This is a genomic window from Streptomyces sp. NPDC019396, assembly GCF_040632375.1.
Taxonomy (GTDB): Bacteria; Actinomycetota; Actinomycetes; order Streptomycetales; family Streptomycetaceae; genus Streptomyces.
In genome coordinates this window covers 1-57,671 of record NZ_JBEYBS010000011.1, presented here as the reverse complement: position 1 = coordinate 57,671, position 57,671 = coordinate 1, and the positions used below count along the sequence as shown (strand labels likewise).

Below are 57,671 nucleotides of genomic sequence, written 5' to 3'. Positions count from 1 at the left end.
TCGCGCTGTGCAGCGCCATGCCGGCCGCATCACCACGGTACGCCTCCGGAGCCGAATCATGAGATAGCCGTCTTGCCATGTGGACGTCTGCTGGGATGCCCGCCGACCGTTCGCGCCCGCTCCCGTGCGGGCGCACAGTGGACGCCATGGACACCCACGCTCTTCTGGACCGGCACTCCGATGCTCTCGCGCTCTTCACGGACCGGGTGCACGCCGTACGGCCCGACCAGTGGGACGACGCGACTCCGTGCGCCGAGTGGACCGTCCGGGACCTGGTGAACCACCTGACCGCCGAACAGCTGTGGGTGCCGCCTCTGGTCGTCGAAGGCCGGGGCACCGCGGAGGCCGGTGGCACGTTCGACGGCGACGTGCTCGGCGCACATCCGGCCGTCACCTGGGACCGGGCGGCCTCGGCGGCGAAAGCCGCCTTCAACGGGCCGGGCGCACTGGAGCGGACGGTGGTGCTGTCGTACGGCGAGCGCCCCGCCACCGCGTACTGCGCGCAGATGGTGGCCGACGCCACCGTGCATGCCTGGGACCTGTCACGGGCCATCGGCGCGGACGAGACCCTCCCGGACGACCTCGTCGCCTTCACCGCCCGCGAGGTCGCCCCCTACGCCACGGGGCTGGCCAGGAGCGGCATGTTCTCGCCAGCCGTCAAGCCCCCGCCGGATGCGGACGCCCAGACGAAACTCCTCTGCCTGCTCGGACGCGAGCCCTGGTCACGTGAATGGGCCGACCGGAGCGGCGGCGCGGGCGGAACCTCCGTATAAAGGGCACATGGCCTTTGTCGACACGTGAGCCGGGCGGTGGTCCCGGGCGCGAGCACGGGAGGTGGGCCCATGCGGCGGACGGCTCCGGAAGACCACGGACCGGTCCGATACGGCCCGCATGCGCCGGAACCGGGTCTACCCGTGCTGCCAGAGCTCGCCGAGGTGCTCGCGGCAGCGGCCGGGCGGACGTCGACTCCCGAGCCACCGGGCGGGGGACCGGTGCTGCGGGAGGCGGCCGTCGGCTACTGGTGGCGGCGCGGACTGCGCAGCCATCCGGAGGATGTCGCGGCCGCACCCGGCGCGCAGCCCCTGCTCCTCGCCCTGCTGGCCGCGCACGGCGGCGATGTGCTGATGCCCCGGCCGTGCCCCGCCTGGTGGACACCGCAGGTACGGCTGCTCGGGCGGCCCGCCTTCCATGTGCCCACGCCCGCGGAGTGCGGGGGAGTACCGGACCCGTACGCCCTGCTGGAGACGGTGCGCAGGGTGCGCGCCGAGGGCGGCGCACCGAACCTCCTGCTGCTGTCCGTCGCCGACGACCCGACGGCCACGGTCGCCCCGCCGGAGCTGGTCCGCGAGGCGTGCGAGGCCGCGGTCGACGAGGGCATGCACATCATCAGCGACGAGACCTGGCGGGACACGCTGCACCGTCCCCACGAGCGGGTACTTCTGAGCCCGGCCGAGATGTGCCCCGACGACGTGACCATCATCAGCGACCTGGCGGGCGCCCTCACCCCCGCGGCATGGCCGGTAGCGGTGGCCCGCTTTCCGTCCACCGGGTCCGCGACGGCGCACCGGGCCAGGGTGCTCGACATCCTCACCGCGCTGGGGGCGTTCGTCCCGGGCCCGGTGGCCGAGGCCGCCGCGCACGCCCTCGGCGAGCCCGAGCCCGTCACCACCCGGGCCGTCCGCACAGCCGCCCTCCACGCCCAGGTCGCGGCGGCGGCCCACCACGCGGTCCTCGTCTCCGGTGCACTCGCACGGCCCCCGCAGGCGGGCCGGCACCTGTACGCCGACCTCGGCCCGCTGCGTGCTCGCCTGGCGGCGCGCGGGGTCACCGACTCCATGGAACTCGAGGACTACCTGAGCGCCCACCTCGGCGCCCTGTCGCCGGGAGGCCACCGCTTCGGCGACGAACTCGGCGCCCTCCGCGTACGACTGGGCACCGGGCCGCTGCTCGGTGAGACCCCCGAGGAACGCCTGAGCGCACTCGCCGCGGAACGTCCACTGGAACTGCCCCATGTGGCCCATGCGTTGTCCCGATTCGGAGCGGCCTTCGACGAACTCCGCTGAACCGATCCCGCCGTACCGGCCGCCGAACCAGCCCGCCGAACCAACTCCGCTTGACACCGCCGCGAACCAAGAGCACCACCCGCGCCGAAGGGAGCCCTCAGATGAGCGACCACCCGGAGCCCCCGACCGACCTCGCGAACGACCCCGACCGCCCGGCGGGGCACCGGGGTGCGCCGGCCACGGCCGTATCGCCGCCCGCGCCTTCGCGCACCGAGTCCGGCCCCGGCTCCGGGACACCTCTGAGCGCAACCACGAACACAACCGCGCCTGCCTCGGGATCCGCCGGCCGACTTCGGCCACTCGGGTTCACGCGCCGGTGGCCCCGCTCCTTCGCGGGCCGGCTGACCGCCCCGCTCCCCGGCGTGCGGGCCCTGGCCAAGCTCGCCAGGGAAGGCGCACTGCGTCCGGCCGCGGCGGGGCTCGCCGACATCCCGCAGCTGCCGTTCGCCCCGGCTCCGCTGCCCACGGCCGATCGCGGGACCGTGGCCGTCACCTGGGCGGGCCACGCCAGTTGGGTGATCGCGATCGGTGGCCTGACCGTGCTCACCGACCCCGTGTGGTCCCGCAGAATTCTCGGCACCCCGGCCAGGCTCACCCCGGTGGGAGTCCGCTGGGAGGACCTGCCGCCCGTCGACGCCGTGGTCATCAGCCACAACCACTACGACCATCTGGACGCCCCTACCATCGCCCGCCTCCCCAAACGCACCCCCGTGTTCGTCCCGGCCGGACTCGGCCGCTGGTTCCGGCGGCGCAGGTTCAGCCGGGTGACGGAGCTCGACTGGTGGGAGGCGGCCGAGGTGCCGTCCCCGGACGGGGGAGCGGTCCGCTTCGACTTCGTACCCGCGCACCACTGGTCCAAGCGCACGCTCACGGACACCTGCCGCTCGCTGTGGGGCGGCTGGGTCCTCACCGATCAGCGGGGCCGGCGGGTGTATTTCGCGGGGGACACCGGATACGGCCACTGGTTCAAGGAGATCGGCAGCCGCCACCCGGACATCGACCTGGCCCTGCTGCCGATCGGAGCCTATGCGCCGCGCTGGTGGCTCAGCACCGTGCACACCGACCCCGAGGAGGCCGTGCAGGCCTTCACCGATCTGGGCGCCCGGAACATGGCGCCGATGCACTGGGCGACCTTCGTGCTGTCGGCCGAGCCCGTGCTGGAGCCGCTCAGACGGCTGCTGGCCGCTTGGGAGCACACCGGTCTGCCGCGCGAACGGCTCTGGAACCTGCCGGTCGGCGGCTCGCGGCTGCTGGCCACGGCCTGATCACGGTCCCGCCTCCTGACCGCCCGAAGGACCGTGCCCCCGCCCGCGCCGCAGCCTGTGCCACACGGCGGGCGCCCCGCTGACCAGCACGGTCAGCGCCACCGCCGCCACCACCCCCTGCCACGGCTCGGGGAACAGGGAGCCCCCGAGGATCCCGATGAGCCCGTACGTCGCCGCCCACGCCAGGCACGCCGGCGCATCGCCCCGCGCGAAGCCCCGCAGCGGCATCCTCGCCAGCAGACATGCCAGCATCACCGGGATACGACCGGCCGGCACCAGCCGCGACAGCACCAGCACCGTCACACGGCGCTCTTCGAGCCCCCGTTGCGCCTGTGCGAGCCGCTCAGGCGCCGCACGCTCCCGCAGCACCCCCAGCCAGCGGGAACCGTTACGGGAGCCGAGGCCGCGCCTTCCCAGCCAGTAGAGGGCGATGTCCCCGGTGAACGCCGCGATCGCCGACACCAGGAACACCGCCAGCAGTGCGAACGGCAGCGACTGGTGGAACGCCACCACCGCCGCCGAACTCACGATCGCCCCCGTCGGAATCACCGGTACCAGCGCACCCAGTGCCACCAGCAGGTACAGCGACGGATAGCCCACGGCCTGCTGCGTCGAATCGGGAGGCAGCGCCCTGATCGCCTCCTGGAACGTCATCGCCCCACCTCCGTCACCGGCCCACCTCGGTCATCGCCGCATCCGGGTCCTCGCCCCACCGTCGTCATCGGCCGGTCACCGGCCTGACGCTCTCGCCGTGCCCCAGCCGGTGCACCGCCACCTGAGGCGCCAGCCGCGCCGCCTTACGGGCGAACTCGTCGCCCGGGGAGTGGAACTCGTGCGGCCGGACCGCGTCCAGTCCGATCGGCCAGTACGTGCCGTAGTGCACCGGTACCGCCGCTCGCGGTACGAGGGCGGCGAGCGCCCGCGCCGCCCGGTCCGGGTTCAGGTGGCCATGGCCCAGGAACGGTCCCCAACCGCCCACCGGCAGCAGCGCCACATCGATCGGCCCCACCGCGTCCGCCATCCCGTCGAACAGCCCGGTGTCACCCGCGAAGTACGTCCGGGCCTCGCCCCGGATCACATAGCCGAGAGCGGGCGAGTGATGCGGGCCGAACGGCAACCGCCGGCCGTCGTGCAGCGCCGGGACGGCCCGTACGCGCAACGCGTCCACGACCACCTCGTCATCCGGCCCCACCTCCGTGATGAGCAGTCCGGCCAGCCGGCGCAGACCGGGCACCGAGCGGAGCGCACCGCGCGGCACGATCAGCCGGGTCCCGGGCGCGAGCCTGGCCAGCGACGGCAGATGCAGGTGGTCCGAGTGCAGATGTGAGACCAGTACCGCCTCGGCGACCGCGGCCTCGGGCGGAGGTACGGCCCCGCGCCGGCGTCGCAGATGTGCCAGCCTGCTCACGAACAGCGGGTCCGTGAGCACCCGGACTCCGGAGTCCTCGACGGTACAGGTGGCGTGACCCCACCAGGTGACCTCCATCGGCACGTACCGCCTCCTCGGCTCCCTTTTCGGTCCTTGCCTCCGCGCCCCTCCGTAACTCCGCTACGAGCGTAGGCGCTCAGGGGCATCCGGTGGGGTTCGGATGCACGCGGGGGGTGCGGACCGCCGTGGCGAGCGCCGGTGTGCGCCTCCCCTGCGCCGTGGACTCGGCAGTAGGGTCGGCTTCAACAATTGGCATGCTGCACGGAGAGCACGCCGCACAGGGCATGGGGACGGGTGGGATCGGTTCATGGGGCAGGCACCGGACGGCTCACCGGACTCCGGACGGCACCGTCTGCTGCGTGCGGCATCGATCGCCAGCCTGACCCCGCTCGAAGAGCTGGACGGCGACCCCTTCCTCGTGGACACCCGCAGCCAGCACGCCATGTGCGCCCACTGGGCCGCGGACAAGGGCCATGTCGTCACCCGGGAGCTGCTGTTCTACGGGCTGCGCCCCGACCACGGGGTGCTGTGGGCCGACGTCGACGCCGGGCTGGTGGACCTATTCGTCGCCCCCAATGACCGGGTGCTGGCCCGGGCGGTGACCTCGGTGCGGGAGTTCTCGGCCGAGTGCGAGCGGCGCGGGGTGCGTCTGGAGACCACGGGGCTGGACGAACCGGTCTACGACGCGGCGGTGAAGGCGAGTGTGCACCGCAGGATGTCCATGCCCACCGCCGGTTACGACGGCTGCTGACTTTTGCGACGCTGGAAGGCAGGAGAACGCGAGAGGCAGTGACGGCGCGTGGGCGAACAACGCGTGGGCGAGGGACACACCAGCGAGCGGCGTACCGGCGAGCGGTCCTGGCGGGCCGCGGGCAGCGCCCTGCTGCGGGTGGTCGTGGTGTGGGCGGTGTCCACGCTCACGCTGCTCGCCCTCGCCGGAATCCTCCCGGACTTCCAGCTGCAGTCCCCCGGCGGCGACAGCGTCACCCGGACGGCGATCACCGCCGCCCTGGGGGCGGGTGCGTTCGGCCTGCTCGGCGCCCTCGTATGGCCGCTGGCCGTACGGGCTCTGCTGCTCGTGCCCGCGCTCGTACTCGGGCTGCTGGTGTTCTTCCTCAACGGCTCCCTGCTGCTGTTCGCCCTCTGGCTGATCCCCGACGGCCGCGGTGCTGCCGACCCCCGGACCGCGGTGGTGGTCGCCGCCGTCATGTCCGCCGTCGCCTCCGCCACCTCCACCGCACTCGCCGTCCGGGACGACAACGCGTACCGCCGCCGTCTCTCGCGCCTCGCCCACCGCAGACGGCGGCGCCACGGGCACCGGATCGCGGGCGACGCCACGCCCGGCACGGTGTTCCTGCAACTCGACGGGGTCGGGCACACCGTCCTGCGGGCTGCTGTCGGCGACGGGCAGATGCCCACCGTGGCCCGCTGGCTCGACACCACGCACCGCCTCACGCGCTGGCGCACCGACTGGTCCAGCCAGACCGGTGCCAGCCAGCTCGGCATCCTGCACGGCTCGAACCATGACGTCCCCGGGTTCCGCTGGTACGAGAAGGACACCGGCCGGGTCATGGTGAGCAACCGCCCCGCCAGCGCCGCCGAGCTCCAGCGCAGAGCCGTCGACCGCACCCGGGACGCGGGCCTGCTCAGCGTGGACGGCGCGAGCCGCGGCAATCTGTTCAGCGGCGGCGCCGACCAGCTGGCACTGGTGCTGTCCGTCGCCGCCCGTCGCGGCCGCGCCAACCGGTCCCGGGCCGGCTACTTCGCCTATTTCTCGGACCCCGCCAACGCCGTCCGCACCGCGGTCTCCTTCGTCGCCGAAGTCATCCGCGAAATCGGCCAGTCGGTCCGCTCCCGGCTGCGCGGCGACCGGCCGAGGGTCGGGCGCGGCGGGCTCTACCCCTTCATCAGGGCCTTCGCGACCGTGGTCGAACGGGATGTCGTGGTCGCCGCGGTGATCGGGGACATGCTGGCCGGCCGTACCGCCGTCTACGCCGACCTCGTCGCCTACGACGAGGTCGCCCACCACTCGGGACCTCACAGCCGGGACGCCGCGAAGGTGCTGGAGCGGATCGACCGGTCCGTCGCACTGATCGCCAAGGTCGCGGCGCACGCCCCCCGCGCCTATCGGATCGTGCTGCTCTCCGATCACGGTCAGAGCCCTGGTGAGACGTTCGCCGGGGCCTACGGACTCACGCTCAAGGACCTCGTCAGAGCCGGCTGCGGGCTGCCCGTCTCGCGTCGCGCCGGACGCACCCCGAGCGGCGCGGAGGCCCGAGACGCCGCCCGCGACGCACTGCGCGGTGCGCTGCACCGACGGCTCGGGAACAGCGCAGACAGCGTGGCCGGCGCAGACATCGGTGACGCCGGTTGCCTGGAGGCGGGGGAGGGGCAGCCGGGAGGCACACGGTCCGGACCCGTGGTCCTCGCCTCGGGCAACCTCGGGCTGATCTCCTTCCCCGACGCCCCGGGACGTCTCAGCCGGGAGCAGATCGACCGCCGCCACCCGGCCCTGCTGCGGACCCTCGCCAACCACCCCGGCATCGGATTCCTGCTGGTGCACGGCGAACGGAACGGCTCCGTGGTGCTGGGGCCGGGTGGGGCGGAACTGCCGCTGAGCAGGCTCGACGGCACCGGGCCGCTGGCCGCCTTCGGCCCGGGTGCGGCCGACGCGATCCGGCGCACGGACACCTTCCCCCATGTCGCCGACATCATGGTGAACTCCAGCCACGACCCTGGAAGCGGCCGGGTGCACGCCTTCGAGGAGCAGATCGGCTCACACGGCGGGCTCGGCGGCGAGCAGTCGTACCCCTTCCTGCTGTCACCGCACGAGCTGTCCGAGCCGGTCGCCGGCGGCGGGGAGCCGGTGGGCGCCGAGCAGGTGCACCTGGTGCTGCGACGCTGGCTCGGCGAGGCCCTCGGCGAGGCACACGGCCCCCAGGTGCCGCTCACCGAAGCGCTGGGCGCGGCGGGAGAGGCGGGAGAGACGGGAGAGACGGACGAGGGGCAGCCGGCCTAATGCGGTAGCTCATGGGGGTGTATGGGGCGCAGGGGCGCCGCACCGGGGCCGGCCGACGGGCACATGTGGCAGGTGCAGGAGGTTGTGCCCGTGAACCGTGCCGCGCGCTGTGCCGCCGTTCGTGCCGCGATCGTCGTCCTGACGGCGATCGTCGCGCTGCTCGGTGCACCGGCGACCGGGGCAGCGGCGGCACCGGGCCCGGACGGCCCCGCACCGGCCTCGTCCATCCCCGCGGGGGCCCCGGGCGAGGCGGCACAGGACATCGCCGAGCCGGACCTGCCGCTGCCTGTGCGACGGACCGAACGGCGCGGCGTCGCCGGGCCCCGAGTCGTACCGGTGAGCGCGGTGCCGCCGCACTCCGCTCCACCGGGCGCGGCGCTTCCCGTGGCCGCGCCACTCACGCCCGACGCGTCGAGATCCCCGGTCCTGCGCTGCTGAGGGGGCCCGAGCGGCCCGACGGCACCCCTGTGCCGCCGCATCGCTCCCGGCTGACCACCCATCAAGCACTCGCCATCACCCGCAGGGAGCACAGCCATGCCCATCGACGCCTTCGCAGCCCTGAACGCCATGGTCCGCGCCGAGGTCGCCCGCACGGATCCGCCGGAGAGCCCTCGCGAGGAAACCGCGGTGGCCGAGCGGAAGCCTTCGGCCAGGGGCACCGCCACCGAGCCGTCTCAGGCCCGGGCCAGCACCAGGGACGGCCGGCCCCCGGCGGGCGCCTCGCCCAGCTGACCGGCCCGTCCCCGCCACCGTTCCCGTTCTCGGAGACCGCACCCGCCCGGCTCGCCCCGGGCGGGTGCTACTGGTCTTTTCGTAAGTTCAGTAGGGCATCAGGGACCGCATGTACTTCACCGTCGCCGGATCGGCGGGGAGCAGGGTCTCGATGGCCAGTTCGGCGACGGTCAGATCCATGGGGGTGTTGAACGTGGCGATCGAGGAGACGAAGGACAGCACAGTGCCGCCGTGCTCGATGCGCAGCGGCAGCGCGAAGGGTGCGTACCGGGCCTCGCTCTCGTCGTGGCCCCGGTCGAGCTCGGGCTCGCCGGAGTCGTCCGGGTACGACTCCGGCAGCGGATACGCGGCGACCTCCTCGTACACCTCGCGCAGCGCCCCGGAGCGCGCCAGGGCCAGTTGGCGTTCCATCTGGTCCAGCAGATGCCCGCGCCAGGCGCGGAGATTGCGGATCCGCGGAGCGAGGCCATCCGGGTGGAGGGTGACGCGCATGGCGTTCAGCGGGGCGGTGAGGACATGCGCGGGGAGGCCGTCGAGCAGCATGGTGATCCCCCGGTTGGCCGCCACCACGGCATACGTCCCGTCGACGACGAGCGCCGGATACGGTTCGTAGCCCGTGAGCAGTCTCTCCAGGCCCCCGCGAAGGGGGTCAAGCGCCGGGTCGTCCAGCGGCGTCCGCGCGTACCTCGGCGCGTAACCAGCCGCGAGCAGCAGTGCATTCCGGTCGCGGACGGGTACGTCCAGGTGCTCGGCGAGCTTCAGGACCATGTCCTCGCTGGGCCGGGACCGCCCGGTCTCGATGAAACTGATGTGGCGTGCGGAGGAACCGGCCCGCAGGGCGAGCTCCAGCTGACTCACCTTGCGTCGCTCGCGCCAACCACGCAGCAGCGGTCCCACGTCCGTGTCAGGCGCGACAGTTGTCATATGTCAACGTTATCGTCGCTCTCAGACAGCACCTGGAGGGAGTCGGTCTCATGCCCGCAGAGCCGTTGTCACAGAAGGAGATCGAGGACAGGCTGCGCGAACTGCCCGGCTGGTCCCAGGAAGGCGACCGGATCGCCCGTACGTACCGGCTCGGCAACCACTTCGCGGCGACTGCGCTCGTCGTACATGTGGCGCAGATCCAGGAGGAGCTCAACCACCATTCGGATCTCACCCTCGGCTACAACACCGTCAACCTCACCGTGAACACGCATGACGCGGGCGGCGCCGTCACCGCGAGCGACTTCGCCCTCGCCCAGCGCGTCGAGGCCGTCGCCCGGAGCCACGGAGCGAGCTGACCGGTGCCGCGGGACCACGGGCCCGCGACCGCATGCGCGACCGCGGAAGTCTCCGGAGCCGCTTCAGGAGCAAGCTCCGGAGGCGGCTCCGGTCCCTGCCTGGACACGCTGCTCGACCACGACCGGGAGGCCGGCCGCCGACGACGTCACGCGGTGCGAAGAGCCCCGTGCCGCGCGGGCGGTCGTCGCCGAGGCGGCGCGGGTCCTGCGGCCCGGCGGGGTGTGTCGTCCCCACCGCGACGACCTTTTGCCACAACCGCAAAGAAGCTCGCCGTGAGCCCGGTACCCGACGCACCCTGACCCCATGAGCTCTCACCGGCATCACCACCAGGACCACCGCGACCACCACGGCTCCTCCGGCCGCGGTGGCCACACCGCCGACATCGACTGGGACGCGCTCGCTCCCGTCCTGGAAAGCGGCGCCGAAATGCACCGGCCGCTCTCCGCACGGGCCGCGGCCTGGGTCAGCGAACAACTACCGGCGCGGGACGTGCGCCGTGTCTTCGACATCGGCAGCGGGCCCGGGGTGCTGACCTGCCTGCTCGCCGAGGCGTTCCCGGAAGCCGAGGTCGTGGCGGTGGACGCCACGCCGCAACTCCTGGACCGCGCCCTCGCCCGGGCGGCCCGCCACGGTCTCGGCGAGCGCGTACGCGTGCACGTCGCCGAAGCGCCCGGCGGGCTCGACGAACTGGGCGCGGCCGATCTCATCTGGGCCGGGAACTCGGTCCACCACATGGGAGACCAGCGCGCAGCCATCGGGGTCTTCGCGGGGCGGCTGCGCCCCGGAGGGCTGCTCGCCGTCCTCGAGGGCGGGCTTCCGGCCCGGCATCTGCCTCGTGACATCGGCATCGGGCGCCCCGGGCTGGAAGCCCGCATCGACGCGGCAAGCAGCAGCTGGTTCGAGGAGATGCGGGCGGCGCTGCCCGGCTACAAGGCCGAGGTGGAGCACTGGCCCGCGCTGCTCGCCGCCTCGGGCCTGACGGACGCGCGCAGCCGCTCGTTCCTTCTCGACATCCCCGCGCCGCTCACCGCGGCCCAGCGTGAGCAGCTGGCCTCCGCGTTCTCCTGGCTGCGCTCCGTCGTGGAGGGGCGGCTGGACGGGGACGACCTGGCGGTCCTTGACCGTTTGCTGGATCCGGCCGACGAGCAGGGGTTCATGCACCGCCCCGACCCGTTCCTGCTCGCGGCCCGTACGGTGCACACGGCCAGGTCGAGCGGCGGGCGCTAGGCCGTCAGCAGCACCCCCGCGTAGGAAGCCGCCGCGATGAGCACCCAGGCGGTCAGCCCCACCCCGGCGATCCGCAGTCCGGTCCGGGTCAGCGACGGTAGGTGAACGGCGCTGCCCAGCCCGAACAGCGCGGCGGCCAGCAGCAGTTCCTGGGCTCTGCCCGCGGCCGTCAGGGCGTCCGCGGGCAGCAGCCCGGTGGTGCGCAGCACCACCATGGCGAGGAAGCCGAGGACGAAAAGCGGCACCAGCGGGGGGCGCCCCGCGGCGGCGGTGGTCCGGCCGCGCCGGCGCGCGGCGACCGCGATCGCCGCGACCAGGGGGGCCAGCATGGCCACACGCATCAGTTTGACCAGTACGGCCTCGCCCAGCGCGTCCGTACCCGCTGTCTGGGCGGTGGCGACCACCTGGCCCACATCGTGTACGCCCGCGCCCACCCAGCGTCCGAACTCGGCGTCGGTCAGGCCCAATGGGCCGTGCAGCAGAGGCAGTACGGCGATGGCGAGGGTGCCGCACAAGGTCACCAGGGCCACCGAGGTGACCACGTCGTCCTCGTCGCTGTCGTTCACCGCGCTCACCGCGCCGATCGCGGACGCGCCGCAGATGGAGTACCCGGTGGCGATCAGCAAGGGCTGATCCCCTGGCAGGCCGAGCCGACGGCCCAGCCACCAGGTGCCCCAGAAGGTGGCGGCCACCACGCCGAGCACCATGACGACGGTCGTCCAGCCCAGCGCCAGCACATCGCCCAGGGCCAGCTTCAGACCGAGCAGGACGATGCCGGTGCGCATCAGCCTCTTCGCCGCCACGGTGAGCCCAGGACGGCACCGGCCCCTGATGCGGGTGCGCAGCCAGGGGGTGTGCGCGGCGGCGATGCCCAGGACGACCGCGGCGGTGAGCATCGGCACGGCGGGCAGCGCGAGGTGTACCAGCCAGGCCGTGCCCACACCGGCTGCTGCGAGCCCGAGGCCCGGGGCGAGCCCGCGGACGGGGCCCGGGGTGGGCGCGGCCGGGGCGGGTGCGGTTTCAGGTGCCGATGTGGGCGCCGGGCCAGGCTGCGGGGCAGGCGCCGGGTCGGCCCCTGCGGCGTGCCCCTGGGTCGGCGCTGCCGGCGCCGTCGGGTCCGCCCCGCCCCCGGCGGCCCTGAGGTGCCGGGGGGAGATGCGGGTTTCGGGGGCCAGGCGGCCCGCGGGGGCTTCGGGAGCCACGCGGGCCGCGGGGGCTCCGTCGCGCGTACCTGAGCCGGCGACGGCCTTCACCGGTCGGCCGGCAGGTCGTAGACGCGCCGGATGCTGCTGCCCAGGCGGGAGACGTCGGCTCCGTAGACGTGCAGGGAAATCGCCTTGCCCGCGCCGGAGTTGCGCACGAGATGGATGTCCCCGGGCGGGGCGAAGGCGGCAACCGCGCCGCGCGGGTTCACCACGTCCTCCGTGGCGATCAGCCGGGCCGTGGTGTCGTGCGGGACCAGGCGGTAGCGGCGCTCGTACTCCTCGCCCTCGTGGACCCCGGTCACACACCAGGAGACATGGTCATGGATCGGCGTGACCTGGCCGGGCAGCCAGACCAGGGCCACCAGGGAGAAGCTCCCGTCGCTCTCGGCGTGCAGCACATGCTGCCGGTAGCACTCGGTGTCGCCCTCGCACTGCTCGGAGAGGAGCAGATCGGGCAGGCCCAGGTAGGGCGCGAGCCGCTCCGCCACCAACTGCGCCGTGGGCTCCGGCGCCAGCCCCCGCTGGACGGTTTGGCGTATTCCTGCCACGAGCTCGCGCAGGGGCGCGGTGATCCGGGATGGTGGAGCGGTCGCGGTGGCCGTGTTCGCAGGGGTCATGGACGCAGCGTCGGCCTGATGAGCCCCGCACGTCCAAGGAGGGTTGGTTGCTATGCCTCAAGAAAATGCTTATGGATGCCCCGCCCGCTCAGCAACCGGTCCTTCCCTCCGCCACGGCCTTGAGCCGGTCGAGCACCAGAGCCGTCGCCGGTATCCGCATATGATCGCGCAGCGCGTACGCGGAGATCTGACGACGGGCGTGAGGCTCCACGAGACGCCCGGTGACCTTCTCATGGCAGAGGAACGACAGCACCAGCGCCGGAACGACGGCGATGCCGACTCCGGCCGCCACCAGGCTCTGCAACACGAGGTTGTCGTCCGTGGTGCAGGCGATATCGGGGGTGAAGCCTTCCTCGGCGCAGGCTTGCAGGAAGTGGGCGCGGCAGCGCAGACACCCCGCGATCCAGCGCTCGTGCGCCAGGTCGGCCAGCCGCACGGTGCGGCGCCGAGCGAGCGGATGCCCCGTGGGCAGCAACACCGTGAGGGGATCCTCGAGAAGCCGGATCTCGGCGAGTTCCTCAGGGACCTCGGCGGGCTGGCCCGGATAGCTGAAGGCCAGGCTGATGTCGCACTCGCCCTGGGCCACCATCCGGAGGGACTCGGGTGGCTCACTCTCCACCAGCTCCACCCGTATCCCGGGGTGCTCGGCGGCCAGCCGGGCCATGACCTCCGGGAGGACGGTGGCTCCCGCGCTGGGGAAGGCGCATACCGTCACACGCCCGGACCTGAGCCTCGCGATGGCGTCTATCTGCTGCTGGGCCACCGAGAGACTGCCCAGAATCGTTCCTGCGTGACGCCTGAGCGCCTCCCCGGCCTCGGTGAGCCTGATGCCCCGGCCGACCCGGGTGAACAGCGGGGTGCCGACGTCCCGTTCGAGTGCCTTCATCTGCTGGCTGACCGCCGGCTGGGTGAAGCCGAGCGCACGCGCGGCCGCCGAATAGGAGCCGGTGCTCACCACCTCATGGAAGGTCTTGATGTACCGGGAGTCGAACACGGTGAAAGCATAAGCGGAAATTGGAGACGTGAAAGAAGGGTGCAGTGCATACCATTTGACCCAGCCATGTCTCGAAATCGGCTGGTGCTGCCCGGCGAGGCCTACGCTCCCATGTTGAACGAGGCCGGGTCCGGGCCCAGGCGCCGGTTCTCGTCCAGCGCGGCGAAGGCGGCCAGGTCGTCCGCGTCCAGCTCGAAGTCCAGGATGTCGATGTTCTCCTCAATCCGCGTGGGGGTCACGGACTTGGGGATCACGACATTGCCCATCTGAAGGTGCCAGCGCAGGACCGCCTGGGCGGGAGTGCGCCCGTGTTTGCGGGCGATGGCGACGATGGTGGGCACATCGAGAAGGCCGCGTCCGGAGCCCAGCGGTGACCAGGCCTCGGTGGCGATGCCGTGCTTGGCATGCAGGGTGCGGGACTCCGTCTGCTGGAGCTGGGGGTGCAGCTCGATCTGGTTGACGGCAGGCACGACCGAGGTTTCGCCCAGCAGCCGCTCCAGGTGTTCGGGGAGGAAGTTGGATACGCCGATCGCCTTGGCGCGCCCATCCGCGAGCAGCTTCTCGAAGGCCTTGTAGGTGTCCACATACGCGTTCTTGGCCGGTACCGGCCAGTGGATCAGATACAGATCGACGTACTCGAGACCCAGTCGTTCCAGCGAGGCGTCGAAGGCGCGGAGGGTCGAGTCGTAGCCCTGCTCGCTGTTCCAGAGCTTGGTGGTGACGAAGAGCTCGTCGCGGGCGATCCCGGAGGCGGTCAGCGCCCGGCCGGTGCCTTTCTCGTTCTCGTAGATGGCCGCCGTGTCGATGCTGCGGTACCCGGCTTCCAGGGCCGTGGCGACGGCCTTCGTCGCCTCGTCGTCCGGTACCTGCCAGACGCCGAAACCGAGCTGCGGCATCGGCACGCCGTTGTTCAGAGTGATGGTGGGGACCATGCTCACGACCAGTCGATCCTTACGTTGTGTTCCGACGCTTTCACGCGGCTCGGTTGCTCAGAGCCGCTCTGGGGACAACGAACAGACGGACGATGAGATTCCGGGTCGGCACCCTCGGTCCTCAGCGGTCCGTATCGGTTCACAGTGGCCTCAGCCGTAGAGTGCGTCCACCTCGGCCGCGTAGGCCGTCTCGATCGCCTTGCGCTTCAGCTTCAGCGACGGGGTCAGCAGCCCGTGCTCCTCACTGAACGGATGCGCCAGAATCCGGAACGTCCGAATGGACTCCGCCTGCGACACCATGGTGTTGGCGGCCACCACCGCACGCCGGATCTCCATCTCCAGATCGGGGTCGCGCACCAGATCGGCTGCCGGCAGCGGGGCCCTGTTGTGCATGGCCAGCCAGTGCTCGACGGCCTCCTGGTCCACGGTGACCAGTGCCGCGATGAACGGTCGGTCATTGCCGACCACGATGCACTGGGCCACCAGCGGATGCGCTCTGACCCGCTCCTCGAGGCCCACCGGCGACACGCTCTTGCCGCCGGAGGTCACCAGGATCTCCTTCTTCCGCCCGGTGATCGTCAGATAGCCGTCCTCGTCCAGGGAGCCGAGGTCCCCGGTGGCCAGCCAGCCCTCGTTCAGCACCGCGTCGGTCGACTTCGGATCGTTGAGGTAGCCGGAGAACACCTGGCCGCCGTGCACCCACACCTCACCGTCATCGGCGATATGGAGCGTCGTACCGGGGATGGGCAGCCCCACCGTGCCGTACTTGGTGCGCTCGGGGGGATTCGCGGTCGCGGCGGCGGTCGACTCGGTGAGTCCGTAGCCCTCGAAGATGGTCACCCCGGCGCCTTCGAAGAACAGGCCGAGCCGCCGGTCCATGCCCGAGCCGCCGGACATGGCGTGCCGCACCCGGCCGCCCATGGCGTCACGGACCTTCTGGTAGACGACCTTATCGAAGAACTGATGCTGCATCCTGAGGGGCGCCGACGGCCCGGGACCGAGCCCGAAGGCCCGGTGCTCCTGCGCCTCCGCGTAGCGCACCGCCACATCGACGGCCTTGTCGAACGGACCGGTCTTGCCGCCGGCCTCCGCCTTGCGCCGCGCGGCGCTGTAGACCTTCTCGAAGATATACGGAACGGCGAGGATGAACGTCGGCCGGAACGACGCCAGGTCCGGCAGCAGCGCACTGGCCTGGAGCACCGGCTGATGGCCCATCCTGACCCGCCCTCGGATCGCCGCGACCTCCACCATGCGGCCGAAGACATGGGCGAGCGGCAGAAAGAGCAGGGTGGCCGGCTCGTCGCCGGGCTTGGAGTGGAAGACCGGTTCCCAGCGCCCGATCAGGGTGTCGGTCTCGTACATGAAGTTCGCGTGGGTGATCACACAGCCCTTGGGGCGGCCCGTCGTCCCCGAGGTGTAGATGATGGTCGCCACCGACTCGGGAGTCACCGCCCGGCGGTGCCGTTGCACCACCTCCTCGTCGATGTGCTCTCCCGCCGCCGTCAGCTCGGCCACGGCGGACTGGTCCAGCTGCCACAGCCGCTTCAGCTGCGGGAGCCGGTCGATGACCGATCCGATGGTCATGGCGTGGTCCTCGTGCTCGACCACGCAGGCGGACACCTCGGCGTCGTGCAGCATCCAGAAGACCTGCTCGGCGGACGAGGTGGGGTAGATGGGCACGCTCTGGACGCCGACCGTCCACAGCGCGAAGTCGAACAGCGTCCACTCGTAGCGCGTGCGGCACATGATCGCGACCCGGTCCCCGAACCGTACGCCTTCCGCGAGCAGCCCCTTCGCGATGGCCAGCACCTCGTCGCGGAACTCGGCGGACGTCACATCGCGCCACTGGCCCTCGTCGTCCTTGCGGCTGAGTGCCACACGGTCGGGCTCCGTTCGGGCGTGATCGAACACGGCATCCGCCAGCCCGCCGACAGGTGGTGCCATCGCCAAGGGTGGAACCGTGAACTCACGCAATGACCTGCTCCTTGTGGCGCTCCGCACAGCGCCGGTGACGGTACCCCACCGCGAGGTCGCTGGGGAGGGGCTTCAGCAAGTCGGCACATTTCGCATCGCTGCTGGTCAGCCGTTCATATCCGGCCATATGAGAGAGCGTTGGGCAAGGCTGGGCCCAATGAGCACAGATGGGTGGCGGTAATCTACACCGAATCTGTACGCAGGGAACACGCCCGCTCTACGCGGGCCTGAGGTCGAGCGAGCCCGGGCGAGCGCCCCTCACAGCGGGGGCTCAGGACGGTGCAGCCGGTCGCCGCCCGCGAGGATCGAGGCGGCGAGCGCGTCGGCAGCCTCCCGGGTGCCAGGGGACGCGCCGGGCCGGTGGCCGTGGAGCAGCACGAAGTCCACATCGCCAAGCTCGGGCAGTCCCGCCCTGGCCGGTACCGGTTCCAGCCCGGGCGGGACCAGTCCGCGGGTATGGGCCATCACACCGAGCTCTGCCCGGGCCGCCGCGATCAGCGCGCTGAGACTGGTGCTCGTGCACACGACGCGCCAGGCCCGGCCGTGCGCATGGAGGACCTCCAGGGCCCGGGCACGCGTGATCCCCGGCGGAGGGAAGACGATCAAGGGTACGGGGCGGTCCGGGTCGGGACTGAGCCGGGGCGCACCGATCCAGCTCAGCGTGTCCCGCCACACCAGCTCACCGGGTCCGCCGCCCGATGCCCGCTTGGCGAGCACGAGATCGAGCCGCCCCGCGTCGAGCTGTCGGTGGAGCGTGCCGGACAGTGCGACCGTGAGCTCCAGATCGACCTCCGGGTGCTCGCGGCGGAACGTCCTGAGGATCTCGGGCAGCCGGCTGAGCACGAAGTCCTCGGAGGCCCCGAAGCGCAGCCGTCCCCGCGGCCGGTTTCCGGTGAAGTAGGCGGCGGCGCGTTCCTGTACGTCCAGGATCGACCGGGCGAAGCCCACCATCGCCTCGCCGTCCTCGGTAAGCCGCACGCTGTGGGTGTCCCGGGTGAAGAGCCGGCGGCCCGCAGCATCCTCCAGCCTGCGCACATGCTGGCTCACCGTCGACTGCCGCACACCGAGCCGCCGGGCGGCCTGGGTGAAGCTCAGCGTCTGCGCCACGGCGAGGAAAGTACGCAGATGGACCGGGTCGTACACGCTCCTCAGGCTACGGGTTCATCGCGAACCGTGATGACCGTCAGTCCGGAATGCGGGATTCCCGATCGCCCGTCCGGCGGTGACGATGGAGGGCATCGGACACACCAGGCACCCACAAAGGACACACCGAGCATGCGAGTCCGCGCCGACCACGAGAGCCCAGGGAGCGCAGGGAGCATATGAGTCGCCGTATTCCGCTGCCGCTGCGCCTGCCCGCCTGGCTGCCGCTCGACCCGTTTCTGTCGGCGCTGCTGGCCACGGTGCTGCTGGCGGCGCTGCTGCCCGCCTCCGGTACGGCGGCCACCGTCGCCGAGGGGGCAGCCACCGGCGCCGTAGGACTGCTGTTCTTCCTCTACGGGGCGCGGCTGTCCACCCGCGAGGCACTGGACGGGCTGCGGCACTGGCGGCTGCACGTGACCGTACTGGCCTCGACGTTCCTGCTCTTCCCGCTGCTCGGGCTCGCCGCGCGGGGACTGGTCCCGTGGCTGCTGACCCCGCAGCTCTACGCGGGGGTGCTGTTCCTCTGCCTGGTCCCGTCGACGGTCCAGTCCTCCATCGCGTTCACCTCGATCGCCCGCGGCAATGTGCCCGCCGCGATCTGCGCCGGCTCCTTCTCCAGCCTCGCCGGAATCCTGCTCACCCCCCTGCTGGCAGCGCTCCTCCTCGGGCACCAGGCGGGTGGCTTCTCCACGGACGTGCTGCTCAGGATCGTGGTGCAACTGCTGCTGCCGTTCCTGGCCGGACAGCTTTCGCGCCGCTGGACAACCGGCTTCGTGGCACGGCGCAGGAAGAAGTCCGGTCTGGTGGACCGGGGTTCGATCCTGCTCGTCGTGTACGCGGCCTTCAGCGAGGGCATGGTCGCGGGCGCCTGGCACCAGGTCACCGTGGTGCGGCTGGGTGCTCTGCTGCTCGTCGAAGCGGCGCTGCTCGCCGTGATGCTGACGCTGACCTGGTACATATCGAAGCGGCTCGGTTTCGGCCGCGCGGACCGCATCGCGATCCAGTTCGCGGGCTCCAAGAAGAGCCTCGCCACCGGGCTCCCGATGGCGAGTGTGCTCTTCGGCGCACACGCGGGGCTGGCCGTGCTGCCGCTGATGCTGTTCCACCAGATGCAGTTGATGGTCTGTGCGGTGATCGCGAAACGGAGGGCCGGTCACCCTCGCGGGTCCTGTCCGGCATCTGCGGCCCTGCCCGGCCAACCGGCCTCCGAACAGCGCGAACGCCCGGGTAGCCCGCGCCGTCAACTCCCGGTCCGGGGCGATAGCGTGCGGTCATGCCCGCACTCGGATCCCAGATAGCCAGCGCCGCCGGCGCTCCCGCCCCCAGGGCCGCACGCCCCTGCACCCTGGTCGTATGCCGTGGATGCTGCTGCGGTGACGGCGGGAAGCACCCGGGAACCGACCACGAGGCACAGGTCCGCCGGCTGCGCGAGGCGGCAGCAGCGTCGGAAGGCCGCTTCGCGGTCCGCACCAGCGAGTGTCTCGGTCCGTGCGGGCAGGCCAATGTGGTGGTCGTACAGCCCTCGGCTGCCGCCAGGTCCGAAGGCGCACGCCCCGCCTGGGTGGGCTGGGTGCTCGACGACGAAGCGACCGACGACGTGCTCGCCTGGGCCGAGGCGGGCGGACCGGGTGTTGCCGAGCCCTCCGCCACCCTCGAGCTCCAGCTCATCGCACCGCCTGCGCCCAGCCCCCGCGCCGCCCGCTGACGAAAGGGCCCTGCACACCCCCACCGTCACACCCACGAGGGCAGCGCGATGCGCTCCTCGCCCGCGTACACGTTCATGTCGGGGCCGCGCAGGAAGCCGACCAGGGTGAGACCGGTCTCCATAGCCAGGTCCACGGCCAGCGATGAGGGTGCGGAGACGGCTGCCAGCACCGGAATCCCGGCCATCACCGCCTTCTGCGCCAGCTCGAACGACGCCCGCCCGGAGACCAGCAGGATCGCCCGGGACAGCGGCAGCAGGCCCTCGCGCAACGCTCGGCCGACCAGCTTGTCCACGGCGTTGTGCCGCCCGACGTCCTCACGGATGTCCAGCATGTCGCCGTCCTCCGAGAACAGGGCGGCCGCGTGGAGCCCCCCGGTCCGGTCGAAGACCCGCTGGGCCTCCCGCAGCCGCCCGGGGAGCCGGGCCAGGAGGGCCGGTTCGACACGGAGCGGGGGAGCGGGCGAGGAGGCGCCGCCGATCGGGAAGCGGGTGGCGGTGCGGACGGCGTCGAGGCTGGCCTTGCCGCACAGACCGCAGGACGACGTGGTGTAGACATTGCGTTCCAGCGTGATGTCCGGCACCGGGACACCGGGCGCGAGCTGGACGTCGACGACGTTGTAGGTGTTCGCGCCCCCGCCAGGCGCCCCCGGCTTCGGATCCGGTTCCGCGCCCGCGCAGTAGACGATCGACCTGATGTCCTCCGCCGCACCGAGCACACCCTCGCTGACCAGGAAGCCCGCCGCGAGCGCGAAGTCGTCACCCGGCGTGCGCATCGTGATGGCCAGCGGGCGGCCGTTCAGCCGGATCTCCATGGGCTCCTCGGAGACCAGGGTGTCCGGCCGGACGGACACCGCACCGTCCCGGACCCGGATCGTGCGGCGGCGCTCGGTGACCCGTCCCATGATGATCAGTCCCGATTCTGTGCGTGCGGTGGACTCGGCGGTCCCATTGTCCCGGAGGTGCTCCGCGGCTTGTCCCGGAGGTGCTCCGCGGCCGCGGAGCTCGTACCCGTACGGCCTGAGGTGCGCTCCCATGCGGCCCTGACGCATCCTTGCTGTGTGACCTGGTACGGCGCGGCCAGGCATGGCCCGCGCAGCAGGCGTGGACAGCAACACGGAACGAGCGTCGGCGCAGTGACCAGCGCGGACGAGCTCGGACTTGTGCTCGCCGAAGCCGCAGTCAAGGCCACCGGCGCGGTGGGCGGATACGCCGGTGGGGTATATCTGCGCTCGGAAACCGAAGGTCTGCTGCGCCTGGCGGTCCTCGTCGGACTGCCGGGCGAACTGATGCGTCCCTGGTGGCGTATGCATGTGAACCGGCCCTTCCCCGTGGCCGAGTGCTACCGCACGTCCGAGCCCATCCACCTGGCCGACGGCGAGGAGGCGATGCGCCGGTTCCCCCAGCTCATGGCCGGCCTGCCGTTCCCGTTCGGCTCCCTCTACGTGCCCGCCGAGACCGGGGCCGAGAAGTTCGGTGTGCTGGTGGCCCTGCGCCCCGCGACCCCCGGCCACCCCGTCGAGCAGCCCGACCGCGACCGGATGAGGCAGGCGGGCCTGCGGCTCGGCGCCGCGCTCGCCCAGCTGGAACGGGACGGCACACCGGTGACCTGGCGCGCCGAGCCGCTCGTCGTCCAGACCCCCGAAGCCGCTGCCCGGCCGCTGCGGATCGGCACCTTCGACTGGGACCTGAGCACCGGAAACCTCGACGCCGACGAGGAGTTCTGCGCGATACTCGGCGTGCTTCCCGACGAGTTCCCCGGCCGGATCGAGGCGCTCACCGCACGGGTCGTGCCCGAGGACGTCTACCAGTTGTGGGTGGTCGCCCGGGAAGCCGCCCAGGACGGCCGCCCCGTGGTCCGCAGACTGCGGTTGCAGCGCAAGGACGGGCCACCGTCCCTGCTGGAGCTCGCGGGCCGTCCCGTCCATCCGCCGGGCGGAGGCGTCGGTGCGCGCCGCCTCACCGGCTCCCTGATCGACCTCGGCTCCGGAGCGATCGCCAGCGAGGCGGTCGCCGACCGGCTTCCCGACGGCCTGTTCTCACTCGACCGGTCCGCGCGGATCACCTACGTCAACCGCACCGGGGAGAAACTGCTCGGGCGCGCCCGGGCCGAGCTGATCGGTCGCGTCCTGTGGGACGCGGTGCCCTGGATGAACCGGCCCGCCTACGAGGACTACTACCGGGCGTCCCTGCTCTCCGACGACCCGGTGCGATTCCAGGTGAACCGGGGCCGGCAGGACTGGGTCTCGGTGTCGCTCTTCCCCGGTCACCACGGGGTCACCGGGACGATCGCCGTCACCGAACGCCCGGACTGCACTCCCGCGCCGGTCAGCCGGCCCGGCGCCGGCCTCGGTATCTTCACCTCGCCCGCCGACCGGGCCACCGCCCTGTACCGCCCGGTCGCCCTGGCCATCGCCCTGACGGAAGCCGTCACGGCCAGACAGGTCTCCGCGGTCGTCACCGAGGAACTGCTGCCCGCGTTCGGTGGCCGTCAGCTGGCCCTCTACGTCCTCCACGAGCGGCATCTCTACCTTGCCTGGGAGACCGGCTTCCCGGCAGGTTTCCTCGAACCCTTCGAGGGGGTCGGCCTCGACGCCCGGCTGCCCGGCGTGGAAACCCTGACGACCGGGCGTCCGATCTTCTTCGAATCCATGGAGCAGCTGGCCTCCGCCTATCCCGGCATCCCTCTGGACGCCTCGGTCGGCGCCCGCGCGTTCCTCCCCCTGATCGCCTCCGGGCGCCCCGTCGGCTCCTGCATCCTCGGCTTCGACCAGCCCCGCGGTTTCGCCCCCGAGGAACGCACGGTGCTCACCGCGCTCGCCGGTCTCATCGCGCAGGCCCTCGAACGCGCCCGGCGCTACGACACCGAAGCCGCCCTGGCCCGTGGCCTCCAGGACGCGCTGCTGCCGCACCGGCTGCCCGTGATCGAGAACGTGGAGACGGTCGGACGCTATCTTCCCGGCACGCAGGGCATGGACGTGGGCGGCGACTGGTACGACGTCATCGAGACCGGCCGCGGGCTCGACCTGGTGATCGGGGACGTCCAGGGCCATGGTGTGTCCGCGGCGGCCATCATGGGCCAACTGCGCAGTGCGGTACGCGCGTTCGCTCTCGCGGGCCTTGATCCGGCGGAAGTGGTCAGCGGCACCAACCGGCTCCTCAGCGACCTCGACCCCACCCATTTCGCCACCTGCTGCTACGTCCGGCTCGACCCCGCCACCGGCGACGCCCAGGCCGTACGGGCCGGGCACCCCCAGCCGCTGATCCGCAGGCCCGACGGCACCACCGAGGTGCTGGACCTCGCGGGGGGACTCATCCTCGGGGTGGACTCGGCTGAGACCTACCCCGTCAGCGACCTGAGCATCAAACCGGGGGAGGTGCTCGCCCTGTTCACGGACGGCCTGATCGAACGCCCGGGCAGGGACATCGATGTCGGCATCGAGCAGCTGCGCTCCAACCTGGCCCGGTCGGGACCCGCGACCGTGGCCGATACCGCCGACCGGCTGATCCGGGACGCGCGGCGCTCCACCGACCGCCCGGACGACATCGCGCTGCTGCTCACCGCCCGCTGGGCGGGATCCGGCACCGACCGGACGCTGGGCGGACCGGCAGCCGCCTGACCTGAGTCGTCCCCGACGCGTGGTCATGTGCCGTCATCTCCCGAAGATTTATGGCTACTGACCAGTAGATGGAATGTTCCATTCCGTACATCATGGGGCGCGAGCATGACAACGCTCGTTCGTTCGGACGACGCACGGGCGTGTCTCGAGCCGCATCCCCACACCAGGAGTTCCCCCATGCATGTACGCAGATGGAAGACCGGCACGGCCGCGGTCCTCGCTGCCACGGCCCTCGCCGTTTCCGCCCCCACGGCATCGGCCGCCGCCCCGGCGCAGCCCGCTCCGAAGCACCAGGCCGCGACCACCGCCGCCAAGGCCGCCGACATCGACTACGCGACCTGGCAGCGCGACATCGACGAGGTCATCGCCGTGGCCCGCCCCTACATCGAGCAGCGGACCTCGCAGCCCTCCACCAAGAAGCAGGCGATCGTCCTCGACATCGACAACACGTCGCTGGAAACGGACTTCCACCCCTTCTGGGAGTGGCCCACCCCCGCCATCAGGCAGGTGCGTGACCTCGTCCGCTTCGCCGACTCGCGCGGTGTGGACATCTTCTTCGTCACCGCACGCCCGGGCATCATCTACTCCATCACGGACTACAACCTGAGGAAGGCCGGCTACCCGGTCGACGGGCTCTACGTGCGTGACCTGCCCGACCTCTTCGACGAGGTCGGCGCCTACAAGACGCGCAAGCGCGTGGAGATCGAGGCGAAGGGCTACACGATCATCGCCAACATCGGCAACAAAACCACCGACCTCGTCGGCGGCCACGCCGAGCGGACCTTCAAGCTCCCCGACTACGACGGCCAGCTCTCCTGACCCCGGGCGACCCCTGGGACCCGTGCCGGACCGAGTCCCGGTCCGGCACGGCCACCCTGTGTGGTGGGTCGCCCACACCGTGCGGGCCGGCCCTCCGCGCACGCCCACTGACCACCTGAAATGCGGTTCGGAGACGCCTCGAACCCCTGGTAGAGTTGTCCATGTCGCCGCGGGGAACCGCGGGCGGCAAACACCTGGTCCGGGTGGCGGAATGGCAGACGCGCTAGCTTGAGGTGCTAGTGCCCTTTATCGGGCGTGGGGGTTCAAGTCCCCCCTCGGACACTCACTGCAGCGATACAGGCGCGAGGGCCTCGACCTTACGGTCGCGGTCCTCGTTTCGTGTTCGTAGGTGATGGTGATGCCGAGGGCTTCGTAGAGCGGGGCTTTCGCGCCCGGATGGGTGCTCTGGAGACGCTGCGCCACCTCTCCGAGGTTCTTCGCGATCTCGAGGATCTGCGGGCCCTGCTGCGTCCGCGCCGTGAGCAGCGGGCAGCGGCCCTCAGCCGGGTCGCCTCAGGCCGCACGTGTCTGCTTCTCGCCCTCACCGGCAAGTTCTCCGTGAGTCTTCTCGCCCACTTCGACGCGGCGGTCGGCTGCGCCTCGGCTTCTGGGAGCTTTGCCAGGGCGGTCCGTTTGTCGTGCCGGGTGTCGTTGATCCATTGGGTGACGACCGGGGCGAGGACTTTGACCTTCGGGATGACGATGGCGAGTCCGTCGACAGGGTCTGCAACGCCTGCAAGCACCGCTGGTCTCACGACCTGGACGAGGTCAGGCGGCGACGAGCGCAGGTAAGCCGGACGCCGCTGCTGTTCACGTACAGCGAGGATAGGCGAGCGCTCGTCTATCGGATTCGGGTCCTGGTCACTTCGGTTCCTAGCCACTTCGGTTCCTCGGCCCGCAGGGTGGCTCCGCGCAGGGCCTTGTCCGTGGCCCGTCCTATGACAGCAGTTGCTCCTGCATCCACAGCCCCTCCGACAAGGCCTCCCAGGATCGGGATCCCCTTGGCGAGGGTGATCGCAGCGCGCTGGGTTCCATACTTCGCGACGAGGTGGGTCCCGGCCTTCTTGTTGATCGCCCGGAGCATCGTGATCGGGATCTTCTTGATCATCTGCTCGCCGAACTTCTGACTCCGAAGGCTGCCAGCACGCTCTGCGTGCTCATTCCGATCGCGAGCATCATCGCGACGGTTCGCGCGTGCGGATCACGGAGCCTCCGCCAACTTGAAGTCGCAGGTCAAAGGGCTGGCGTGACCCGGGTCCGGGGCGCTCACCCTAGTCGTAGGCGGGAGTCTGTGGGAAAGATCGTCCGCCAAGTAGTGATTCGCGACTCCCCCTGGCTCTGTCGATGGCGTTCGACTGTTTCTTCGAATCTTGCGACGCTTGTCATACTGCCCGAATGGATACGCAAGACGTGCAGGCGGCACGGCGTTGGCTGGCTGATCAGGGCATCCGCCAGGTAGGCGACGGGTGGGTGAGCGACGAGAAGCCGGACGTGCTGCTCACCGCCAACCAAGTGGCACATTCCTGGGCTGGCGACGTGTTCGCCGAAGACCTGAATGCAGCCGACCAGGTGCGGTTGGCCTTCGGGTTGCTGGATCTCCTCAACGATTACTGGGTCACGTGCGAGATCCGATTCGCAGACAAGGGCTCGGAGGGTCCCCTGCCGACCGACGTGCTGTGGGACGGCTACCGCCAGCGGCTGGAGGCAGACCGGGACGTCGAGGCCGTTACCTACTCGCTGTGGGTGGACTGGTTCGAGGACCACACCACTTCCGCGACGGCCTTCGCCGAGGTCCTCGGTAAGGACATCGACCGAGTGGTGGCCGATCCATCGGAAGCCATGCTCCGCCGAACCCATCGGGTTCTGGAGTGTTCGGGACCGGTGCGCTGGGCGGTGAAGGAGCCGGCGTACCGCACCGCCGCGCGGCATCCCGCCCTGCACCTGGCCGTCTTCCGCGGCCTCCTGGCGAGCTTCCACGACGTCTACGGTGACCTGGAACCTGCCGCTGCGCTGGCCCTCCTCGACCAGCTAGATCTTCCCACGGACACCCAGCACCTTGCCGAACTGCGCCACGTACTTGCCGCAGGGCGCAACAACCACTACCGCAGCCCCGGTGCCTGGGACGATGCGGTTCGCTCCTGCTCAGGTAGCTGAACTATTCGATTCCTGCTCGATACAGATCGGCTGCCTTCTATGATCCGGTGCATGCTGGATCCCGAGCTGCTGGAACGGATCACTACGCGCCGTGCGGAACTGGACGAACTCGAAGAACAGCTGGCCAAGCAGCTGGATGCGGTGCGGGCTGAGTGGGACGAGCTCGCCGTCGCCGAACGTGTCTTTGAGAGGGTGAGCGAGCAGCTCGCCGAGGAACGCTCGTCAGCCCTGCCGATTCCCAGGCAGGTGGGCGGCCAGGCGGTGATGCTCATCCCGCACCGCGAGCCGGGCGCGGACGAAGGCATGCTCCCGTCGGACTACCAGCGCATCATCGCGGCCGTGCGGCAGGCCGCCGGACCGGTCATGGCCCGTGAGGTCGGCGAGGTGGTGGGGGTGGACGTCAGGGTGAAGTCCAAGCTGGAACCGCTCCGCGGCAAGTTGGTCCGACTCGTCGACCGCGGCTGGCTCCGCAAACTGCCCGACGGCCGGTTCACCACCCGCCTGTGACCAGCAACACCGCCACTCGGAGCGGCTCAGCACGCGCGTAACCGGGGTGCCCCCGACGACCGTTGGGATTGTGTGACGAATACCAAAGAGCGCGCCGAGGACACCTGCCAGCTTGTCTACCAGTGCCGTCTGCCGCTGTCCACGCGCACCGTCAACCACCTCGCCGACCTGCTACGGCGTCATCTGAAGGCGATACGGTCACGCTGGCGGATCCTGCCGCCCGGGAAGATCGCGGTGATCGTCCTGGCCGTACTGCGCCACGACCAGCGCTTGGCCGACATGGCCGGCGGCAACGACGTGTCCGAGTCCACGGTCCGCCGCTGGCGCGACGAGCTGATCGGACTGCTCGCCGCCCAGGCCCCGCGCCTGGACCGCGCTCTGAAGAAGATCGCGAGGCAAGGCGGGGAGGTGGTCCTGATCGACGGCACTCTCATCCGCACCCAGCGCCGTACAGGCAAGGCCGACCGACGGAACTACTCCGGCAAGCACCGAACTCATGGCCTGCACTTCCTCGCCCTGACCGACGAGAACGGTCGCCTGATCTGGATATCCGCTGTGCGGCCTGGCCGCACCCACGACAACACCGCCTCCCGCCACGACCGCATCCTGATCCACCTGCGCGCCGCCGGCCTCGGGGCGCTGGCCGACCTCGGCTTCCGCGGCCCGGACAACGACATCCTCGACCCCGTGATCGTCACCGGCTACACCGCCAGCCGCACCCACAAGCTCACCCCAGGCGAGAAGGAAGCCAACCGAGTCCTCGCCGTGGGACGCGCGCCGGTCGAGCACGGCTTCGCCCACCTCAAGAGCTGGCGGATCCTCACCAAGCCCCGCACCGACCCCGCCCGCGCCACTCAGCTCCTGCGAGCCCTGCTCGCCTTGACGAACCTCGAAGTCAACCGCTGACGGATGATCTTCGCCGTGGCCTCCCGCCCACGACCAGCATGAGCGCCCCGAGGATCGGCCACACCAGCCCTTTGACCTGCAACTTCAAGTTGGCGGAGGCTCACGGATGTCCCATCCCCGAAGGTGCGCGATGGAACCAGCCATCCGCATGTTGACAGTGATGGATGCGGCCACGTTCGCAGGAATCGTTACGCCCGCAGTGATCAGCCCTCCCAGCCCGGTGATGAACCCCTGAGCCCCAGCCGCAGCGACAGACTCCTTGATGAGGCGGGCTATGACCGCATCGATGTCGTCTTTCATGTCCTCAGGAGAGCGGCGCTCATTGTCATCAGGCGCCCTGTAGCCGGTGCCCTGCCGACGCGAAAGACGGTCCTCGGCCCAGGCCACCGACCCCGTGACTGGCCCCACGCCGTTCACCATGACCTTCTCCGCAAGGTCAGCGACCCACCGGCCGGTCTTCTCGACCGCTCCCTCGTCAGGAGTCTTCTTGTCAGCCATCACACGCTCCCTTCTGCGAGCACGCCACGAGAGGCATCCCGCACTGCTGCGGGCGGCAAAGGATTCCGGTCGCATGCATTCTCGGCAAGGCTGCAGGCGGCTGAAGCCGCGACCCTCTCGCTACCGCTCGTCCACTCCTCACACCACGACGTCCTTCGCCGCGCTGCCTTCACGAGCTGAAGCGGTTGCATCTTCCCGTGCGAGTGAAAGCACCGTCAAACCTCTTACGTTTGCTGGCGTTTGCTCGATTCAGGCATGGTGAGCGGGCGCTGTCGGCTACCCTGCCCCGCCAGTCGGCCTCCACCAGGAACGGGCTCGGCTGCTCGGACTTGATACGTACAGGCGTCCCGAACCCGGGTGCAGGCGACGAACAACAGGCGGCGTTCCGCGGCGAGCTCGGCCTCGTGTTGAAGCCGGTCGACCTCCTCCGGGGAGATGGCCGAAAGGCGCGGCAGCGCACGGTCGTTGACGCCGATGCCGATGCCGACGCCGGCGGTGTAGCGGTACTCGGCCCTTTGAAGGTGTGCATGGTGCCTACGTGGACCGTGTCGTCCGTGCGACGCCTTCAGCGCGGACCCGGCTGGCGGGGGCCCCGGCCGCGAGCAGGCGGTCCTTGGTCTTCTCGCAGGTTGTCGAACCGCGCGCAGATGCCGATCTCCCAGTACGCGGCACCGCCGTCCGCCCACTCACGCACCTGCTCGACCAAGGCGTCGAGTTCGGCCTCCTCAGTCTCCGCCGCGTGGACCAGGGGCCCGCAACCGTCCAGGGCCGAGCTGTACCCGATCAGGGTGTAGTGCCGCCCGCGGTCGGCCAGTTCGGTGTAGGGGCGGCCGAGTAGGAGTCCTGTCGCCCAGACGAGGATCTCCTGAGTGGAGCGGTAGTTCTTGCGGAGCTTGGTCGAACGGCTGGCGACGTTGATGCCGAGGGACGTCAGCGACCCCCGGGTGTCGTAGATCGCTGGTGGGGGTCGCGCGCGGTGAACAGGTCGTTCGGGGCGCCGCGGGGCGGTAGCGCGGTGCACCCGCCACTGGGCCGGATGGAGGCCCTGGGCCTCGTCGATGACGACGGGTCAGTTGTACAGCCCCTGCTCGGTCAGCAGGTCGGTGGCGTCCACGCGCGTGCCGAGTAGGTGCGCAGCCCGTCCTCGGCCAAGCGCCGGATGAAGATCTGCACGGATCGCCACAGCAGCGGCAGGGCGGAGCACGACAGCGCGCTGCTGCGGCCCCGGCGCTCGCAGCACTCGTACTCCTCCCGGCCGCGGATGTCCTGGGCGAGGGACTGCGGAGTGTCCGTGAAGCCTGTGGCTTCCGACGGCCTGCTCCTAACAGGCGTTCTCCTCGCACCCGGTGAGCGGCCGACGGGAGGTGTTGACCACGCGTCCGGCGAAGGCGTCGACGGTCATGACGTCGACCCGGTTGCGCAGAGCCGGGTCGTCGACGAGCAGGGAGAGCCCTTCGTTCAGGGAAGCCCCGCTGGGCGGAGGTGCGCCTGGTCGCCGAAGGCGGCGAGGCCGCCGAGGCCTTGGTCCGGGGCGCGTTCACCCGGGCGCGCCGCGCCGACCTGCTGGGCAGGCCGGGCCGGACGCTGGCCGTGATGGACGGACGGACGGGCGGGACGGCTGGCACTGCGACCGTGGAAGATCGCGACCCTCCAGCCGGGCGGCTGACCGGCGCGCATCCCGACCCGCCCGGCACGGCTGCCTCGGCGACCCGCGCGGCCAGCGGCGACCCGGCGACGGCGTCGGTGAGCCCGCCGGCCTGGCCCGCTATGGGAGGGTACTGGCAACGCCGTTGAGGACGGTCGAGGGAACATACGGGCGGGGCGGTGCACGGCGACGGATCGCCGCACCGCGACAGGGAGCGTGGTCCCGGGCATTGTCCGCCGGAGCCGGTCCGCCTCGGCCGCGTCAACGCCTACTCACCGGCGAGTCTGCGTGGCGGTGTCCCCGCGCGTGGTGGCGGGGTGTGCGTACGGACATCCGGACGAACGGAGCGGGGTACGCGACAACCCTGGCAAGCGACGCTGGGGTCGTTCGACCGCGGCCCCTATTGGCGGTTGATAGCGTGTGTGCGGCGGAGCACACGCAGGCTGGGGGCAGCATGGGGCTGGCAAACCAAAAGATCATCTCTCAGGTCGAGGACCTTCTGCAGGGCAGGGTCGTCATTCCCTCCATCCAGCGTGACTTCGTCTGGATGAGGCCCGACGTACGCGACCTCTTCGATTCCCTCTACCGGGGCTATCCGGTCGGCGCTCTGCTGCTGTGGAAGACCGATCTGACCGTGCCCTTCAAGACGGCCGCTGTCGTCCAGACCGACAAGTCGGCGCACCACCCCCTCTATCTGCTGGACGGGCAGCAGCGGTTGACCTCCCTCGCCTGGGTGTACCGGCCCGAGTCCAAGGCCGACGGCCGGTTCATCGACCTGCGCTTCGACGTGCGCACCGAGGAGTTCGTCAACCCGAGTGCGGTCCAGGGCAAGGATCCCCTGCTGATCCCGGTATCGACGCTGCTGCAGGAGAGCGTGCAGTTCTACCAGGTCCTGCACAGGGCCGGTGTGTCGTTCGAAGATCCGAACTTCGACACGTGGACCCAGCGGCTGCAGAAGGTGAACAACGTCCGGCACCACCAGATCGCCGTCATCACCTACGAGTCCGACGACTACGAGGAGGTTGCCGAACTCTTCGCCCGGCTGAACAAGGGCGGGCGGCGGCTGTCCAAGGGCGATCTCGTGTACAGCGCCATCGCGGCCCGCTGGTCCGACGGACTGGACACCATGGACGCCTTCCACCAGGAACTGCGGGACAGCAACTTCGCCTTGAACAGGGAAGCCGTCCTGCGTCTCATGAGCCTCCTCGCGGGAACCGGCGCACATCACATCAAGCTCATCGGGGCGGATGTGGACGAAGCCGCGCTGAAGGAGTCCTGGCAGGCCACCGAGAGGGCTCTGCGCTTCGCCATCGACTTCCTGAAGGGCGAGTGCTCGATCGCCCGGTCCGAGGTCCTCTCGTCGCCGAACGTCACCATCGTGCCCGCCCTGCTGCTGCACCACCGGGACGGCAAGCTGCGCCCGGGGGAGGCCCAACTGCTGCGCCGCTGGGTGTACACGGCGATGGCGTTCAGCCACTACTCCCTGCAGGTCGAGGGCAAGCTCGACGCGGAGGCCAGGTTGATCAAGTCCCGCGCGGGAGCCGATCTGTTCACCGAGCTCATCCGCAGGGCCTCCGGTACCCGTTCCCTGGACAGTGCCCTCCACCCGAGGGACCTGGAGCAGAAGTACTCCACACACCCCTTCTTCAAACTGCTGTACATCGCCGCGCTGCGGGGCACGGCGCGGGACTGGGCGACCAATATCGCCATCAGCGACCAGCCCATGAACAGCGGCGCCAAGATCGAGTTCCATCATGTGTTCCCGCGCGCCCGGGTGCAGACGGCGTACGCGAAGGAGGAGTGGAACAGCCTCGCCAACCTGGCCTTCATCACCGGCCAGACGAACAAGATGATCTCCTCCAGGCTGCCCGCCGAGTACATGGCGGGGGTCGCGCCGGAGCGTCTGGCCGAGCAGTGGATTCCCGAAGAGCCCGAGCTGAGGTCCCTGGACCGGTTCCCCGACTTCCTGGCTGCCCGCAGGCGCCTGCTGGCCGACGTCCTCAACGAGCTGCTGGGCCTGCCCACCTACGACGCGCAGTCCGTCCACCGGGACACCGACGAGCTGCCTGCCGACGAGGAGGTGATCGCGGAGGATCCCGCCGCGCCCACACTGGTCGGGGCGGCGGTGCAGGAGCTCCGTACAGAGCGGGGTGTCGAGATCCACGCGCTCTACGAGAGCCGGCGTACCGATGCCTACTACGACCCGTCGTCCCGCACGGTGACGATCCCCTCCGGTCCCGGCCGCGGTGAGTACGAGAGTCCCAGCGGCGCGGCAGTCGCTGTGGTACACGCCCTCAATCCGCACGTCAATCCGAATCGCAACGGATGGTCGTTCTGGACCGTCACGGCCACGGGACAGCTGCTGCAGAGCATCAGGTAGTGGCTCGTCCGCCGCCTCGACCATCGACTACACGGTGCCTTGGTCGGGACCTCGGGCGTGCGGCGGTGCCCCGTGAACGTCCCTGTAGCGGCAGACGGTCAGGCAGCATGCGGGGCCCTGTGCACTCGCTGTCGTCGGAGCGGGGCGACGGGGTCACACCCCCGCCTCCACCAGGAACGGGCTGCGCTTGCCCGACCAGGAGACGTACAGGCCGTCCCGTGCGCGGGTGCACGCGACGAAGAGCAGGCAGCGTTCCGACAGCAGGTCCGTCTCGTGCTGTCGGGCGTCCACCTCGGGCGGGGTGACCGCCTTCGGGAACGGCAGCGCCTCCTCGGTGACGCCGATGACCGCGACGCAGCGGAACTCCAGGCCCTTGAAGGAGTGCATGGTCCCGGCCAGTACGGTCGTCGCTTCCCCGGTGGCGACATCGGCGGCGCGCAGGGTGGCCGCGGGGATACCTGCGTCCTTGAGACGTCCCACCGCCTTCGCGCAGGTCTTGTTGAACCGGGCAGCGACCCCGATCTCCCCGGCTCCGATGCCCGCGTCCAGCCAGGCCCGTACCTGCGTGACGAGCGCGTCCAGTTCAGCCTCCTCGGTGACCGCCGCGTGCACAGCGGGCCCGTCGCCGTGGAGGGCCGAACGATAGCCGAGGAGGGTCTCGTTGCGGTTCTCGTCCTCGAGCTGGGCGATGGGGCGGCCGATCAGCAACGCCGTGGACCAGCGCAGGATCTCCTGTGTGCTGCGGTAGTTCTTGCGCAGCTTCACCGACCGCCCGGTCACCTTGATGCCCAGCGATTTCAGCGGCACCCTCGAGTCGTAGACGCGCTGGTGCGGGTCCCCGGCGATGAACAGGTCGTCCGGGCGGGCGGGGACGGCCGCGCGCAGCAGGCGCCACTGCGCCGGGTGCAGGTCCTGTGCCTCGTCCACCACGACGTGGCGGTAGCGCGGCCCCTGCTCCTCCAGCAGCCGTGCCGCCTTCGCGCACGTCTGCAGCCAGGTGCGGGCCCCGTCCGCCGCGAGGCCGGCCGTGAAGCGCTCGACCGTCTCCCACACCAGCGGCCGCTCGGCCGCCGCCAGCCGGCTTCCGCGGCCCCGCCGGTCCGCCGCCTCGTACTCGGCCGGGGTCCGGATGTCCTGGGCCAGGATGACGTGCCGGTACTCCTGGGCGAGGAACTGCGCACTGCCGGTGAAGCCCGTCGCCTTGGCGGCCTTGCCCCAGCGGCTCTCCTCCTCGTTGTTCATCAGCGGTCGCAGTGCCACCGCTCCCGGTGCCTCGGCGACGACCCGGCTCGCGAAGCCGTCCACCGTCGAGATGTCCACCCGCGCGCGCAGTACCGGGTCGTCGACCAGGGACTCCAGGCCCGAGCGGAGCGCGTTGGCGAGCGCGTTGGTGTACGTCGTGAGCAGGATGCGGTCGCCGTCGCGGAGGTGGCCGAGCAGATGCCTGACCCGGTGCAGCGCCACGACGGTCTTGCCGGTGCCCGGCCCGCCTGTGACCTGCGCGGGCCCCGAGTACGACGCCCGGTAGGCCACCTTCCGCTGGGAGGGGTGCAGGAAGACCCGCCAGGCCGCGAAGGGCTTCTCCAGGATGTCCCGCAGCTCCTCGGGGGCGGTGACCAGCGCGATGCGCGCTCGGCTGTGCCGGATCGCCGTCTCGTAGTCCCGCGTGTCCACCGGCTGCGCCGACACCTGCAACGCCGGCGCCACGATGTCCTGCCAGACCTCCTCCACCGTGCATCCCGCGGCGAGGTACTGGAGCACCTCCCGCTGGTCCTGGGGCAGCAGCGGCGCGAAGACGTCCAGTTGCTCCTGGTCGACCAGCGAACGGGCTTGCCGCAGCGTCTCGGCGTCGATGCCGAGCGCGGTCAGGTCCCCGTCGGAGAACTTCGCGAACAGCCGGGGCTTCGGTGAGGACTCCGCCACCCGTTCGTACGCGGGCGTGATCTCGTCCAGGGTCGCCGCGTCCCGGATCTCCACGGCTCGCGTCACCGTGTTGACGCTGGACTTCTGCTTCTTCGCCCACTCGATGGCCTTGTCGTGCTGCATGACCCGCAGCAGGACGAAGGTGTCACCGGAGGGCGGGGCGAGCACCACACCGCGCCAGAACTGGTCGATGCGGATCGTCCGGACCTGCTTGTCCCGCGCGTTCGTCAGGCTCTCCAGCTTCAGCCCCGGGTCTTTGAAGAGCTGGTCGAGGGTGAGCCGGTTGAACTTCTCCCAGGCGTCGAGGACGCCCTTCCGCACCGGGGGCTGGAGCTTGGGGAGTTCGGCGAAGAAGCCTATGTCGAAGGCGAGTTGCGGCATGCGGGGATCCTAGAGTCCGGGTGGGCTGCGGAGCGGGTGAAGGTCGATTCAGCCGGAGGGACCGCGGCCGTCGCCGTCGAGATCCAGACGGATCACGGCCAGCGTCTCGGCCACCTCGGCGGTGAGTTCGTCGTCGGGTCCGTACACCACGCACAGGTCCGCGTGCAGTGGCTCCAGGACCTCGAAGGCATCGGCGGCCCGCTGCTGAGCGAGCAGCAGCATGCCGATGTCGCGGCGCAGCTCCACCGCGTTCTCGCTCACGTCGCCGTCGACAGCGCGGACGGCATCGAGCACGCCGTGCAGCCCGGCCAGCGCCTCGGTCACCTGGCCGAGTTCGCCACGGCAGCGCGCCGCCTGCGCCCGGCTGTCAAGCGCTTCCTCGCTGCTCGGGCCGCTCACGCGCGCGTATGCGTCGGCGAGCGCCTCGAACTCGGGCAGCGCGGCTCGGTGGTCACCCGCCAGCTGACGGCTGACCGCACGGCGCATCCGCAGCCCGAGGACCGCCTTGTTCTCCGAGCCGAGCGCACGCGCCGCCGTCTCGATCATCTCGCCCACCACCTCGGCGGCCTGCGCGTACCGCTCCTCCTCCCACAGCGCGACGTAATGCGCGTGGACCTGACGGATCTGCTCCCGCAGCGCCTCCCGCTCGGCCGCGGGGACGACGGGCGGCGCGTCCGGCCCGGCAGCGGACCCGGGCGATTGCGCGCCCGTGGTGCCGGCGCGCGAACGGGGCGCATAGGGGCGGCGGAAGATCCCGGTCGGGTCGGGCGCCCCGGCGAGCTCCAGTCCCTCGGGCTCGGGCTCCTCGCCGGGCACCGGCAGGAAGGGCCGCAGCCGCTCGTACACCTCCTGCACGTCCACCGGGCGTGCCTCGGGCGCCTTTCGGAGCAGGTGCAGGACGAGTTCCTCCAGGGCTTGCGGTACGTCGGCCCGCAGCCGGCGAAGCGGCGTCGGGGCCGCGTTGACGTGCTGCGTCATCAGCTGCCACTCACTGTCCCCGCTGAACAGCGGCTGCCCGCAGAGCAGTTCGTGCAGCACACAACCGAGCGCGTACAGGTCCGTGCGCGGCGTGACCCGCCCGCCGCGCACCTGCTCCGGCGCCATGTACTGGTGCGTCCCGATCGGGCTGCCCGTCGCGGTCAGCTTGGTGACGTCCGTCCGCAGGATCGCCGCGATGCCGAAGTCCAGCACCTTCACCGTGCCGTCCCGGGCGACGAGGATATTGCTCGGCTTCAGGTCGCGGTGGACGACAGGCACGTCGTGGGCGTACGACAGCACGGTGGCGACCTGCGCCGCCACGGCCACCGCCCAGCTGACGGGGAGCGGCGGCCGGTCCGGGTGCACGTACGCGGTCAGCGGTACGCCGTCGACCAGTTCCATCACCAGGAACAGCTGCTCGTACGACTCGTCGAGCACCGCGTCGAACACCTGGGGCACGCCCGGGTGCTGGATCCGCGCCGTGACCCTCGCCTCGCGTTTGAACCGCTTCTCGAACTCCTCCGCCAGGTGGGGCGACGTCACGGCCTGCGGACGGATCAGCTTCACGGCGACGGGCCGGTCCAGCACGGCGTCGTAACCGCGCCACACATCCCCCATGCCGCCGTGACTGAACTGCTCCAGCAGTTCGTAGCGCTCCGCGATCCGCCGTGGTTCCGGCACCTGGCCCCCGCCCCTCGAGTGTCCGAAAGGTCTTCGATGTGGTTGGGGATCAGTCTCGTGGGTGGAGTTTCGTGAGTCCAGCCGGGGAGCGCGGGAGCTACGTGATCAAGACAGGCGATCAGTCCAGGCAAGGGGCGGTGCACTCCGCCCAGACGGTTTTGCCGGGCCCGCCCCCGGCGCGGGGTGACCAGCCCCAGCGGGCGGCCAGCGCAGCGACGAGGAGCAGCCCGCGTCCGCTGTCACCGTCCAGCGCTGTGGCTGTGGGGAGGTGGGGGAGGCGTTCACCGCGGGTGTCGCTGACCTCGATCCTTACGGTGCCGGTGGTCGGGTCCGCGGTGAGCAGGACGTGGAAGTCGCGGCCGGCGACGTGCCCGTGCCGTACGGCGTTGGCGCACAGCTCCGCCACGACGAGCGTGACGGCGTCGTGCGCGTCGCTGCCGTACGGGACGCCCCAGGCGTCGAGCCGGGTTCCGCACAGCCGCCGGGCGAGGCGGGCACCGCGCGGGGTCGAGCTGAAGCGCATCGCGAACCGGTGGGCGGTGAGGGGTGGTTGTGTTGCGGTCATGCACTCACGGTGGCGTTCTGTGGCGTAGCGTGACCAGTGGTGACGCGCTGACGTCGATCCTTCGTACGGGGCGGGCGCGGGCGCTGTACGTGGCGGTACGTGGGAGAGGCGCGAGGGGTGACCGTGAGGGAAGAGGAAACCAGCCAGGGGCCAGGGCGCCGTAGGCCGGAGGATGAGCCGGGGACGGGAGTGGTGACGGCCTTCGGGCGGCAGTTGAAGTTGCTCCGGGTGAGGGCTGGGCTGGAACGTCCCGAGTTCGGCAAGCGGCTCGGATACTCGGCGGACACCGTGGCGTCCATCGAGCAGGGAAGGCGGATTCCGCAGCCTCGATTCATCGACAAAGCGGATGAGGTGCTGCGGGCAGGAGGATTGCTGACGGCCCTCAAGGAGGAAGTCGGGAGAGCTCAGTACCCGGCCTTCTTCAGGGACATGGCTCGACTCGAGGCGAGTGCGGTCGGCCTGTGCGTCTATGCCACTCATGCTGTGCCGGGCTTGTTGCAGACAGAGGACTACGCTCGGGCCGTCTTCCAGATGCAGCGCCCGCTACTCGAGGACGACGTCATCGAGCAGCGTCTGGCGGCACGTTTGATGCGGCAGGACATCTTCACGCGTCGCCCGGCCCCGCTACTGAGCTTCATCATCGAAGAAGTTGTGTTGCGGAAACCCATCGGCGGACGGGGAACACTTCGCGGACAGGCGGAGCAGATCTTGCTCGTGGGACAGAACCGCAACGTGGAGATTCAGGTGATGCCGACCGACCGAGAGGACCATGCAGGCCTGGGGGGCCCGTTCACCCTGATCGACAACGCCGATGAGCGACGCCTCGCGTACACCGAGGTCCAGGACGACAGCCGTCTGTACACCGACTCCGGAAAGGTCCGTGAGCTTGAGGCCCGGTATGGCATTCTCCGGTCACAGGCGCTCACTCCTTGTGAGTCGCTGACCTTCATTGAGGAACTACTGGGAGAAAAATGACCGTTCAGCCCACCGAGCCGACCGTGTCGGAGTCGGCCTGGTTCAAGAGCAGCTACAGCAGTGGCGGAGGCGGGGAGTGCGTTGAGGTTGCCACGACCCCCGAAGCTGTCCTCGTCCGGGACTCGAAGCGACCAGAAGGAGAGCGGCTGGCTGTCGGGCTCGATGCTTGGGCAGGGTTCGTGGAGATGGCCGCCGGACGCTGAACTGGCGGACATACGACGACCGGGGCCCGGTGTTTGCGAAGCACGCACCGGGCCCCGAGCGCGTCAGAAGTCGTCCAGCCCCTCCTCCCGGCGGATCATCCGCCAGGCGGCCCGACGCGCGCTGCGGTCGAGGTTGGACTTGAAGTCCCGGTCCGCACCGAAGTAGCGCTTGCCGAGCGTGTCGATCGTGGAGACATGGTCCATCATGTTCTCCTCGAACTTCTTGTCGAAGACGATGCCGAAGTTGGACTCGTCGTTGACAAGCGCGGCGGCACGGACCTTCGGGTCCTCCTTGGTCGCGTTGAAGGCCGGGAGGACGTCCTCCTTGGTGAACTCCGTGCCGAACTTGGCGTTGAACTTGTCGATCAGCTCCGACAGCAGTGACTTCTCGGGGTCCTGCCCGCCGCCGACCCCGTCGCCGAATCCCTTGAGTTCGGCGGCGCCCTCGGGATTGAGGGACACGTCGTGCTCGCCGGTCTTCTCGACGCGCAGGTGGCTGAGGTCGACCTCGCCTATGTCGACTCCGCCGTCCGCCAGGCGGGGGAGACGGTTGAGCAGATGGCGGCCGTACAGGTACAGCCGCTCCAGTTCGGCGTCCTGGTAGGGGACGATCTGCGCGAGGAAGCCGTACTTGCGGACGTAGTCGTTGAGGTTCGCGCGGAACTCCTCGGCGGCCTCGACGTCGTCCTCCTCGTCGTTCTCCAGGAGGGCGGTGAAGCGGGTGACGGCGGGTGACAGGAGCCGGTACAGCTCGGCATGCAGCTTCTCCCACTTGGACTGGGAGCCGCCCGCCTTCTGCTCCGCCTCGATGTACGCGGCGACGAACTCGTCCATGTCCTGCTCCGAGATGATCGGCGCGGACATGACGCGGCTCTGTGCCGTGTAGAGGAGGTTCGGGTCGGAGGGGAGGGTGTGCGCCTCCTCGAAGTACGGGCGGAAGGCGTCCTGGATATCCTCGGCCTCGTTGACGAAGTCCAGGACGGCCAGGTCGGCCTGGGACTTGCGTTCGGCGGTGCGGTTGAGGCGGGACAGGGTCTGCACGGCGGCGATGCCGGTCAGCGTCTTGTTGACGTACATCGTGGTCAGGAGCGGCTGGTCGAAGCCGGTCTGGTACTTCTCGGCGACGACGAGGATCCGGTATTCCTGCTGTCCCTTGCCGCCGGCCTTCGCGGCCCTGTCGTCGGCGCGGGTGTAGGCGAACGCCTTGGGCAGCGCGCTTTCGGAGAGGCCGCCGTTCTCCTTGCTCTCGGTGGTCTCCTCGCCGTCGATGGTGAGGGACCCGGAGAAGGCGACCAGGACACCGAGGTCCGGGTACTTGGTGTCGTACTCGCGGTCGGCGATGTAGCTGCGGATGGCGCGGGCCATCTGCACGGCGGAGTGCCGGGAGGCCGTGACCACCATCGCCTTGGCGCGTCCGCCGAGCCGGCCGCGGCTGTGGGCGACGAAGTGCTCGACGATCACCTGGGCGTGCTGGGACACCGTGTGCTCGTGCATGAGCGCGAACCGGGCGAGCAGGCTGTTCGCCTTGGAGGGATCGACCTCCTTCTCGTCGCGGTTCAGATTCGCGAGCTTCCAGTACGTGTTGTAGGTGACGTAGTTGCGCAGGGGGTCGAGGATGAAGCCCTCCTCGATGGCCTGGCGCATGGAGTAGGTGTGGAAGGGGCGGTAGACGGTCTTGCCGTTCTCCACGCCTTCCGTGCCGAAGAGTTCGAGCGTCTTGGATTTGGGGGTGGCCGTGAAGGCGAAGTAGGAGAGGTTGGCGGCGCGGGAGCGCGCCACCGCCTTCGCCTTGAGCTGATCGTCCACGGTGACCGTGGTCGCACCCTCATCGTCCGAGTCGGCGTCCAGGCCGAGGTCGCGCAGGGCGGACTTCACGGCGGTCGCTGCGTCGCCGGACTGCGAAGAGTGCGCCTCGTCGACGATGATCGCGAAGCGGGTGCCCTTGATCTCGGTGGGGTTGCGCTTGATGTAGTCGAGCAGTGCCGGGAACGAGTGCAGGGTGACCGTGACGATCTTGCCGGTGTCCCGGGAGAGCGCGCGGGCGAGCTGCTCGCTCTTCGCCCCGTGCTTTTCGTCGACCTTCACGACCAGGCCGTCCGTCTGCGAGAAACTGCCGACGGTCGCCGCGAGTTGGGCGTCCAGGGCGCGGCGGTCGGTGATGACGATGACCTTGTCGAAGACGGGCTCGCCCGGCTTAATGCGGCCGTCGGCCAGGGCATCGGGCCTGAGAACGTGCGGATCGCGGCGGGCGTGCAGGTCGCTGAGGCGGTGGGCCAGCCAGCCGATGGTGTTCGACTTGCCGGAGCCGGCGGAGGCCATGATCAGGTAGTTCTGGCCGGCGCCGTGGACGGACGCGTGCGCGGTGAGCTTCCGGACCACGTCCCACTGGTGGAAGCGGGGGAAGATCGTCGACTTGGTGGTGCCGCCGCCGGGCGTCTTGTGCTTCTGCTGGTGCACGAAGCGCTGGAGGAGGTCGAGCCAGTTGTCCCGCTGCCAGACCTCTTCCCAGAGGTAGCTGGTCGCGTACGTGCCGTGGGCCGTGGGCGTCGGGTTCCCGGCCCCGCCGGGCTGGCCGGGGCCGTTCGACCCGGTGTTGAAGGGCAGGAACTGGGTTGCCTTGCCGCGCAGTTGCGTGGTGACGAAGACCAGGTCCGGGTCGACGGCGAAGTTCGCGATCACGCGCCGCGTGAAGATCGGCTCGGTCGGGTCGCGGTCGGTCCGGTACTGCTCCTTGGCCTGCTCGACGCCCTGCCCGGTGAGCGGATTCTTCAACTCGGCCGTGGCGACCGGGATGCCGTTGAGGAACAGGGTGAGGTCGAGGCGGTGGCCCCAGTCGGCCTGTTTGGTGGCGTAGGGGAGCTCTCGGACGACGGTTAGGCGGTTGGCCCGGTAGCCGTCGAGAACGGAGTCCGCCGAGATGAGGTTGGGCTTGAAGTAGGCAACGCGGAGACGGACCCCACGGTCCTTCACGCCGTTGCGGAGGACGTGGAGCAGCCCGTCGTCGGCGATGGCCCGATCGAGCCGCTGCGCGAAGCCGCGCTGGGCCTCGTTGGGGTTGCCGCCGTAGACGGTGAGCAGTTCGTTCCACTCGTCGGGCTGGGTGGCACCGATGAAGGTGAACAGCTCGTTCGTGTCGAGCCCGAGGTCTGCTTGGTAGTCCTCAGGGTTCGCCTCCCGCCATCCTCGCTTGCAGAGGGCGGCAACGATGGCGGACCCGAAGGAGGACTCGTCGTGCACGGGGCTCATACCGTTACTCCCTCGGTTACGCTGCGCCCGCTGGCGGTGGTCACGTCGAACTGGCCGGTTACGGCGGCGGTGATGAGGGCTTGGCGGCGTTCGGCAAGCACATCGAGCTGGTGAGACAACAGGGCCGAGAGGCGTTGTTGCGATTGAGCGTTAGCGTCAAGTTGCGCCGTCAGTCGGTTCTGCGTCTCCCGGTCAGGGAAGGGGAAGCGGTGTGCGCGAAGCTGCTCCCCGGTAAGGTGAGCAATCGTTGTGGTATTACCCTCCACGGCGAAGACATTCTGCTCGGTTGCTGTACGCAGGCAGTAGTAAAGCCAACGGGGGGAGCTATGACCGCGTGCGCGAACACGATGCAGCGCCTTCTGATAGTACATTTCACCAATCCGGCCATCCCAGATAGCTGCGCGCCCAGGCTCACCTCCCTCACATACCAGCAAGTCCCCTGCCTTGAGGGAATAACGTACGCGCTCCTCGGGTGGAAAATCCATCACGAGTAGGTCGTCTGTTGTAATCCGATCCCACTGAACGTTGGTGTTTCGGAGGTACTGGGCTAGATATTCCCCTCGTGCTCTGTCCTGGTTCAGCATCTTTCCCAGAAGAACTTCAAATTGATAACTGACTGGCATAACGGCCCAGGATGAGGGGACCGCACCGAGCCATTCCAGCCCACTGCGCGTTCGAGGGCCGGGTTCGGTAGCGCCGCGCACAGTGTCGAACACAAGCGTCGAGAACCGCATTGCCAGGAGGCCCATCTGTCGCCGCCTAGCGGAAACCAGATTGTCGATGCGCGCGGTCTCGGCGTCGAGGAAGTCGGCGACGCGGCACTGTTCTTCCAAAGGAGGCAGCATGATCCGCAGCGACCGGAGCCACTCGTTGTCGATCTCAACCTGATTCGGGCGAACGCCTCGAGAGAGTGAGGCGTACTCGGCGGCATAGGGACCGGATCGGAAGAGCCAATTCAAGAAGCGGTCATTTTCGTGGTGAGTTGGGCGGAAGCAAATATAGTGCCCGGAAACGATTCCCCGAAACGTGGAGATGCCGACGGATCCTTGCCAAGCCTTCATGCGGTTCACGACAAGCCAGCCAGGATGCACAAGCTGGTAGATGCTGCGATCGAGGGCGGCTTTGTTGAAGTTGTCGTCACGCCCTTCGCGCTTCACCACGCCATGCTCGCGGTAAACGCTTAGCAGGTCTTCCTCTGGGTGGTTGACATCTTTGATTCGCTCGAACAGTGACCAAAGTGGCGCGGTTCGCCAGTGTGGCGGCCATGAAACTGATGATCCTTGAGAAAGGCGAGTGTCACCGTGAATCATTCCGTAACCTCCCCCAAGAGTGCCTGAATCTCCGCCTCCAGAGTCTTCAACTCCGCATCGATCTCGGCCAATGGCCGCGGCGGCTCGTACACATAGAAGTGTCGTGTGAACGGAATCTCGTACCCGATCTTCGTCTTGCTGTGGTCAATCCACGCATCCGGCACATGCGGGTGGACCTCCCGCTTCAGGTACTCCTCGACGTCCTCGCCGAGCGGAACGTTCTCGTAGTCCCGAAGCTCCGCGTCCGGCTCGGGCTGGCCCTTGGTGAGCTGGACCTCGCCCACTGGATCCCGTACCCCGAGCACATCCCGCAGCGCCTTGTTGAACGGTGCACCCGTAGGCCACGTCCCGCCGGCCTGCACCACCGCGTCCTTCAGCGCGAGCCAAGCGTCCTGCCTCGTACCCCAGCCCGCCCCGACCAGAGACTTGCACGCATCGGCCAACGCCGACGCCTGCGGCAGCTTCTGGATCGCCTTCGACGTCTCCAGCGCGCCCAGCGTCTCCTCCGTCACGTCGAATCGCAGCTTTAGCGGACGCTCCACGGTGATCCGCTGGTACCCGAAGTCCTCGTTCGCGAAGACCTTCACCTTCCCGTGCAACGGATGCTCCGCATCCCCCGCCACGGCCAGGGCCTCCCCGTACAGCTTGACGACCTCCGCGATGTGCTCCTTGCCCAGAGCCTTGCGTTTGTCGCCCAGCGACTTCCGCATCTTCTGCCACTGGTCCCGCGCGTCCAGCAGCACGACCTTGCCCTTGTGGTCCGGGTTCTTCCTGTTCGTGAGGATCCAGAAGTACGTCGAGATACCGGTGTTGTAGAAGAGCTGGTCCGGCAGGGCGACGATGCCCTCCAGCCAGTCGTTCTCCAGGATCCAGCGCCGGATCTCCGACTCACCTGAGCCTGCCGCGCCCGTGAACAGCGGCGAGCCGTTGAAGACGATCGCGATGCGCGAACCGCCACCGCCGTTCACGTCCACCGGCTTCATCTTCGAGATCATGTGCTGGAGGAACAGCAACGAGCCGTCGTTGATGCGCGGCAGCCCCGCACCGAAGCGGCCGGCCTCGCCGAGCTTCTCGTGCTCGGCCGTGACCTCGTCCTTGACCTTCTTCCACTCCACACCGAACGGCGGGTTCGCCAGCATGTAGTCGAAGGACTTGCGGGCGTGCCCGTCGTCTGAGAAGGAGTTGCCGAAGGCGATGTTGTCCGGGTCCTGGCCCTTGATCATGAGGTCGGACCGGCAGATCGCCCACGACTCGGGGTTGAGTTCCTGTCCGTACACCTTCACCGTGGCGCCTGGGTTGAGCTCTGTGATGAGGTCGTCCATCGCGGAGAGCATGCCGCCCGTACCGCAGGCCGGGTCGAGGACCGTGCGCACCACGCCGGGCAGGTGCAGCCCGTCGCCGTCCGGCGCGGTCAGCAGCCGCACCATCAGCTGGATGACCTCGCGCGGGGTGAAGTGCTCACCGGCCGTCTCGTTGGACTGTTCGGCGAAGCGGCGGATCAGCTCCTCGAAGATGTAGCCCATGTTGTGGTTGGGCACGATCTCGGGACGCAGATCCAGGTCCGTGAACTTGCCGATGACCTTGTAGAGGAGGTCGGCGTCGTCCAGCCGCTTGATCTGCTGGGCGAACTCGAAGCGTTCCAGCACGCCCTGCGCGTTGTCGGAGAACGCCCCCACGTACACCTGGAGGTTCTTCGCGGCGTTCTTCGGGTCCGCCGCGATCTTCTTCAGTGTAAGGCGTGACCGGTTGTAGAACGAGTGGCCCGAGGCCCGGCGCAGGAAGCGGTCCGGGTCGATGTCACTGCCCTTGTGCTGCTCCGCGATCTCCGCGACCTTCTCGCGGGTCGGCTCCAGCACGCACTCCAGTCGCCGCAGCACCGTGAACGGCAGGATGACCTTGCCGTAGTCGGACTGCTTGTAGTCCCCCCGCAGGAGGTCGGCGACGGACCACGCGTGGTTCGCCAACTCCGTGTGCTTACTGCTGTTCAACTGGATCCCCGGATTCCTTCCGAAATGTCCCAACCCCACCGCCCGAGTCGATCGGCCGACCGGGACGGTCCGACAAGTGTGGTCTATGCGTGATGGTCCGTGTGCCTAATGGGACGAATCGCCACCCCGACCGCGCACCGCCGTCGTCTCTCTCGACGGAAGCAACTGCCCGCCCGTGAGCCCGCCCGCCAGTAGCCGCGCCGTCTCCTCCGCCAGCAGGGTCGCCCGCCGGGCCTTCGCCCGGAGCGCGTGCACGTGCCGGAATGCCTCCCCGTACCGCCGCTGCTCCTCCAGCGGCAGCAGCGGCACGCGCAGCCGGCCCGGGCTGACCGTCAGGACCGTGCTGCCCGTCGACGCGCCCGCGATGTTCTCCTCCGCGCCCAGGAACCCAGCGAGGAACCAGGCGTCCAGGCGTTTCGCGTCCGGCCGGAAGAGGTGGACGTGGGGGCCGAGCAGCGCGCCAGCATCCTCCTCGCCCGCGACCCGGGCCATCGAGCCGTCCCCGCTCGCGACCGCCCGTACGAGAACATCACCCGCGGCGATCACCGGCGCCGTCTCGCCGCGCAGCTCCGCCGGGTCTCCGGTGGGGCCCGATCCGCGTGCGATGTCCGAGCCGGTGAGTACCGCGCGGGCCGTGTCCGGCCGCTTCCCGCCCCCGTCGCTCCCGTCGCCGTCCGCGCGGCCCCGCGCGCCCTCCGGCACCGTCCGCAGCAGGGTGAGCGCCCCGCCGCGCGCGAGGTCGGACGCCGTCGCCGTCCGCCACTCGCGGGCCGTGGCGCCCGCGGCGCTCCAGCCCTCCCGGCCCGCCGTCCGCGCGAGGGACTTCGCGGCGCCGACGAGGCCGCGGCGCGCGGCGTCGACCTCGGCCGACAGCTCCGCCGGGTCGACCTCGGCCCGTGACGCCCGTACGAGCCGTGCCGGGGTCAGGTCCACCACGTCGTCCAGCAGGTCCACCACGCCGACCGCGTGCGCGACACCGGGTACACCCTCGAAGGTGTCCGGGTTCTCCGTGAACGCCTGCCACGCGCCCAGGGCGTGCACGGTGATCCCCTCCCAGTCCAGGGAGGCCGACCGGCTCCCGCCCCGCGTCCGGGACGCCACCGCTGTTGCACCGCGCCCGACCGCCGTCGCCGTACCCGTCGTCGCGTCCGCCGCCGTGTCCACGAACAGCACCGACTTGCGCTCCGGGCCGCCCGGTTCGGGCCGTTGCAGCACCCACACCTGGAGCCCGATGTGCAGCGGCACCGACGCGCCGACCGGCAGCGCGATCACCGCGCGCAGGGCCCCGCTGCGTACCAGCTCCGCCCGTACCCGGCGTCCCGACGCGCGGCCGGCCGTGGCGGGCGGCAGGAGCAGGGCGGCGTGACCGCCGGGCGTGAGGTGGGCGAGCGCGTGCTGCACCCACGCCAGCTCCGACTCGGCGCGCGCCGGGACGCCGTACGCCCAGCGCGGGTCGTACGCCAGCTCGTCGTGGCCCCAGTCGCGCACGCCGTACGGCGGGTTGCACAGCACCGCGTCGGCGAGCAGGTCGGGAAAGGCGTCTGCGCGGAGGCTGTCCGCGGCGCGCACGGTGACCTCGGCCTCCGGTGCCGTCAGCATCAGGCTCACGGCACTGCGCAGGGCCTGGACGGGCAGGTTGTCCTGGCCGTACAGCGCACCCGCTCCCCGGCGGGCGGCCGCCGCCAGCAGGGTGCCGCCGCCGCAGGCCGGGTCGAGGACGCCGGCCGGGGACCCCGGGATCAGACGGGCGAGCAGGTCAGCGAGAGGGGCGGGGGTCAGGTACGCGCCGGACGCCGCGCTGTCCTCGAGCTCCCGTTCCGCCAGCACGCCCAGCGCTGCCTGGCCGCTCTCGTCGCGTACACACGCGTACAACGCCCGCAGCGCCGCCGCGTCACCCGTCTCGAAACGGACGGGGTCGGCGGCCGGCACGGCGTCGGCGGCGGTCGCGGCATCGCGCTGCGCGTGCGCGACGAGTTCCGCGTCCGGCAACTCCGTGGCGGCCGTCAGCTCCTCGGGTGTGCGCCCCGCGGCCGCGAGCACCAGGAGCAGGAGGCCTTCCGACGCATTGCCGCCGCCGCTCTGCGCGCGCAGGCGGAGGGTGGTCCGCAGCTCCTCCGATGGGTTCGCCGCCGAGACGTGGCCGCGTGAGGCGAGCCAGGCACGCACCGACTCCAGGTCGTACAGCGGGCTGCTGTCCGTGCCCCCGGACGGCGCCGGGAAGTCGTCGTGCCGGCGTCGCCAGTTGCTGACGGTGGCGCGCGTGACGCCCGCGATGCGGGAGATCTCGGCGGCTGTCACCTGGGCGGATGGTGCGGGTGGCTGCGGCATGTATTTGGTCCTGGCTCCGATGGGCGACGTGGTTACACCGTACAGCACGAGTCAACTCCAACAAGCTGTTGGACAGTGCTTTCATCGTCATGCTCTCATGTAATAGCTTCCGCTGGTGAGCGAACGCTCTCCGGCGTGGAGCGTGACTTCCCTTGCCGCACCCATGTCCCTTGGGCGCCCAGCCCTTGTCCTGTGCCAACCCCCTCTCGGCGGAATGCCGGGAGACGTGCGGCGCCTCAGGGCCGGGCGAGCCCGATCGACCACCACCCAGGGGGGAACCCATGCGCCTGACCATGCCGAGCGGCACCCCGGAAGGAATCCCGCTCACCGTCATGCCGTTCCGCGAGGACGCGGTCATCGGCACCATGTCGCTCGCGACGCTGGTACGTCTCGTGCCCTCGCCGCGGCAGGAGAGGAGGACCCGCGCGCCCTCAAAGCAGCGTCCGGGCACGACCGGCGCCACGCCGAGCTGCGGGCTACCGTGCAGCGGACGCTGAAGTCCCAGAAGGGCAAGAACATCCCGGCCTACGCTGAGTACATCGCCGCCGGCATCCTCGGCAAGCACGGCTCTGCCTGGTCCACGCCCCCGATCACGCTCTGGCACGCGGGCGAGATCGCCGCGATGAGCGACGAGCTGGTCCCCGACTCGGGCCTGCGGACGCTGACCGTCGCGCCGGACGCCATGGTGATCGCCGTCGACGGCGAGACCCAGACCACCGCCTGGCACGACATCTACCAGGACCCGGAGTCCTTCGGCCTCAGCTACGCCGAGCTCGGCCGGCGGGTCCGTATCCCCTTCGAGCTCTACCTAGGGATCTCCCCGGCGGACGCGCGGCAGATCTTCTACGACCGCAACGTCAAGGGCATCGACGTCGCCAAGAACCTGGCCATGTCCATGGACCAGCGCGACCTCGCCACTCGCCTCGCCTACACCGTCGGCGAGAGGCTCGAGGTCGAGCCGAACGGTCAGCGGATGCCGTTCGGCAAGCTGGTCAACGCCGGCAAGCGGCAGCTCACCAGGACCGACAAGGAGGTCGTGACGCTGTCCGCGCTGCGGACGCTGATCGTCACTACCATGTTCGGCAGCAAAGGTGTGCAGTACTCGGCGGCCAACGTCCACGCGGGCGACCTGCCGCCCGACACCGACGCCGACGAGGCGGAGACGGTCGTCGTAGTCTCGTGTCCCGGCTGATCGGGGACCGCTTCCCGGACTTCGCCCGGCGTAGCGCGATCACCGCCCCGGCCGTGATGGCGGGCCTCGGTGTCCTGCTGCACCGCGCGACCCCCTGGTGCGGCCCCGGCGACGCCATGAGCTACGAGACAGTCGAGCATCTGCTCGCCGACGTCCGTTGGGAGCGCGAACCCGCCTACTGGGACGGCGTCTGCGCCAGCGTCGGCTCCACCGGCCGGCTCAACTTCAGTGGCGGAGTGAAGGACTCCGCCGGCCGCGTCGCGGGCGCGCTCCTCGACCCGAACAGCGAGTGGGGCCGGAAGATCCGGGGGGTGCGGAGCTGAACAGGCCTGCGGCGCGGGTTCTTTGACGCCGAGACCTTCTCAGCCGACGCCCCTCTCGGGACGAGGTCCCACCTGCGGGCACGACCCACGGCTCCCGCCTCCACGTATCCGTGGGCACCCAGGCTGCGATGCCGGGCCCGGGCCGGCTCGGTCCATCCGGCCCGACCCGGGCGCGGCGGGGCGGGGCGGCTCCGCTCCCGCCAGTACGCGCGCCCTCTCCTTCCGCCACCCGTCAGTCCCCTTCCCTCCACATCGATCCGAAGGAATGGCCTCATGAGCTACCCGAACGTCTCCGGCACGCCGTCCTCTCCCTCGCCTTCTTCCCCGTACACCGTCCCCGCCACATTCACGGGCCCACCCCAGCACCGGAAAGCGGCCGGTACAACCCCGGCTATGGGCGCGCCCGGGATGGCGCCGAAGACGTCCCCCGCCTCCGCGCAGCCGTCGGCCGGGAAGAGGCCGTCGTGGCGCGGAGACCGGGTCAGCCGCGGTGCCTCAACGCTCCTCGCACTGATCGCGACGCCCCTGACCCGTCCGCGCAGGACCGTCCTAGTGGTGGCCGCGATGGCCGTGGGCTGCTCCCTGAGCGCCTGCTCCACCATCGGCGGAGCCCAGACCGGGACCGAGCCGCCGACGGCCACCCTCAGCGCCTCGCAGGACACCCAGAGCGCCCAGGACACCGAGGACACCCAGGACGACTCCGACAGTGACACCATCACCGTCGCGCTGGACAAGACCGCCACGTGGAACAACGGCGTCCAGGCGCATCTGAGCCACTTCAGCCGCGGTACCTCCGGCGAGTACGCCTACCCGGCCGGCAAGGCGTACCTGGCCTTCTCCGTCACTGTGCAGAACGGCTCCAAGTCCCCGCTCGACCTGAGCACGGTCAGCATGTCCTGCCCCGACGGCGCGGAGGAGATCTTCGACACGGATGCGGGTTTCAAGGGCACGCCGGACACCCACCTGCTGCCGGGCAAGTCGCAGACCTGGAAGGAGGCGTGCGTGTTCGCCGAGACGGCCAAGAGCGTCCAGATCGAGATCATGCCGATCGACACCTCTGGCTCGGGCTGGTACCGCACGGCCATCTTCACCGGCCGGGTGCAGTAGCTCGGACCGCGGACGGGCCCTGCTGGGTGCAGTCGGGACGGTCGAGAAGTACCGCGCGTTCTTCGGCAGGGAGCCGCGTATGAAGACGGGGATCGGAGCGTCACAGGGGGCGGCTGCTTGAGGCGTCGCGTGCCGAGGAGGTCGGACCCGCGGGACGGCAACCGCCCGGGGTGATCGCGGTGTGTGCCGCTAATACACCGGGCGAATCCCTCTTGGTGAAGCTCTGGCTATGACTTTCGGGGTGGTGGTGCGAGCGCTGCAATGGGTTTGTCCGGAACCGGTGGAGGATGGGTGCGGCGTCTGCGTCTGTTGCGCGCCGTGCAGTTGCTCCGGGCGGTGACAGCCCAGGACTACGGCCCACAAGGCGTTCGGTAGTGACCCGTCGTCAGTGGCGGGTTTAGGGTGAAGCGGAAGACAGTTCCATGCCGGGGATTTGACGAATAGAGCATTGGAACCTCTCTTGTGGGGACAGAGTGGATCATTCTTGTCAGGCGTGGCAGGAAGGGCTGGCCGAAGAGTTCTTCGGAGGGCAGCACGCCGGCCATCCGACGCTGTTCTACGTCGACGACGACGTGGAGCAGGAGCTCAGGCATGGATACGGCATAGAGGAGCCCCTCGCCCGGTGCGTGGGCAGGTTCCTGCGGCTGGGAACCGCGGAACCGTACAGCGCGCTGGAGGACTACCGCTGGCGCAGGCGGCAGCAGGACAAGGACGGCGTGCCCGCCTTCCTGCCGTTGCTGGCCTGCTCGGTGATGGCCGCGTCCCGGATGGTGAACGACCGGAACCACCGTGCCACCGCCTACCACGCCCGTTTCTCCGAGCTGTTGACCGGCGACGAGAGGCAACTGGGCAGCCACCACTATGAGCCCATATCCCGCATGTGGCAGGTGCTGGCCTCCTGGCAGCACAGCCGGCGGGGCGCGCGTGGTCTCTGCACCGTTCCCGCCCCCGCGGACCTGCCCTCCAACCGCAGCATGACATGGCGGCGCCCGGGGCTGCAGGAGAGCCGCGTCGGACCAGGCATAACTTGCCTGTGCCGCTCCAGCCATTCCAGCAAGGGCTCTTCCTCCCAACGCCGGTGCGCCTCCACAGTCTCCGGCACCTTGACCGCGGTGGTCCCTCGTGGATCGACCAGGCAAGCAGGGAGCGACGCCGTTCGCCCGCAGTCGGCAGACTCTGCCGGCGGGCCGCGGAGCTCAGCGGAGGAGACCAGGGCGAGAGAGCGGAAGACGCCACGCTGTGGTCTTCATGGTTGTCGAGCTGGTTTGTTCGGTGGGCCGCGTTTTGGTCAATCCCAAAGTCGCATTTCGCGTGGACGGTTCATCAGTGTTGATGCGCGAGAGAGCCCTGGTTCTCGGGGAGCGGGGATGTGGTTAACGAGGTTGAAGTGATCGTTCCGGTGGCCTGATCAGCACGTCTTGCTGCGCGACGCGTTCGAATTCGGAGGCGAGCAGCACGGGCTGTGTATAGCTTGTGACGGCCCGCATGGGGAGTGTGGGCCTTGTGGGCTAGTTGTGGCCTGCTGTTGCTGCTCTGGGGAGGGCGCAGTGCGCACGCACAGCGAACGGTTCCGGGTACGTCTGTCCACGCGTTGGCGGTCGCTGACGGTTGGCGCGCTGGTGTTGGCCCTAGCGGCGGGAACGGTGTCCGCGCAGGCCGCCCCGCCCGCTCCGACTCCTTCACCATCACTGTCGCCCAGCGTTTCCCTGCCGCCATCGGCCGGCCCGTCAGTGAGCACGGCCCCGTCGCCGCTTTCACCGTCGGCGCCGAAGGCCGGCTCGACTCGCCCGCAGGGCAAGGCCGCGGCTGCCGCGCCGACAACCAGCAATGCGGTGTACGCGTACGACGCGGCCGGTCGCCTGGTCGGGGTGACGGACCCCGGCGGTGAGACGGCCCGGTACCGGTACGACGAGGCCGGCAACCGCCTCGGCATCGACCGATTCCCCTCCACCGAGCTGTCGGTCCTTTCGCTCGTCCCGGTGCGAGCCCAGGCCGGGTCCACCGTGACGCTCTCCGGGACGGGCTTTGCCGCAACTCCAGCGGCGAACACGGTCTCCTTCGGCGGCAAGACGGCCGAAGTCGTCTCGGCGACTGCGACGCGGCTGAAGGTGAAGGCCCCCTCAGCCGCCGCCAACGGCAAAGTCTCGGTGAGGGTAGGCGGGAAGACCGTCCAGTCACCCGAGGCGTTCACACTCGCCTCACCCGGTCCTACGATCGCGAGTATCGCGCCCGTGTCCGGCATCCCGGGCGCGGAAGTCGTGCTCACGGGCGCCGCCTTCGCGCCCGTGGGCACGGACAACGTGGTGCGCTTCGGCGGCGGCATCGTCGCCGAGGTGAAGACCCGCACCGATACGGCGTTGACGGTCGTCGTGCCGCCGGGCGCCGGCACGGGTCCGATCACCGTGGAGACCCCGGATGGCACTGCCACCTCGAGTGACAGCTTCCGTGTCGCGTCAGGCGGCGGTGGGAAGGTGGAATCGTCGGAGACCACCTCGGTCACAGACACGACACCGCCGACGGTCTCGGTGACCACCCCAGGCAATATGGCGCAGGTGCTATTCGACGCGGATGCCGGCGATGACCTCGGATTCGGGTTCACCGCCTCTTCGTTCAACGGCACGATCGGCCTGAAACTGATCGACCCGCAGGGCAACAGCGTGCGCGAGGCGTCCTTCAGCGGTGCGACCGCGGATTGGGAGGCGGCGGATCTGCCGGTCTCCGGCACCTACACCCTGCTGCTGTCCCCGGGCAGCAGCAACCTCGGCGCCGTCACCGTCATGGTGTCCAGGACGGTCGGCAGTGCACTGGCCTTCGACGGGCCGACCGCAACAGCGGCTCTGGCCCGGGCGGGGCAGGATGGCCGGTGGACCTTCCACGCTCAGGCCGGTCAGAGTCTGAGCATCGGTGCCAATGCCGCGCAGATGGCCGGCTATGTCCGCGGCACGCTCTATCTTCCGGACGGCACGGCGTCGAAGTTCCTGCCGGTCCCCAACGGTGAGGGCCGTTCGCTCGACATCGACGCGCTGCCGCAGACCGGCACGTACACGCTGGCGATGGACCCGGACGAGGGCGCCACCGGCACCCTCGCGGTGACGGTCTCCCACTACCTCGACGCCGGGGTCCTGGATCCGGCCGGGGCGGCGAAGACGGTGAGCCTCGCGCGGCCGGGGCAGGACGGTGTCGCCACCTTCGCCGGCACGGCAGGGCAGTTCGTTAACCTCGGTGTGTCGGGGACCACCATGCCCTCGTACGCGTCGGTGGAGATCCGCCGCCCCGATGGCAGCGTGCTGGATTCGTTCACGTCGACCCCGGACCGGGACGCGGGCTGGGACAGCCTGGCCCTGCCAACGACCGGCACCTACACCGTCCGGGTCGTGCCGAAGTACGTCGAGACCGGCAAGGTCACCCTCACTCTGTCCAAGCCCGTCCAATTCGGCGCTCTCACCGTCGGGGGAGCGGCGCTCAAGGCCACCATCACGCGGGCAGGGCAGGACGCGCACGGCACCTTCACCGCCAACGCCGGCAACAACTTCACCCTGAATCTGACGGGCAACGCGTTCACGAAGTACATCGCCGTCTCGGTGATCGCCCCCTCCGGGACGAAGATCGTCAACGAGTACTTCGTTTATGCGCAGCAGCCGGGAGCCATCACGTTCAAGAATGTGCCGGAGGCCGGCACATACCGCGTCGTGGTCGCCCCCAGCAGCCTGGCCACTGGAGCGGTCAGCCTGCAGCTCAAGACAGCCCCGGCCGCAGCCCCGGCCACCACGGTCCCGGCCAAGCCGCGCCTCGCGGATCGGACCGTGTGCTTCGTTGCCTCCCTGGGCATGCCGATCCCGGACTGGGTGAAGATTCGCGCCGACCGGTGCGACGCCCTGGACCGGCAGGCCAAGGCAGAGAAAGCCGTACAGGCGGCGGGCGTTGTCCCGTCGGGCCCGGATGCCTGGCAGCCCGGAAGAGCGAACATCACAGGACAGGACTGGCTCACCACCCGCGGCACGGCGCCCAAGGCCCCGCCCACACTGCGCGCACCACCTAAGGCGACGGCGCTGACCGGACGCGTGCTCAAGCTCGACGGCAAACCCCTGCCCAAGGTCACCGTCACAGTCGGCGCGAAGATGACCCGCACCGATGGAGAGGGCCGGTTCCTGCTCACAGGGATCAGCCCGCAGGCCGCACACGCTGGTCGTGGACGGTTCGAGCGCGAACACCAAACGCCGCCAGTACGGGCGTTTCGACATCCGCATCAACCCGAAGGCCGGTCAGAGCGTCGACCTGGGGTTCCCGGTGTGGATGAGCCCGCTGGACACCAAGCACACCGTCCGCTTCGATGCTCCAGCCACCACCGACATCGTGCTGAAGACCCCGAAGATCCCCGGCCTCGAAGTACGGATCCCTAAGGGCTCGGTGGTCCGCGACGAGAAGGGCCGACCGGTCACCGAGCTTGGAATCACGGCAATCCCGATCGACCGGCCGCCGTTCCCGCTGCCCAAGAACAGCGTGATCCCCGTCTACTTCACCGTGCAGCCCGGCGGCACTTATGTGTTCCCCAAGGGCGCGCAGATCATCTACCCGAACTACACCCGCGAAGCACCCGGTACCCGGGTCGAGTTCATGGACTACGACCCGAAAAAGAAGGGCTGGTACGTCTACGGCCACGGCCAGGTCTCCGCGGACGGCCGCCAGGTCGTGCCCGACGCGAAGACCAGAGTGTGGGCCTTCCACGGCGCCATGTTCAACACCGACGTCCTTCCTCCCTGGTTCACCGGATGGCTCAAGGACGCCCTGGGCTGGCTCTTCGGCGACCCCGTGGAACTGTCCACAGGCATGCTCACCGACTCCCGCACCGACCTCGCAGTCAACGACTCGCTCGGTTCGGCGGAGGTGACCCGCACCTACTGGCAGGGCGACACCCACAAGCGGGCCTTCGGTATCGGCCGCGACCTGATCTACAACACCTTCCTCCACTCCCAGGAGCAGTACAAGGAAGTCGACCTGTACCTCCCGGGCGGAGCGAAGGTCCACTACACCCGCACCTCACCCGGCACCGAATACACCGACGCCGTCTACGAACCCACAGCCACTCCGTCCGAGTTCCGCGGAACGAAGATCGCCTGGAACGGCAAGAGCGGCTGGGACCTGACCTTCCGCGACGGCACCGTATGGGTCTTCCCCCAGTACGCGCCGCTCAAAGAGATCCGCGACCGCCACGGCAACACCACCAAGATCACCCGCCTGGACGGCGCCAAGGGCGACATCACCCAGGTCACCACACCCGGCGGCCGCTGGGTCAGCTTCGCCTACGACGCCCAGCACCGTGTCACCGGGGCGCGTGACAACACCGGCCGCACCACGAGCTACACCTACGACACCACAGGCCGGCTGGCGACGGTGACCGACCCGGCGGGAAAGGTCGCCAGCTACACCTACGACGGCACCTCCAACCGGATCGCCACCGCCAAAGACGCCCGCGGCATCACCTACATGACCAACACGTTCGACGGGAACGGGCGGGTCAAGGAACAAACCCTCACCGAGGGCCAGAAGTACACCTTCGCCTACACCCAGGACGGGGTCGGCAGAGTCACGTCGGCAACGGTGACACAGCCCGGCGGATCGGTGCGCCGGGTCGAGTTCACTGCCGGCTACGGCGTCAAGGACACCCAGGCCTACGGCACCAACCTCGCGCGCACCACTGCCTACCAGCGCAATACGACCAACCAGCGCATCGACGCCGTCACCGACCCCTACGGCCGCCGCACCAAGCTCACCTACGACACACGCGGCTACATCACCTCTACGACCGAACTCGACGGCACCGCCCAGGCCCGCACCTCCGGCACGGTCACGTTCAACGGCCCGTTCGACCAGCCCACCAAGATCACCGACCCACTCGGCAACCCCACCACCCTCACCTACGACGCCAAAGGCGACCTCGACACCGTCACCGACGCCGAAGGCCGCATCACCAAGCTCGACTTCATGCCCGACGGGCAGGTCATGTCCGTCACAGATGCGGCTGATGCAACCACCGAATACACCTACCGAAACGGCGATCTGACCTCGGCCAAGGACGCCGAAGGCCGCGCCAGCATCCAGTTCCTCGACGCAGCGGGCCGGCCGACCGTCCTGATCGACGAAGCAGGCGCAGCCACCACCGTCGCGTACGACAAGCTCAACCAGACCCGCACCGTCACAGACCCGCTCGGCCAGCGCATCAGCTTCGACTACGACGACAACGGCAACCTCACCACCCTCACCGACGCCCGCAACAACGCCACCACCTGGGCCTACGACCAGGCCGACCGGCCCAAGACCGCGACCGACCCCCTCGGCGCCACCGCCGACTTCGAGTACCACCCGGCCGGACAGATAGCCAAGGCCACCAACCGCCTGGGCCAAGTCGCCACCGCCGACTACGACCTCCTGGGCCGCGCCAAGACAACGAAGTACGGCGTCGACATCGCCGGCCAAGCCGAATCGACGGTCACCTACGCCTACGACACGGTCGACCTGCCCCAGACCATCGCCGACACCACGGCCGGCAATCAGTCCTTCGTCTACGACGCCTACGACCGGCCCAAGACGATCACCGGCCCGACCGGCACCGTCGGCTACACCTACGACGGAGCCGACCGCCGCACGGAGATGACCGCAGCCGGCACCACCACGACCTACGGCTACGACAAGTCCGACATCCTCACCAGCGTCACAACCGGCACCCAGAACGTCGCCTTCGGCCTCGACGCGGTGGGGCGGGAGAAGACCGCGACCCTGCCCGGCGGCATCACCCGCACCACCGGCTACGACAAGACCGGCACCATCAACACCATTGCCTACAAGCGCGGCACCACCGCGATCGGCGACCTCACCTACACCCGCGACACCCGCGGACTGCAGATCGGCCTCACCGGAAGCCTCGCCAGCATCGCTATCCCGGCAGCCGAAACCGGCGCCACCTTCGGCAAGGACAACCGCCTCACCACCTTCAACGGCCGCTCCTTCACCTACGACAACGAAGGCCAACTCACCAACGACGGCCGGAATACCTACACTTGGAACACCCGCGGCCAGCTCACCGGCCTGTCCAAAGCCAGCGGCCCCGCGACATCCTTCGGCTACGACGCGCTCGGCACCCGCACCAGCAAGACGCTGGCCGGCACCACGCACAAGTACCTCACTGACGGCTCCAACCCGCTGGTCGAACAGACCGGTTCGGGGGAGCCCGCGGCGACCGTGGCCACCTCTGGCCTGGACGAGTTCCTCACCCGTACCGAAAAGGGCCAGACCCAGGTCTACCTCACCGACGCCCTCGGCACCGTTGTAGGCCTCGCCAACCAAGACGGCACCATCGCCACCCGGTACACCTACGACCCCTACGGCCAGCCCACCACCAGTGGCACTGCCTCCACGAACCCGTACACCTTCACCGGCCGCGAGAACGACGGAACCGGCCTGCTCTACTACCGCAACCGCTACTACGACCCCGAAACCGGCCGCTTCATCTCCCAAGACCCCATCGGTCACGCCGGCGGCCCCAACCTCTACCAGTACGCCGTCAGCTCACCCACCACCTACACCGACCCCACCGGCAACAACCCACTACTGATCGGCTGCGTCGGGGGCGGTGTGAGCGAAGCATTCCTGGACTGGGGCATTCAGCGACTTTCCGGCCGGAAGGTCGACTGGGGGCAGGTCGCCACCTCAGCCGCGATGGGCTGCGCCATGGGCATGCTCGGCGCGTGGGGCGGGCTGAAATGGGCGAACCGCGGGTGCAAGGGCCTACGGAACAGCTTCACAGCTGACACTCCGGTCCTCATGGCTGACGGCACGCGCAAAGACATCAAGGATGTCAAGATCGGCGACCAGATCCTCGCCACCGACCCGGAGACTGGTCAGACAGGTCCGCGTAAGGTAACCGCACTCATCCAAGGCGGCGGCGAGAAGCAACTCGTCGACATCACCATCGACGCCGATGGCCGTGCCGGTTCTAAGAAGGCTTCCGCTTACCGCTCAACGGGCTTGTCTGGTCGAACAGGGGTCCTGATCGGGTGATCGCGGCAGGAGCGGCGCATGAAGGCAGGGCCTCTTGGTAGTTCGGGGGTGCGATCCCGTCCGAGCAGTCCCAGGAGGCCCTGTTGCCGCAGTCTTTCGCGTCCGCGTCCCTGGAGTCCAACGCGCCGTCTCCGGCGTGTGACTGTCTCGCGCACAGGTTCGGCAACGCGGCGGACGGGCCGGACCGCGTGCGGTGTTACGGGTCCGATCTGACGGAGGCGGAGTGGCAGGTCATCCGGCCGCTGCTGCCGGTCCCCGCGTGGCTTCAGGGGCGGGGCGGGCGGCCGGAGGGTTATTGCCACCG

At 69.8% G+C, this 57,671-nt stretch carries 45 protein-coding genes, 1 tRNA gene and 1 pseudogene; 27 read left to right on the top strand and 20 right to left on the bottom strand.

Features of this window, described 5'->3' with window-relative positions; genetic code table 11:
* Positions 1–146: 146 nt before the first annotated feature.
* The 3 genes from ABZ532_RS14940 (at position 147) to ABZ532_RS14930 (ending at position 3,328) form a co-directional block, all read left to right on the top strand.
* Complete coding sequence (locus ABZ532_RS14940) at positions 147–773, top strand: TIGR03086 family metal-binding protein (RefSeq protein ID WP_361282645.1); 627 nt, start codon at positions 147–149, stop codon at positions 771–773.
* Between the two features lie 69 nt (positions 774–842).
* A complete protein-coding gene (locus ABZ532_RS14935; RefSeq protein WP_361282643.1) occupies positions 843–2,063 on the top strand; it encodes an aminotransferase class I/II-fold pyridoxal phosphate-dependent enzyme in 1,221 nt (406 codons plus the stop codon).
* Between the two features lie 101 nt (positions 2,064–2,164).
* Complete coding sequence (locus tag ABZ532_RS14930) at positions 2,165–3,328, top strand: MBL fold metallo-hydrolase (protein ID WP_361282641.1); 1,164 nt, start codon at positions 2,165–2,167, stop codon at positions 3,326–3,328.
* Here the strand turns inward: ABZ532_RS14930 and ABZ532_RS14925 are convergent, their stop codons facing one another.
* Positions 3,329–3,982, bottom strand: a complete 654-nt coding sequence (locus ABZ532_RS14925; RefSeq protein WP_361282639.1) for a VTT domain-containing protein — start codon at positions 3,980–3,982, stop codon at positions 3,329–3,331.
* A 64-nt stretch (positions 3,983–4,046) separates the two neighbouring features.
* Positions 4,047–4,820 carry an MBL fold metallo-hydrolase gene (locus ABZ532_RS14920; protein WP_361282637.1) on the bottom strand — a complete coding sequence of 258 codons (774 nt, stop codon included), beginning with the start codon at positions 4,818–4,820 and terminating at the stop codon, positions 4,047–4,049.
* Between the two features lie 244 nt (positions 4,821–5,064).
* On the opposite strand from ABZ532_RS14920, the gene ABZ532_RS14915 reads away from it, so the two are divergent.
* The 4 genes from ABZ532_RS14915 to ABZ532_RS14900 all read left to right on the top strand — a co-directional run bounded on the left by ABZ532_RS14915 (position 5,065) and on the right by ABZ532_RS14900 (position 8,508).
* Complete coding sequence (locus ABZ532_RS14915) at positions 5,065–5,508, top strand: hypothetical protein (protein ID WP_361282636.1); 444 nt, start codon at positions 5,065–5,067, stop codon at positions 5,506–5,508.
* 144 nt (positions 5,509–5,652) lie between these two features.
* The gene (locus ABZ532_RS14910) at positions 5,653–7,776 is read left to right on the top strand and encodes an alkaline phosphatase family protein (protein ID WP_361282921.1); all 2,124 of its coding nucleotides are present in this window, start codon (positions 5,653–5,655) and stop codon (positions 7,774–7,776) included.
* 90 nt (positions 7,777–7,866) lie between these two features.
* Entirely contained in the window at positions 7,867–8,214 is a 348-nt protein-coding gene (locus tag ABZ532_RS14905; RefSeq protein ID WP_361282634.1) for a hypothetical protein, read from the top strand.
* A 96-nt stretch (positions 8,215–8,310) separates the two neighbouring features.
* Entirely contained in the window at positions 8,311–8,508 is a 198-nt protein-coding gene (locus ABZ532_RS14900; protein ID WP_361282632.1) for a hypothetical protein, read from the top strand.
* Positions 8,509–8,595: 87 nt separating this feature from the next.
* Here ABZ532_RS14900 and ABZ532_RS14895 read toward each other — a convergent pair whose 3' ends face one another.
* Positions 8,596–9,432 carry a helix-turn-helix transcriptional regulator gene (locus ABZ532_RS14895; RefSeq protein ID WP_361282630.1) on the bottom strand — a complete coding sequence of 279 codons (837 nt, stop codon included), beginning with the start codon at positions 9,430–9,432 and terminating at the stop codon, positions 8,596–8,598.
* A gap of 50 nt (positions 9,433–9,482) precedes the next feature.
* Here ABZ532_RS14895 and ABZ532_RS14890 point away from each other — a divergent pair, with 50 nt between their 5' ends.
* A complete protein-coding gene (locus ABZ532_RS14890) occupies positions 9,483–9,788 on the top strand; it encodes a 4a-hydroxytetrahydrobiopterin dehydratase (protein WP_361282628.1) in 306 nt (101 codons plus the stop codon).
* A 304-nt stretch (positions 9,789–10,092) separates the two neighbouring features.
* The gene (locus ABZ532_RS14885; RefSeq protein ID WP_361282626.1) at positions 10,093–11,016 is read left to right on the top strand and encodes a class I SAM-dependent methyltransferase; all 924 of its coding nucleotides are present in this window, start codon (positions 10,093–10,095) and stop codon (positions 11,014–11,016) included.
* On the opposite strand, the gene ABZ532_RS14880 is transcribed toward ABZ532_RS14885, so the two are convergent.
* The 6 genes from ABZ532_RS14880 to ABZ532_RS14855 form a co-directional block, all read right to left on the bottom strand.
* Complete coding sequence (locus ABZ532_RS14880; protein ID WP_361282624.1) at positions 11,013–12,218, bottom strand: putative sulfate exporter family transporter; 1,206 nt, start codon at positions 12,216–12,218, stop codon at positions 11,013–11,015. The genes ABZ532_RS14885 and ABZ532_RS14880 overlap by 4 nt on opposite strands.
* Before the next feature lie 47 nt (positions 12,219–12,265).
* Complete coding sequence (locus ABZ532_RS14875) at positions 12,266–12,838, bottom strand: cysteine dioxygenase family protein (protein WP_361282622.1); 573 nt, start codon at positions 12,836–12,838, stop codon at positions 12,266–12,268.
* Positions 12,839–12,926: 88 nt separating this feature from the next.
* The gene (locus ABZ532_RS14870; RefSeq protein WP_361282620.1) at positions 12,927–13,832 is read right to left on the bottom strand and encodes a LysR family transcriptional regulator; all 906 of its coding nucleotides are present in this window, start codon (positions 13,830–13,832) and stop codon (positions 12,927–12,929) included.
* 101 nt (positions 13,833–13,933) lie between these two features.
* Entirely contained in the window at positions 13,934–14,770 is an 837-nt protein-coding gene (locus tag ABZ532_RS14865; protein ID WP_361282618.1) for an aldo/keto reductase, read from the bottom strand.
* 144 nt (positions 14,771–14,914) lie between these two features.
* On the bottom strand, positions 14,915–16,738 hold the full coding sequence (locus tag ABZ532_RS14860; protein ID WP_361282616.1) for a long-chain fatty acid--CoA ligase: 1,824 nt from the start codon (positions 16,736–16,738) through the stop codon (positions 14,915–14,917).
* Between the two features lie 258 nt (positions 16,739–16,996).
* Positions 16,997–17,890: a LysR substrate-binding domain-containing protein gene (locus tag ABZ532_RS14855; RefSeq protein ID WP_361282919.1), complete on the bottom strand. Its 894-nt coding sequence runs from the start codon at positions 17,888–17,890 to the stop codon at positions 16,997–16,999.
* 170 nt (positions 17,891–18,060) lie between these two features.
* Between ABZ532_RS14855 and ABZ532_RS14850 the strand changes: the two genes are divergently transcribed.
* Both ABZ532_RS14850 and ABZ532_RS14845 read left to right on the top strand, forming a co-directional pair.
* Positions 18,061–19,179 (top strand): bile acid:sodium symporter family protein, encoded by a 1,119-nt coding sequence (locus ABZ532_RS14850; protein WP_361282614.1) that lies wholly within the window; start codon positions 18,061–18,063, stop codon positions 19,177–19,179.
* The gene (locus ABZ532_RS14845) at positions 19,155–19,586 is read left to right on the top strand and encodes a (2Fe-2S) ferredoxin domain-containing protein (protein WP_361282612.1); all 432 of its coding nucleotides are present in this window, start codon (positions 19,155–19,157) and stop codon (positions 19,584–19,586) included. The genes ABZ532_RS14850 and ABZ532_RS14845 overlap by 25 nt, the downstream gene beginning before the upstream one ends.
* A 26-nt stretch (positions 19,587–19,612) precedes the next feature.
* On the opposite strand, the gene fdhD is transcribed toward ABZ532_RS14845, so the two are convergent.
* Positions 19,613–20,488: a formate dehydrogenase accessory sulfurtransferase FdhD gene (gene fdhD / locus ABZ532_RS14840; protein WP_361282610.1), complete on the bottom strand. Its 876-nt coding sequence runs from the start codon at positions 20,486–20,488 to the stop codon at positions 19,613–19,615.
* Positions 20,489–20,719: 231 nt separating this feature from the next.
* On the opposite strand from fdhD, the gene ABZ532_RS14835 reads away from it, so the two are divergent.
* The 3 genes from ABZ532_RS14835 (at position 20,720) to ABZ532_RS14825 (ending at position 24,304) form a co-directional block, all read left to right on the top strand.
* On the top strand, positions 20,720–23,203 hold the full coding sequence (locus tag ABZ532_RS14835; protein WP_361282608.1) for a SpoIIE family protein phosphatase: 2,484 nt from the start codon (positions 20,720–20,722) through the stop codon (positions 23,201–23,203).
* Between the two features lie 177 nt (positions 23,204–23,380).
* Complete coding sequence (locus ABZ532_RS14830) at positions 23,381–24,022, top strand: HAD family acid phosphatase (RefSeq protein WP_361282606.1); 642 nt, start codon at positions 23,381–23,383, stop codon at positions 24,020–24,022.
* A 197-nt stretch (positions 24,023–24,219) separates the two neighbouring features.
* Positions 24,220–24,304: transfer RNA gene (locus tag ABZ532_RS14825), tRNA-Leu, on the top strand.
* 559 nt (positions 24,305–24,863) lie between these two features.
* On the opposite strand, the gene ABZ532_RS14820 is transcribed toward ABZ532_RS14825, so the two are convergent.
* On the bottom strand, positions 24,864–25,130 hold the full coding sequence (locus tag ABZ532_RS14820) for a hypothetical protein (protein ID WP_361282604.1): 267 nt from the start codon (positions 25,128–25,130) through the stop codon (positions 24,864–24,866).
* Positions 25,131–25,417: 287 nt separating this feature from the next.
* Between ABZ532_RS14820 and ABZ532_RS14815 the strand changes: the two genes are divergently transcribed.
* The 3 genes from ABZ532_RS14815 (at position 25,418) to ABZ532_RS14805 (ending at position 27,589) form a co-directional block, all read left to right on the top strand.
* Positions 25,418–26,176, top strand: coding sequence for a hypothetical protein (locus tag ABZ532_RS14815; RefSeq protein ID WP_361282602.1), 759 nt, complete (start codon positions 25,418–25,420; stop codon positions 26,174–26,176).
* Positions 26,177–26,227: 51 nt separating this feature from the next.
* Complete coding sequence (locus tag ABZ532_RS14810) at positions 26,228–26,683, top strand: hypothetical protein (protein WP_361282600.1); 456 nt, start codon at positions 26,228–26,230, stop codon at positions 26,681–26,683.
* Between the two features lie 72 nt (positions 26,684–26,755).
* On the top strand, positions 26,756–27,589 hold the full coding sequence (locus ABZ532_RS14805; protein ID WP_361282598.1) for a transposase family protein: 834 nt from the start codon (positions 26,756–26,758) through the stop codon (positions 27,587–27,589).
* 84 nt (positions 27,590–27,673) lie between these two features.
* On the opposite strand, the gene ABZ532_RS14800 is transcribed toward ABZ532_RS14805, so the two are convergent.
* On the bottom strand, positions 27,674–28,087 hold the full coding sequence (locus ABZ532_RS14800; RefSeq protein ID WP_361282596.1) for a hypothetical protein: 414 nt from the start codon (positions 28,085–28,087) through the stop codon (positions 27,674–27,676).
* Positions 28,088–28,652: 565 nt separating this feature from the next.
* Positions 28,653–29,108 carry a hypothetical protein gene (locus ABZ532_RS14795; protein ID WP_361282594.1) on the bottom strand — a complete coding sequence of 152 codons (456 nt, stop codon included), beginning with the start codon at positions 29,106–29,108 and terminating at the stop codon, positions 28,653–28,655.
* Positions 29,109–30,186: 1,078 nt separating this feature from the next.
* Between ABZ532_RS14795 and ABZ532_RS14790 the strand changes: the two genes are divergently transcribed.
* Positions 30,187–32,112 carry a DUF262 domain-containing protein gene (locus ABZ532_RS14790; protein ID WP_361282592.1) on the top strand — a complete coding sequence of 642 codons (1,926 nt, stop codon included), beginning with the start codon at positions 30,187–30,189 and terminating at the stop codon, positions 32,110–32,112.
* Positions 32,113–32,265: 153 nt separating this feature from the next.
* Here the strand turns inward: ABZ532_RS14790 and ABZ532_RS14785 are convergent, their stop codons facing one another.
* From ABZ532_RS14785 to ABZ532_RS14775, 3 genes are all read right to left on the bottom strand, one after another.
* Positions 32,266–34,416: a UvrD-helicase domain-containing protein gene (locus ABZ532_RS14785; RefSeq protein ID WP_361282590.1), complete on the bottom strand. Its 2,151-nt coding sequence runs from the start codon at positions 34,414–34,416 to the stop codon at positions 32,266–32,268.
* A gap of 48 nt (positions 34,417–34,464) precedes the next feature.
* Positions 34,465–36,075, bottom strand: a complete 1,611-nt coding sequence (locus ABZ532_RS14780) for a serine/threonine-protein kinase (RefSeq protein ID WP_361282588.1) — start codon at positions 36,073–36,075, stop codon at positions 34,465–34,467.
* 118 nt (positions 36,076–36,193) lie between these two features.
* Positions 36,194–36,640, bottom strand: a complete 447-nt coding sequence (locus ABZ532_RS14775; RefSeq protein WP_361282586.1) for an ATP-binding protein — start codon at positions 36,638–36,640, stop codon at positions 36,194–36,196.
* Between the two features lie 189 nt (positions 36,641–36,829).
* On the opposite strand from ABZ532_RS14775, the gene ABZ532_RS14770 reads away from it, so the two are divergent.
* The gene (locus tag ABZ532_RS14770) at positions 36,830–37,615 is read left to right on the top strand and encodes a helix-turn-helix transcriptional regulator (RefSeq protein ID WP_361282917.1); all 786 of its coding nucleotides are present in this window, start codon (positions 36,830–36,832) and stop codon (positions 37,613–37,615) included.
* Entirely contained in the window at positions 37,612–37,818 is a 207-nt protein-coding gene (locus ABZ532_RS14765) for a DUF397 domain-containing protein (RefSeq protein ID WP_361282584.1), read from the top strand. The genes ABZ532_RS14770 and ABZ532_RS14765 overlap by 4 nt, the downstream gene beginning before the upstream one ends.
* Before the next feature lie 63 nt (positions 37,819–37,881).
* On the opposite strand, the gene ABZ532_RS14760 is transcribed toward ABZ532_RS14765, so the two are convergent.
* The 4 genes from ABZ532_RS14760 to ABZ532_RS14745 all read right to left on the bottom strand — a co-directional run bounded on the left by ABZ532_RS14760 (position 37,882) and on the right by ABZ532_RS14745 (position 46,690).
* The gene (locus ABZ532_RS14760) at positions 37,882–41,064 is read right to left on the bottom strand and encodes a type I restriction endonuclease (RefSeq protein WP_361282582.1); all 3,183 of its coding nucleotides are present in this window, start codon (positions 41,062–41,064) and stop codon (positions 37,882–37,884) included.
* Positions 41,061–42,374 (bottom strand): restriction endonuclease subunit S, encoded by a 1,314-nt coding sequence (locus ABZ532_RS14755; protein ID WP_361282580.1) that lies wholly within the window; start codon positions 42,372–42,374, stop codon positions 41,061–41,063. Before ABZ532_RS14755 ends, ABZ532_RS14760 begins: the two co-directional genes overlap by 4 nt.
* On the bottom strand, positions 42,371–44,362 hold the full coding sequence (locus ABZ532_RS14750) for a class I SAM-dependent DNA methyltransferase (RefSeq protein ID WP_361282578.1): 1,992 nt from the start codon (positions 44,360–44,362) through the stop codon (positions 42,371–42,373). The genes ABZ532_RS14755 and ABZ532_RS14750 overlap by 4 nt, the downstream gene beginning before the upstream one ends.
* A gap of 105 nt (positions 44,363–44,467) precedes the next feature.
* Positions 44,468–46,690, bottom strand: a complete 2,223-nt coding sequence (locus ABZ532_RS14745) for an N-6 DNA methylase (protein WP_361282576.1) — start codon at positions 46,688–46,690, stop codon at positions 44,468–44,470.
* A gap of 281 nt (positions 46,691–46,971) precedes the next feature.
* Here ABZ532_RS14745 and ABZ532_RS14740 point away from each other — a divergent pair, with 281 nt between their 5' ends.
* The 7 genes and pseudogenes from ABZ532_RS14740 to ABZ532_RS14710 form a co-directional block, all read left to right on the top strand.
* A complete protein-coding gene (locus ABZ532_RS14740; protein ID WP_361282574.1) occupies positions 46,972–47,187 on the top strand; it encodes a hypothetical protein in 216 nt (71 codons plus the stop codon).
* Complete coding sequence (locus tag ABZ532_RS14735) at positions 47,172–47,882, top strand: hypothetical protein (protein ID WP_361282572.1); 711 nt, start codon at positions 47,172–47,174, stop codon at positions 47,880–47,882. Before ABZ532_RS14740 ends, ABZ532_RS14735 begins: the two co-directional genes overlap by 16 nt.
* Positions 47,870–48,205: a hypothetical protein gene (locus ABZ532_RS14730; RefSeq protein WP_361282570.1), complete on the top strand. Its 336-nt coding sequence runs from the start codon at positions 47,870–47,872 to the stop codon at positions 48,203–48,205. The genes ABZ532_RS14735 and ABZ532_RS14730 overlap by 13 nt, the downstream gene beginning before the upstream one ends.
* 393 nt (positions 48,206–48,598) lie before the next feature.
* Complete coding sequence (locus tag ABZ532_RS14725) at positions 48,599–49,312, top strand: hypothetical protein (RefSeq protein WP_361282568.1); 714 nt, start codon at positions 48,599–48,601, stop codon at positions 49,310–49,312.
* A gap of 1,832 nt (positions 49,313–51,144) precedes the next feature.
* Entirely contained in the window at positions 51,145–53,712 is a 2,568-nt protein-coding gene (locus tag ABZ532_RS14720) for an IPT/TIG domain-containing protein (protein WP_361282566.1), read from the top strand.
* A complete protein-coding gene (locus tag ABZ532_RS14715; RefSeq protein WP_361282915.1) occupies positions 53,606–57,367 on the top strand; it encodes an RHS repeat-associated core domain-containing protein in 3,762 nt (1,253 codons plus the stop codon). The genes ABZ532_RS14720 and ABZ532_RS14715 overlap by 107 nt, the downstream gene beginning before the upstream one ends.
* 83 nt (positions 57,368–57,450) lie before the next feature.
* Positions 57,451–57,671: pseudogene (locus ABZ532_RS14710) on the top strand (IS5/IS1182 family transposase); the annotation flags it as partial.

Bases quoted from the DNA above. Each gene is read 5' to 3' on its own strand.
- ABZ532_RS14900 (WP_361282632.1), top strand. From the start codon at position 8,311: ATGCCCATCGACGCCTTCGCAGCCCTGAACGCCATGGTCCGCGCCGAG.
- ABZ532_RS14815 (WP_361282602.1), top strand. From the start codon at position 25,418: ATGGATACGCAAGACGTGCAGGCGGCACGGCGTTGGCTGGCTGATCAG.
- ABZ532_RS14725 (WP_361282568.1), top strand. From the start codon at position 48,599: ATGGGCGCGCCCGGGATGGCGCCGAAGACGTCCCCCGCCTCCGCGCAG.
- ABZ532_RS14800 (WP_361282596.1), bottom strand. From the start codon at position 28,087: ATGGCTGACAAGAAGACTCCTGACGAGGGAGCGGTCGAGAAGACCGGC.
- ABZ532_RS14850 (WP_361282614.1), top strand. From the start codon at position 18,061: ATGAGTCGCCGTATTCCGCTGCCGCTGCGCCTGCCCGCCTGGCTGCCG.
- ABZ532_RS14895 (WP_361282630.1), bottom strand. From the start codon at position 9,432: ATGACAACTGTCGCGCCTGACACGGACGTGGGACCGCTGCTGCGTGGT.
- ABZ532_RS14775 (WP_361282586.1), bottom strand. From the start codon at position 36,640: ATGACCGCAACACAACCACCCCTCACCGCCCACCGGTTCGCGATGCGC.
- ABZ532_RS14810 (WP_361282600.1), top strand. From the start codon at position 26,228: ATGCTGGATCCCGAGCTGCTGGAACGGATCACTACGCGCCGTGCGGAA.
- ABZ532_RS14785 (WP_361282590.1), bottom strand. From the start codon at position 34,416: ATGCCGCAACTCGCCTTCGACATAGGCTTCTTCGCCGAACTCCCCAAG.
- ABZ532_RS14845 (WP_361282612.1), top strand. From the start codon at position 19,155: ATGCCCGCACTCGGATCCCAGATAGCCAGCGCCGCCGGCGCTCCCGCC.
- ABZ532_RS14755 (WP_361282580.1), bottom strand. From the start codon at position 42,374: ATGATTCACGGTGACACTCGCCTTTCTCAAGGATCATCAGTTTCATGG.
- ABZ532_RS14935 (WP_361282643.1), top strand. From the start codon at position 843: ATGCGGCGGACGGCTCCGGAAGACCACGGACCGGTCCGATACGGCCCG.
- ABZ532_RS14930 (WP_361282641.1), top strand. From the start codon at position 2,165: ATGAGCGACCACCCGGAGCCCCCGACCGACCTCGCGAACGACCCCGAC.
- ABZ532_RS14925 (WP_361282639.1), bottom strand. From the start codon at position 3,982: ATGACGTTCCAGGAGGCGATCAGGGCGCTGCCTCCCGATTCGACGCAG.
- ABZ532_RS14760 (WP_361282582.1), bottom strand. From the start codon at position 41,064: ATGAGCCCCGTGCACGACGAGTCCTCCTTCGGGTCCGCCATCGTTGCC.
- ABZ532_RS14940 (WP_361282645.1), top strand. From the start codon at position 147: ATGGACACCCACGCTCTTCTGGACCGGCACTCCGATGCTCTCGCGCTC.
- ABZ532_RS14820 (WP_361282604.1), bottom strand. From the start codon at position 25,130: ATGATCAAGAAGATCCCGATCACGATGCTCCGGGCGATCAACAAGAAG.
- ABZ532_RS14830 (WP_361282606.1), top strand. From the start codon at position 23,381: ATGCATGTACGCAGATGGAAGACCGGCACGGCCGCGGTCCTCGCTGCC.
- ABZ532_RS14885 (WP_361282626.1), top strand. From the start codon at position 10,093: ATGAGCTCTCACCGGCATCACCACCAGGACCACCGCGACCACCACGGC.
- ABZ532_RS14890 (WP_361282628.1), top strand. From the start codon at position 9,483: ATGCCCGCAGAGCCGTTGTCACAGAAGGAGATCGAGGACAGGCTGCGC.
- ABZ532_RS14715 (WP_361282915.1), top strand. From the start codon at position 53,606: ATGAGCCCGCTGGACACCAAGCACACCGTCCGCTTCGATGCTCCAGCC.
- ABZ532_RS14765 (WP_361282584.1), top strand. From the start codon at position 37,612: ATGACCGTTCAGCCCACCGAGCCGACCGTGTCGGAGTCGGCCTGGTTC.
- ABZ532_RS14915 (WP_361282636.1), top strand. From the start codon at position 5,065: ATGGGGCAGGCACCGGACGGCTCACCGGACTCCGGACGGCACCGTCTG.
- ABZ532_RS14790 (WP_361282592.1), top strand. From the start codon at position 30,187: ATGGGGCTGGCAAACCAAAAGATCATCTCTCAGGTCGAGGACCTTCTG.
- ABZ532_RS14875 (WP_361282622.1), bottom strand. From the start codon at position 12,838: ATGACCCCTGCGAACACGGCCACCGCGACCGCTCCACCATCCCGGATC.
- ABZ532_RS14740 (WP_361282574.1), top strand. From the start codon at position 46,972: ATGCGCCTGACCATGCCGAGCGGCACCCCGGAAGGAATCCCGCTCACC.
- ABZ532_RS14745 (WP_361282576.1), bottom strand. From the start codon at position 46,690: ATGCCGCAGCCACCCGCACCATCCGCCCAGGTGACAGCCGCCGAGATC.
- fdhD (WP_361282610.1), bottom strand. From the start codon at position 20,488: ATGGGACGGGTCACCGAGCGCCGCCGCACGATCCGGGTCCGGGACGGT.